Here is a 57671-nt window from a genome sequence, read left to right on the forward strand (position 1 = left end):
AGTAGTCCGTGTTTTATTCTTAAGTGTACTTTTCAGCGTAAGAATATGCTCTTCGTCCTACTAAAAGATTAAAAACTTTTGTGACTTTTGTGGTTCACTGTTTACCCTTCATCATTTTGATAGGCTTCAGCAAATTCTTTTGCAAAATCTGCAAGTTTTACTTTTCCTAAAACAGGTTGATGCTGTTGATAATCTTCGTATAGAATTCCGCTACCCTGGCTTGCCTGAGTTTCTACAAAACCTTTAGCCACCTGTTCATTGAAACCGATATCCAGCCAGTTTTTCAATAGCTCTTCATCTGCAATCACTTTCCACTGAAGATCCGGCTTACCGATTGCCTCACCCAAAGCTTTCGCAATTTCATCAGGAGAAACTTCATCACTCGCTACATAACGTACCGTTCTTCCTTCAAATGGTTTTTCTGTTTCTTCCGCTACAACCGCTGCAATATCCAATGGAGAAACCCACGGTTCTTTTCGATCACCACCCCAATTGGAAATAATGGCACCCTTGTTTTTAATTGTACTGATGAATGAAAACATATTGAAATAAATGCCTACCGGACGAATAAATTTAATGGCAACATGATCCGGAAGCTCCTTCAGAATCTGCTCTACATGATGATGAAACACAATAATACCTGTCCCTTTGTCCGTATGTGCTCCGATACTGCTGAGATGGATAATTTTCTTTACACCGGAACGCTCCACAGCCGTCTTATAATGACGGCCAATTTCACTGATTTTTCCAATAAAATCGACATTTTTATCAAACAGGTCACCTGCTGCCTCCATGGTTTCCATCAGATAAACAATATCTGCCCCGGTAAATGTTTCGGTGAGAAAATCAGGATCAAACATACTCCCTATGGCTGCTTTTGCCCCTAACGCTTCAATAGCTTCTCTTCTCTTTTCATTACTGCTGATCACTGTGACCTCATGTCCTTTGTTTACTAATTCTTTTGTAAGAGGGTTTCCGATGTTCCCGATGGAACCTGTTAAAACTATATTCATTTTCTTTTTTTTTTGTTGGTGTAAAATTCCAAAATGTTCATCAGGAAGACTTCGCTGAATCTATCTACTTCTTAGCCAAAAAGGAAACTTCGTGAAAAGATGAATTTTTCAATGAAACAGCTTACTTTTTAACACTTTTTTAATCTTTAACGGTTGCACCTATTTTGAACTTTACCTACCTTTGCCTCTGGGATGCGGAAAAGATTTTATCAATATTTATACAGTTTGTTATTTGCGTTACTTACCATTTTAGGATGGTATTACGGGCAAATTCAGCAGTATATTTCAACTGATATTTCTTCTGATCTTCATTTTACTACGGATCTTCTTGTTCACGAGAAAAAGAGCTTTAAAGAATCTTTTGCTTTTCTTACCAATACTGAAGCTCATGATGCTTACAATATCAGCCATCCCCGCTACAACAAAATCAGAGCTAATCTTTCTGAAAATGACAATGAAAATGACGACAATGTAGAGACCTCTGATTCTACCGAGCTTCTTGCCCTTTTCAAAGATGGTTTCTGGCATCTTATTTCAGGCTTTGTCACTACATTTCACAACAGACAAATTGCTGTTTCACTTGCTCAGTCAGAACATTTAAAAACTTTACATGATGATCTGTACATCCAGTACAGGGTCATCCGACTGTGATTTTATTCTAATTTTTCGAAAATCTTATCTGCTTTCATACGCTGTTATGAGAGTCGGTAACACTATTTTTTCAATTATAAATTATTATAAAAACAATATTTATCATGGTCAAGAAAAGTCTCATGTATATCAACTTGTGCCTTATTCTCCTGTTTGTAGGCTGTCAATCTGAGAAAAAGGAAAAAACAGAAGCAGCTTCATTCAACGTTACAAGCCCGCTTATAAAAGATACTTTGGTGAACAAAGATTATGTTGCGCAGATCCGTTCTATTAATCACATTGAGCTTCGTGCTCAGGAAAAAGGATACATCCAGTCTATTTATGTAGATGAAGGACAGTTTGTACAGAAAGGACAGCTGATGTTCAAAATTATGCCTAATCTTTATGAATCTGATGTAAACCGTGCCAAAGCGGAAACCAAATATGCTGAAATTGAATATCAGAATACCAAAAATCTTTCAGACAAAAACATCGTTGCCCCTCAGGAAATGGCGATGGCTAAAGCAAGATATGAAAAAGCCCAGGCTGAACTTTCTTCAATGAATACCCATTTGAGATTTACAGAAATCCGTGCTCCCTTTACCGGAATTGTAGGAAAATTACACGTAAGAAAAGGAAGTCTTGTAGATGAAGGTGAACTGGTAACAGAACTTTCCGACAACAGCAAAATGTGGGTGTATTTCAATGTTCCGGAAGCTGAATATCTTAACCAGATGGATGCAAAAAAAGATAACAATCCATTGCATGTACGTTTAAGAATGGCCAATGGCAAAGAGTTTACACAAGATGGTATCGTACAAACCATAGAGTCTGATTTTGACAATGAAACAGGAAATATCGCTTACAGGGCTACTTTCCCGAATCCCAAAGGACTGCTGAGATACGGAGAAACCGGAAATATCGTCATTACATCGCCTTATGCCAATGCGATGATGATTCCACAGAAAGCCACTTTCGAAGAGCTGGAAAAGAAATATGTCTATGTCATCGGTAAAGACGGTAAAGTACATGCAAGAGAAATAAAAGTAGCAGCTGAATTACCTCATATTTATGTAGTTTCTTCAGGACTTGGAAAGGATGACAGAATCCTTTTGGAAGGGCTTAGATTGGTTCAGGAAAACCAGAAGATCAGCTCAAAGTACCAAAAGCCTGAAAAAGTAATGTCAAACCTGGATCTATACGCCGAGTAACCCAAAAGCAGCATTATGTTTAAAAAAGTAATACACCGACCGGTTTTCGCTATTGTGATATCGGTTGTCATCCTGTTTTTGGGAGCGATTGCGATGAAGCAGCTTCCTACGGAACAGTTTCCAAAAATTGCCCCTACCACCGTAGCCGTTTCTATTGCTTATCCAGGAGCAAGTGCCGATGTACTGGTAAAATCATCATTGATTACGATTGAGAATGCCATCAATGGTGTTCAGGGAATGCGTTACATCACTACCGATGCCACCAGTGCCGGAGAAGCTACCGTAAACGTTGTCTTTGATCCCGGAACCGATCCCAATGAGGCGGTAGTTCTGGTAAAAACCAGAGTGGACCAGGTAATGCCTTTATTACCGGAACTGGTACAGAAAGAAGGCGTTGTTGTCAACCCGATTCAGCCCAGCATGCTGATGTACGTGAATCTTTACAGTACGAATAAAAGTATGGATGAAAAATTCCTGTACAACTACTCTATGGTGAATATCATTCCGGAAATCAACCGTATCCATGGGATTGCAAAATCTCAGATCCTGGGAAGCCGCAGGTATGCCATGCGTATCTGGCTGAATCCCGACCGTATGCGTGCGTATTCTATTTCGGTAGATGAGGTGATGAAAGCTATTGGTGAACAAAGTATCATAGGACGTCCGGGAAGAATCGGGCAAAGTTCCGGTATTGCAGCACAGTCTCTGGAATATGTACTGACTTATAAAGGGCAATACAACAAGCCGGAAGAATATGAAAATATTATCGTTCGTTCCAATGCTGAAGGAGAAAATGTGAAACTGAAAGATATTGCCAAGGTAGAACTGGGAAGTGAATTCTTTGATATTTATTCCAATCTTGACGGGCACCCTTCCGCATCTATCGTTCTAAAACAAAACTATGGAAGTAATGCGAATGATGTGATCAGGGATGTGAAAGCAAAACTGGCAGAAATGAAAGGAAACTTCCCTCCGGGGGTTGATTATAAAATCAGTTATGACGTTTCACAATTCCTGGATGCTTCTATTGAGCAGGTAATGCATACCCTGAGAGATGCATTTATCCTGGTTGCCATCGTGGTTTTCATTTTCCTTGGCGACTGGCGTTCTACGCTGATTCCTATTATTGCCGTACCGGTTTCTTTGATCGGAACTTTCTTTGTGATTCAGTTCTTCGGATTAACCATCAATTTGGTTACTCTTTTCGCATTGGTATTGGCGATCGGTATTGTGGTTGACAACGCAATTGTTGTAATTGAAGCCGTTCACGCCAAGATGGAAGACAGCAATATTTCGCCTTATAAAGCAGTAAAAGAAGTAATGGGTGAAATTGCAGGGGCTATTATTGCGATTACAGCCGTGATGGTAGCAGTGTTTATTCCTATTTCATTTATGACAGGTCCGGTAGGAACTTTCTATCGTCAGTTTTCGATTACCATGGCAAGTTCTATTGTGATTTCAGCGGTAGTAGCCCTTACTCTGACTCCGGTTTTGGCAGCAATGCTGTTAAAAAACCATCATGGAAAGCCTAAGAAAGTCAATATTTTCACCAAAGCTTTAGACTCATTTAACAGCGGGTTTGATAAAATAACAGGAAAATACGCTTCATTCCTTAGAAAAATTGTGAGCCGAAAGGTGGTAACATGGGGAATCCTGATCGCTTTCTGTGCCGGAATTGTAATGATCAATAAAGTACTTCCGGGTGGATTTATCCCGAATGAGGATCAGGGAACCATTTATGCCATTATCCAAACTCCGCCGGGTTCTACTTTGGAACAGACCAATAAGGTTTCCAGAACATTACAGAAAATCTGTATGGGTGTAGACGGTGTAGAATCTGTATCATCGCTGGCAGGGTATGAAATCATGACAGAAGGACGTGGTTCGAATGCAGGAACCTGTCTGATTAACCTTAAGAGCTGGAACGACCGCGATCATTCTGTAAAGGAAATCATGGAAGAACTGGAAGAAAAATCCAAAGATCTTGGTGCGACCATTGAATTCTTTGAACCACCGGCTGTACCGGGGTTCGGATCTTCGGGAGGTTTCTCTATGAGACTTCTTGACCTTAACAGAACGACCGATTACCAGGAATTTGACAAGGCCAATAAAGACTTCATTGCACAGCTTAAAAAACGTAAGGAACTTTCAGGAGTCTTCACCTTCTTTGCGGCTAATTATCCTCAGTACGAACTGGTATTCGATAATAATGCAGCGATGCAGAAAGGCGTTTCTATCGGGAAAGCGATGGACAACCTCAACATTCTGATCGGTAGTACCTATGAACAGGGCTTTATCCGTTTCGGGCAGTTCTTCAAAGTGTATGTACAATCATCTCCGGAATTCCGAAGACTTCCAACGGATATTATGAATCTGTATGTGAAAAATGACCGTGATGAAATGGTTCCTTATTCTGCATTCATGACGATGAAAAAGACTCAGGGACCTAACGAAATTACGCGTTATAATATGTACAATTCAGCAGCCATCCGTGGGCTTCCGGCGGCTGGATATACTACAGCAGATGCTATCCAGGCCATCAACGAAACGGCTGCCAAAACACTTCCTCACGGATACAAAGTGGCATGGGAAGGATTGTCTTACGATGAGGCTCAGCGTGGTAACGAGGCGATCTATGTCTTCCTTGTTGTTCTTGTGTTTGTGTATCTGGTTCTGGCGGCTCAGTATGAAAGTTTCCTTATTCCGTTTGCGGTACTTTGTTCACTGCCTGTAGGAGTATTCGGGTCTTTCTTATTATTAAAAGCGATGGGACTTGAAAATGATATCTATGCACAAGTGGGATTGATCATGATTATCGGATTATTAGGTAAAAATGCGGTACTTATTGTAGAATTTGCCGTGAAAAGGCGTCAGGCAGGAGATTCAATTCTTGAAGCGGCTGTAGAAGGTTCCAAAGCCCGTTTCAGACCGATTCTGATGACTTCTTTTGCGTTTATTGCGGGATTGGTTCCGCTTGTTTTTGCAAGAGGTGCCGGAGCTATCGGAAACCATACCATCGGTGCCTCTTCATTGGGAGGAATGCTGATAGGAACACTATTCGGAGTGATTGTAATTCCGGGGCTCTACTACATATTTGCCAAGTGGTCTGACGGTAAAAAAATGATTAAAGACGAAGATGAATCTCCATTAAGCGAAGACATGATCCATTATGAATAAAAGAAAAATATATCAATATGCAGGTCTGGCAGTCGTCTTATTAAGTCTTACTGCCTGTAAACCTATCGAAATCGTACAGCGTGCTGAAAATAAAACCGTCCCTGAAAAATACGGTTCAGCAGAAAATGACACCCTCAATACCGGAAAAATGAAGTGGAATGAATATTTCAGTGATCCTCATCTTCAGGAACTGATTAGTCAGGCTCTTCAGAATAATCAGGAACTGAATATTGTTCTTCAGGAAATTGAAATGTCTAAAAATGAAATCAAAGCCAAGAAAGGGGAATATCTTCCGTCTGTAGGTTTAAAAGCAGGCGCCGGCGTAGACAAAGTAAGCCGGTACACCAATATCGGAGCGATGGAAGCCAATACTGAAATAGAACCCGGCAGAGAAATGCCGGAACCTTTATTTGATTTTGGAGTTGGTGCTCAGGCTCAGTGGGAAACCGATATCTGGGGAAAACTTCATAATGCTACAAAAGCACAGGTACAAAGGTATCTTGCGAGCATTGAAGGAAAGAATTTCATGACGACTCATCTCATTTCTGAGATAGCAGATTCTTATTATGAGCTGCTGGCCATGGATAATGAATTGGTTATTTTGAATCAGAATATCAAAATTCAGAATGATGCGCTGGATATTATCAAAGAATTAAAAAAGAATGCCAGATCCAATGAACTGGCTGTGCAGAGATTTGAAGCTCAGGTTCTGAAAACTCAGGGTATGCAGTATGACATCCAGCAGAAAATTGTTGAAACGGAGAACAAGATCAATTATCTGGTGGGAAGGTTTCCGCAGCCGGTAGAAAGAAGTCAGGATTCTTTTGATTCTGTGGTTCCGCAGGCCGTGTATGGAGGAATTCCTTCTGAACTTTTGGAAAACCGCCCGGATATTAAACAGGCTGAGTATGAACTGGCTGCTGCCAAGCTTGATATTAAAGTAGCCAAAGCAAGGTTCTACCCTTCTCTTGATCTTTCTGCAGGAGTTGGGTTACAGGCTTTTAATCCCTTGTACATTATCAAACCTCAGTCGTTTCTGTTTTCTCTTGCAGGAGAACTTACCGCTCCTCTGATCAACCGGAGAGCGATTAAAGCGACTTACAATAACGCCAATGCGAAACAGATTCAGGCGGTATATCATTATGAGCAGACTGTGTTGGGAGCTTATATTGAGGTTGCCAATCAGTTATCTAAAATTCATAATCTGGAAAGCAGTGTGAATATTAAAACGAAGGAAGTAAATGCCTTAACCAAGTCTATAGATATTTCCAACGACCTGTTCAAATATGCCCGTGCAGATTATATGGAAGTTTTACTGACTCAACGTGATGCGCTGGAATCCAGATTTGAGCTGGTAGAAAAGAAAGTAAACCAACTTAAAGCGAGTGTTGCTGTGTACAGAGCACTGGGTGGCGGTTGGGACCAGGCTCCACTGGAGGTCCCGGACATTAGCAAACAATAACATTTTTTTCAATCTTGTTTTTATAGGAGTCTGCCGGAAGGCAGGCTTTTTTTTTTATTGGTTTGTTACCACACATTTCAGGGATGGACGCAGATATTTGGGGATCTTGTATCATGATTGATGATTGATAACTGATGATCGATCATTCATCAATTATCATTTATCACTTATAATTCAACCTTCCTTAGCCCTGATAGCAGCGGTTACCCCACAGCAGGAAGTGGATTCAGCCAGGTGCGAGGAGTATGATCGAATAGCAGGATAAAGCTCCTGATACCAATTTTATCATTAGTAAGCCTATAAAATAAACAATAAGTCTACAAAATCAATAGACTTATAATATTAATTTTAATTCACTGTTTGAAATATAACTTTTTTATCATTTTTTAACATTTCACACAACAATACAACCAGTTGATTTACAAATAAATAAACTAACTCTATTTGATAAAAATTAATTAGTCTACTAAATTAGTAGGTTAATATGATTTATCTCATACCTGTCTTTTACCTGGGTTTGTCAATTATTAAATAATTTTGACCCAGTTAAAAAAAATAAACTCTATTCTCATGAATAAGAATACCTTTAATTCTTACCTATGCACCTTTATGGCGACCGTTCCTGCACAACAAATGTGTTATGGAAAGCCTGCCTGTTCACAGCACCACTGTATTTCTCAAGATATGTGCTTTGATATGATGTGCATGATGATGATGTGCTAACTTTTAAGAGATACATTCATTACTGTAGGAATTAAAGCCAGAGAGTTCAAGGCTTCTTTCATCCGGGTACATCTCCTGTAATTTTACTATCCGTTTTTTATAACCTCCCTGAAAAAGGAGGCGGAAAGTCACATTTTTTAACAGGAGATCAGCAGTAATATACAATTCAGTTTAAACCTAGATTAATATAATGAAAAAGAAACAATGCAAGCTTGGTGTATTGGCCTTACTCCTGTTCGCGGAATATGGTTTTGCCCAAAGCAAAGACAGTCTTTCCCAAGAAACCTCCATCAAAGAAGTAGTGGTGGTGGCTTTTGGAAAGCAGAAAAAAGAAGAGATTACAGGATCTGTACAGTCGTTGAAGGCTAAGGATCTTTCTAATCTTCAAAACGGAAATATTCTTCAGGGAATTGGAGGAAAAGTAGCGGGAGTACAGGTAATTTCTTCCGGCCAGCCGGGTTCCCAGCCTACTATCAGAATGAGAGGAATTGGCTCTATCAATGCATCCAGCGACCCTCTGATTGTACTGGATGGTATTCCGTACAGCGGAAACCTGAACAGTATTGCCGCATCGGACATTGAAAGTATTTCTTTTCTTGAGGATGCTTCTTCGAATGCTTTGTATGGTTCCAGAGGTGCCAATGGGGTGATTATTGTGAATACCAAAAGAGGAAAAAGCAAAGGAATAAGTATTGAGGCCGATGTAAAAACAGGTGTCAACTTCAGGTCTATTGAAGATTATTCGGTCTACACGTCTCCTCAGGATTATTATACGGCTTATTATAACAGAGCAAGAATCGGCGAAATTGTAAGGATGAAACAACCGGGAGCTGTTCCTTCCGGCCCTTCGCCACACGATGTGGGACTGGCTGCATTGACCAAACTGGGATATAATGTCTATAATGTAGCTTTCAATCAGCTGATTTCAAAGGATGGTTCTTTCAATCCTGACGCTAAGCTTTTGTATCAGGACGACTGGAAGAAACTGCTTTTCAGACCTGCCCTGAGAAGAGAAGCAACAGTGGGAATCAATGCTAACGGTGATCAGGTAAAATCCTATACTTCCCTTAATTATCTGGATGATAAAGGATATTTGATCTCTTCAGGTTTTGAAAGATTTGGGATCAGATCTAATATAGACTATTCCATCACTTCCAAACTGAAATTGACCAGTGCGCTATCCTATACGTACAGTAAGCAGGATTTCGGGGAGACGGGAGGTTTTTCCAACCCTTTCCAGTTTGCCAGAAATATAGCTCCTTTTTACCCAGTTTTCTTAAGAGACAATAACTATCAGAGGCTTTATGACAGCTACGGCAATGCCTTATATGACTATGGAGATGGCCAGGGACCTAACGGTGCTACAAGGTCTTATGCCGTATTTGAAAACCCTGTGGGTAACCTTCAGAAGAATAAATCACAGATCGTAAGTAATGTAACCAATCTTAATCTTGGTTTAAATTATGAAATCATCAAAGGACTGGATTTTACCTATAATTTTGGAGCCTATCTTGAAAATACAAGAAACCTTCAGTTCGGAAATACGGAAGGAGGAACTTCATCTTCTGTGGGAGGAACTATTTCGCAAAGCTCCAATTTTAAATATACACTGAACCATCAGCAGTTGCTTACCTATCAGAAAAAGCTGGGGGATCACAGCTTCAATCTCCTTGTAGGACATGAACTGAATAAGATCAAAGATGATGGATTCTCAGGATCAAAACAGCAGCTTTTATTACCTGACTCACAAGCTTTTGATAATGCCGTAAAAATTACAGGTTTATCAGGAAGCGGTTACGAATATGCTGTAGAAGGGTATTTCACAAGGCTCTTGTATAATTACGACGGTAAATATTTCTTCAATGCCAATATCCGTAGAGACGGTTCTTCTGTATTTTCTCCGGAAAGCAGATGGGGAAATTTCTATGGGCTGGGACTCGCCTGGAATATCGCAAAGGAAGATTTTCTTAAGGACAACAGCATTATTAATTCTTTAAAATTAAAAGCTTCTTACGGCCAGCAGGGAAATGACAACATCCTTTTAGGAGGTTCTAACAGAGACTATTATGCTTATCAGGATATCTATGGAATCAATAATTTCGGGAATGACAAACCTGTTCTATCATTAAAAAAACAAGGGAATAAGGATTTAAAATGGGAAACATCCAAAAATCTGAATGCCGGTTTTGAAATTTCCCTTTTAAAAAACAGAATTAACCTGAATGCTGATTATTTTGAAAGGAAAGTTTCGGATATGATTTATACGCTTCCTCTTCCTCCATCCAATGCAGGTTCGTATGTGAAATACGGAAACATCGGAGATATGACCAACAGAGGTGTTCAGGCTAATCTAGGTGTGGATATCCTTCGCGGAGATGAGTTCCAGTGGAGTTTTTATGCGAATGCCACTCATTATAAAAATAAGATTGCGAGATTACCGGCCGAACAGAGAAATACAGGGCTTGTTTCCGGTTTATTTATCCTGACAGAAGGTGGAGACCGCTATACCTATTTCCTGAAAGAATTTGCAGGAGTGAATCCTGAGAATGGTGATGCTTTATGGTATCGTACAACGATCAATCCTACCACTAAACAGGAAGAAAGAACGGTAACCAATAATTATAAGGAAGCTACTGATTACAATACCGGAAAGTCTGCTATTCCAAAGGTATATGGAGGATTCGGGACAGATTTCAGCTATAAAAGATTTAATCTTGCAGTGAATTTTGCTTACCAGTTTGGAGGATATGGCTATGATGATATCTACAGAAGCTTATTCCATTCTGACAGCTATGGTTCTAACTATTCAACGGATCTGGATAAAACATGGACTCCGGAAAATCCAACGGCTGCCTTACCTAGGGTAGATCTTACGGCTACGAACCAGAACGGAAATTCAACGCTGTATCTGATCAAATCAGATTATATCAGCCTTCAGGATGTAACCCTCTCCTATCAGCTTCCTGACGGGTTTGCACAACAGGCAGGTTTATCTGGTCTGAAAATCTATGTGACAGGAAACAATCTGTACCTATGGTCCAAGAGAAAAGGCTATGATCCGAGAGCTTCGCTGACGGGAGTTTCAGATTCATACCGATATTCTCTGTTGTCGAGCGTCTCTTTAGGGTTTAAACTTAATTTTTAAAAAACAGGAATGAACACAATAAAATACTTTATAACAGCAGCAGCCATAAGCTTTTTGGCTACCAGCTGTGCCAATGATCTCAATACATTGCCGGAAGGAGATATTTCCGGTGAACAATTAAATAATGATGCCAATAGCCCGGAAAAAATTCTGGGTGGCGTCTATCTTGATCTTCGCAGCAATGGTGCTGGCGGTACTACCGTTCACTCTGATTTCGGAATTATGGGCATCAAAGCGGGTGCCGACCTGATGTCTAATGATGTGATTCAGTCTACTAACCAGCATCTGGGTATGTTTTATAATTATGAAGCTACCAATGCCAGCAATATTGCTTCTGAAATTGTGTGGACCACTTTTTATGCAAGAATATTTGTGATCAACAAATTGCTTGATGGACTTGATAAAAATGCCAATGCAAAAAACAGAGCGATTGCAGGACAGCTGCTCGCTTTAAGAGCTTACTCCTACTTTTATCTGGTTCGTTTCTACGCCAATGATTATAACGGCCACCAGTCTGAGCCCGGACTTCCATTGGTTCTTACAGCAGCTAACCCAAGCCAGGGACTTCCGAGATCATCTGTTGCTGAGGTTTATTCACAAATCAAAAAAGACATAGAAGAATCTATTTCGCTTCTGGATACGTATGCCCGACCGTCCAGAGCCCAGATAGACCAAAGAACTGCTAAAGCTATTGCATCTGAAGTATTTCTGGAAACAGGAGATTATATCAAAGCAGCCCAATACGCTCAGGAAAGTAAACAGGGAATTGCCCTTATGACCGAAGATGATTATACCAACACCGGATTTTCCAACATCAATAATCCTGAGGTAATATGGGGTTTTCATAATACGATTTCCACGATGAGTATCGGAAATTATTACGCATCTTTCTTCTCCATGTTTGATAATACCAATGAAGGATATGCGGGAGCAGCACAGATCCGTAAGCTGATAGACAAAAGACTTTATGAAGCTATTCCGGCAACGGATTACCGTAAGAAAGTATTCAACGGAAGTCAGGCTGCTACTTATACCTTTAATGGAAAAACAAAAAATTATCCGCCTTATGTAAGCTGGAAGTTTAAGGATCCTACGCTTTTTGAAGGAGATTATATTTACATCAGAGCATCCTCATTGTATTATATCCAGGCGGAAGCTCTTGCCAGACAAGGAAGAGAAACAGAGGCCAGACAGGTATTGTTTGACATTACTTCAAAAAGAGATCAGGCTTATACACTGTCAACAAAATCGGGCAGCGAGCTGATCAATGAAATTGTCCTGCAAAAGAGAATAGAACTCTGGGGTGAAGGCTATGCCTGGTTTGATATGAAAAGATTAAACACTCCGTTAGAAAGAGTTTACACCGGAACGAATCATACTTTTGGACGATTTAATCTGACCCCTGATAAATTCAGGTTTCAGATTCCTAATAAAGAAATTAATAATAACCCACAAATCAAGCAGAATGAGTAGATAAACGAAAAACAATTTTACATTCAAATATATTCAGTGACGAGGCATCATTTACTTGTAAATGATGCCTTTTTATTGATCATTACACAACGTTCTATTATTTAAAGTAATCATTAAAGAAAGAAAAGCAAGCGACAAAGCCGCAGATGAAGCTAATGCTACTTGCGCTCAGAAAGAATCATACAATTGATCCCATCTTTGCTATCTTAAAAACCGGAAAAGAGTTAAAAGAAGCTTTGCGTTACAAACAAGAGAATTTTCCATATTACAATCCACTCGTGCCCTACCTCTTTTCAAATTCTCTGAGTTTATGTTTCATCAGCTTGATCTCTTCGGATTGGGTCTTAAGAATATTCTTCTGCAGGGTAATCAGCTGCGGATCGGTGAGATGTGCCTTTTCAGCCATTAAAATAGCTGCAGCATGATGAGGAATCATACTTTTTACAAACTGCCTGTCATCTACATTCATCTGTTCCCTGATTCCGAACCAGGAAAAAATACCTGATGCTATGGCAATTACCACTATAGCCCAATTTATTGCTCTGCTCGTATACATTTTCCGCATGATCCATAATTCAATGAGAAGCATCACTGAAGTCATTAACAGAGCCATATACAGGTTATTAATATTGGAAATAAGATTTTTCAGGCTGTCTATCATAGCATACATCAGTATATACATCGCACAAAACATCACTAAAGCCATCAACACAAATTGTCCGTACATTGGAGAGGAAGAATGTTTTGAATGTTTTTCAACTTCTCCGGAAGAAACGATTCCGTGATTATGTTCTCTATTTTCCATAACAAAGAAATTTAATTGATTATTAACATTTCTGAATAGATTGCCATCAGTATTTTGAAGTGTTACTTCATATAAAAATCAAAATGACCTATAAAAATAAGGGTATTTATCTGACAGCTTTATGCTTCCACTCATATTAATTGACGAAAATATTTACTTGTACAGTTCAAAGAAAAAGATATATTTGGATCTTAAATTTTTAAAATATCCCATTCATAAAATGATTTCGATGAGCATATTTTTTACTATTTATCTCTCAATTTCAGCAATAAAAAATAAATAATGACCAAAGCAAAACTATTTTTCACAGGTGTATTTTCTATAGTGTTGTCTATTACTGCAGCAGCTCAGAAACAAAACGCTTACACTTATAAAATTGACAGTATTATCACCGCATCCAGTCCGATACAGTTCAATGGTGTTGTTTTGGTGGCTCAAAAAGGAAAAGTACACTATCTGAAAGCTAACGGTTATAAAGATTTCGAAAATAAAATCCCTTTACGAACTGATGATCATTTTGAAATCATGTCAAATTCCAAACAGGTTACCGCTATTTTAATTTTGCAGGCTGCGGAACAGGGAAAACTGAATCTTCATACACCCATCAAAAAATACCTACCTACTCTTACCCAAACCTGGGCTGATATCGTTACTGTACATCATCTGCTGAACCACACGCATGGGATTACCAATCTGGAAAAACCAGCAGCTTTCAAGGCCGGTTCCCAGTTCAAATATGGCAACCTTTCTTATATGATGCTGGGAGAAATCCTAAAAAATACAACTGGAAAAAGTTTCAATGAGCTGGCCCATTCTCTGTTCAAAAAGCTGAAAATGGATCAGACTTTTGTTTACAATACAAAGAACAGGCTGTCCCATGTTCCCGGTTATATGAACGAAAACAATCAGTTTAAAAAAGTGACAGAGTCTTTTCTGAATGATAAGATAGCCCCTGCTGCAGGCATCATTTCCACGGTGCAGGATCTTGCAAAATGGGATCAGGCATTATTTAAAGGGAAACTTCTCTCTCCTGAATTTCAAAAGCTGATGCTGACCCCTTCTACAACTTCTCAGCACAATGTATTCGGAAAAGAAGGTATGGGGTTCGGATATAACGTGAGATTTATTAAAGAAGCAGGGCTGGATTATTATGCAGTGACAGGTCTTGGTGATGGTTTTACCTGTCTTAACACTTACTTTCCCTCCACAGATACTACCCTTATTATTCTTGAAAATCAGATGCCTGAAAAGAGTGAATACTGGAGTTTCAAAGAAGCCGCAATAAAGAATGCAGTTCTGAAAGCAATTACAGCTAAATAAAAAATTTGTCATATAAAGTATTTGAAATAAGCATTATTAAATTTTATCGGAGATAAAATCTTTGCGCCTTATAACAACTTTATAATAATATTTTGCGCCTTTGCGATTTTCCAAAAAACATAAATAAAAAAAGTTTAGTTGGAAAACGCAAAGGCGCAAGTCTTTTAATCCTGCATTTTTTTAAGGCACAAAAAAATTAAAGATTTTTAGAAAGGATAATGGGATAATACTTTTTTAATTTTTGAAAGTCTATACTGAATATGGTAGATATTATACATTTCTTTTCAAAACCTTCGCTTTAATCATAGAAAAAGGTTTTTCTATTAAAAATCTGTAAAATAAGCCTCCAAGTATACAGGTAAAAAGACAAACCATAAGACTTATATTATCTGAAGTTTCAAGTTTAAAATAATCAAAACCCTCCTGTACCATGTGAATAATTCCTTTATGTGAAAGGTAAACAGCATAAGATAAAGCAGCCAGCTGAGCAGTAAGATACGATTTCGAACGATATAGGAAAGATGATTGAGAAACTGCTGCCATAAGAATCAATCCATAACTGATGGCAACCAGTGTAAAGCCAAATATGGAAGCTGTTTTTGAGGCCTGTTCGTAACATACCCAGAAAGAAATTCCCAAAAGGATAATTCCCAAAAAGAAAAATATGTTTCCCCTATTATGCACCATTTTTTTAAACCCTGAAGAATATTGCATCAAGTACCCGATCAAAATACCTATTCCCAATCCATCCAGCCTCGTATGTGTTGGATAATATATTTTCATATACCATAATTTCCAGAAATCTGTGGAAGAAGTATCTGCTGCTGCAATAAATTCATTCCACGCCATAAGCCTTGCTGCCATAGAAAATCCAATGACAACAATCATCAGAACAGCCATATATTTAAACAGTTTTGTCGGCATTACGATGAAAAGGAACAATGGTAAAATGAGATAAAATTGTTCCTCGATACACAATGACCATGCATGGGAAAATGTTCCCCGGTTGATTACATCCAGTCCGTAATTTTGGGTAAAGGTAACAAACTTCCATACCGGAGATAAAGCCTCCCTTTCCCTGAAAAAAGGAAATGTAAAGTAGAGGAAAAGCGTAAAAAAATAGGAAGGAAAAATCCTGAAAAAACGTTTTATATAAAATATTTTCAGACTGATCTTACCTGTATTTTTTATTTCTGTAAACAACTGACCGGAGATCAGGAAGCCGCTTAAAACAAAAAACAGATCTACTCCCGTCCAGCCAAATCTCCCGATAACGTCAATCCAGTCAGGATGTTTAAATGCACGGTAATGATACATTAACACAAGCAAAATAGCGATAGCTCTCAAGTGGTCTAATCCGTAAAGTCTTTCGGAACGTTCTGTCATTTTTTTTCTGCAAATGTTGATAAATTTTAGCCTTCCTGCAGATATAGAATCCAGACAGCATCTTATTCGGTATCGATAGCAGAATATGCAGTTGAACCTGTGAATGATGTAATCTGTCATGATTTTAAAGGTGTTGACATAACATTTCTCTGATGTTCCATAAGATTTTCTATTTTTGATGATGATGAAAACCACGTCAGAAACTCAAATCAGACACAATCTATACTTCCAGCTGCTCTTCTGGACGGCTTTATTTTTATTCGGAACGGTAAAAATGTATGGAGAATATAATAATGAAGTTTCCAAAGGATTGATTATTTATAATTTTTGCCACTGGATTTTCCAGATTGCCGGAGCCAATTTTATTTATTTTGTTCTGATCCGTCATTTTTTTGATCAGAAAAAGTATATCGAATTAATACTGTCTATTCTTCTCAGCCTTTATATTATTTCTGTCATTAACCGGTTTTTTATCGTTTATATTGCTGAGCCTCTCTTCATCAATGAACTGAAAGACACCCCTTTTGAAATTTTAACAGATATTCCTTACCTGCTGCTTCATTATACCTTTCCGATTATCAGCGGTGCCTTTATCTTTATCTCAATCATGTTTATCATACGGTATAAGGATGAAAAAGAACATAGCATCAAACTGCAGAAGGAAAAGATGGAACTTGAACTGCAATCTCTCAAATCCCAGCTCAATCCTCACTTTCTCTTTAATACTCTGAATAATATTTATTCTCTGTCCATCAGTCATTCTGATAAAACGTCTCAATCAATCAGCCAGCTTTCAGATATTCTGGATTATATTTTATACAAAGGGCAGAAAAAATGGGTGCAGGCTTCTGATGAATTGGAAATTATTGATCATTATATTGCTTTGGAAAGCCTCAGATATCATGAAGAGAGGTTAAGAATTCAGAAATTTAGCAAGATAAATTCTCACAACACTATTCCTCCGCTGCTGTATCTTACTTTGGTAGAAAATGCTTTCAAACATGGTGCTGGAAATAACTCCGCAACCACAGAAATAAAAATTGCAATCGAAACCAATCACCAGCATTCTGTTTTTACCATTGAAAATACGTTTTCAGACCACCAGACGAACAATGAAAAAGGAATAGGACTGCAAAACATAAAAAGACAGCTTCAATATCATTATCAGGAACATTTTACCTTTCGGATCTCACAGGAAAACAATATTTTTAAAGTTGAAATAACAACGCCTTCTCATTATGATTAACTGTATTATTGTGGATGATGAACCTCTGGCAGCAGCATTACTGGAAAATCATATCTCAAAAATTGATCATCTCAAGCTTATAGGAAAAGCCCAAAATGCAATAGAGGCTTATAAAATTCTGCAAAATCAATCTGTTGATCTGATGTTTCTTGATATTCAGATGCCCCATCTCAATGGAATTGATTTTCTGAAGTCGTTGCCACAAAAACCCAAAACTATTTTCACCACAGCCTATCGGGATTTTGCTATCGAGGGGTTTGAACTTGAAGCGGTGGATTATCTCCTTAAACCGATTACTTTTGAACGTTTTTTCAAAGCCGTGGAACGCCTGTTGAGAAATACAGCGGCTAAAGATGATTTCATCCTTGTTAAAACAGAAGGAATGCACAGAAAGTTTTCCGTTTCGGAAATCGTATATTTTGAGAGCCAGGGAAATGATATCAAAGTTGTGCTCACACAGGAAAGTTTTACAGCAAAAAATAAAATCACAGATTTGGAGAAAATTCTCTCTGGTAAAGGCTTTATAAGAATCCACAGATCTTTTATCATTAATACTTCTTTTGTGACTGCTTTTAGTAATAATGAATTGGTTGTCAATAAATATCAGATTCCGGTAGGAAGAAGTTACAAAAAGGAGTTCGATATCTTTGTAGCAGCCCTTTCTAAAAACAAACTGTTATAATTCTTTTATATTAATTCACAAAAGTACATTTTTAACATTTATTTTAAATTAATTTTAAATCCTCCCAGACTTAGGTTTCATACAATCTGTTTATCAATATCTTACAACAGATTAAGAATTAAAAAGATGGTTTATACTGAAATCACAGCACTTTCATAAAAGGGAAACAAACTCATGATTCACAATCCTTTATATAAACAATGAAGTCCATAGTATCAGCAGACGATCTCTTATAAATATTAAAAAAAAGTGTTACTTTTGCTTTAACGAATTAAAATTGCTTTTTAGCTTTTTTATGAGTAAATTTATGTGCACCAAGTTATAAAACATTAAAATTCATTCCATGAGAAAAATAATTCTACTTATTACATGTATGTTCGGTATTTCTGTTTTCTCACAGATCAAAGTGTTGAAAAATGAAAGTTTGGTGGAAATTGGTAAAGATAATTCCGTTGGTCTATATAAAAAGGAAGATAAATTTACAGTTAACTACCAGGATCTGAACACCAGCAACCTGAATACCATCCGATCTTTTTCATTCCAGAACCTTAATGGTGACGTGGCAGGATTATATAAACTTATTATGGATGGTTTTGTTTCCACTCCGGAAGAAAATGTTGTATTGGAACTGCCTAATGATATCATAGAACTTCATTATGAAAAGAACTACGGGCAGCAAACCATGCAGTTTATTCAGGTGATCAACAAGAACCGAAAATACATTGGAAAATCACAGTTTTTAACCCAAAAACAGGTGGATAAAATTTTTGGAAGAACCAATGGAAAATATGCCATGTATGACAAACCCGCTTCTGTAAACCCGGCATTGAATAAAGGAAACGGAAGTACAGCCTCTACAGCGACTCCTGCATCAGGCGGAGCCAAGAAAAAATCAAGAAAATAATTATATTTTATAAATATTGCGAAACTCATTCAATAGAATGAGTTTTTTTATTTTATTTTTGCAGAAAGATCGTAAAACTTATGCCGCTTCAGATAATCAATTTAACCAAAAAATTTGGTGAACAGACTGCCCTTGACAACATCAACATTTCTATTGATAAAAATGAGATCATTGGTCTTCTTGGCCCGAACGGTGCCGGAAAATCTACCCTGATGAAATCTATTGTCGGTGCACTGAAAATTGACCAGGGAGAAATTATTTTCAATGGGATGAATATTGCTGATCATGAGATCGAAAGCAAAAAGAAAATTGGTTTTCTTCCTGAAAATAACCCACTTTATCTGGAAATGTATGTGAAAGAATACCTTCAGTTTGTTGCCAATATTCACAAAATCTCTGAATCGAGAGTAGATGAAGTGATCGAACTGGTAGGCATCACTCCTGAAAAATCTAAAAAAATCGGGCAGTTGTCCAAAGGATATAAACAACGTGTTGGCCTTGCACAGGCTATTATTCATCAGCCGGATTTACTGATTCTGGATGAACCTACCAATGGTCTGGATCCTAATCAGATCATTGAAATCCGTAATGTGGTGAAAGAAATCGGACAGCAAAAAACGGTTTTACTATCAACTCACATCATGCAGGAAGTGGAAGCGCTGTGCTCAAGAGTCATTCTTATCCATAAAGGAAATATTCTTCAGGACTGCCCTATTGATGAGTTTAAAGGAAAATTTGAAAGCCTTGAAGATGCTTTTGCAAGTTATACCGCATAAAGAATTGAAAGACGCCCGAAAATATTTTTCGGGCGTCTTTCAATTCTTAATAATATGCCTCTATTTTCTATAATTTAAGAATTATTATCTGTTTTTTCTTCCGTTGCAGAAACTGTCTCCACATTTTTCTTTTGCACCTGTTCCAACAGCTGAAGTCCTAAAAGCCCACTGATTCCTCCATTCGCTAAATCTCCACCTCCTCCGATTAATACTTCAGGCATTATTCTTACATTCTGGCTGGCTATATTTTCCATGATTTTTAATTGGGTAAAATTATTTCCACCCATTGCTTCTACAGATAATTTGTAAGATTCCGCATTCGATTTACCAATGGCCAGAATTCTTTCGGCTTCCGCATTACCAGTTAATGAAATCTGCTCAGCATCTGCTTTGGCCAGCAATTCTATTTTTTCGGCTTCGGCTTTGGCAAGAAGTCTTGTTTTCTCAGCCTCGCCGGTTGCCAGCAGCTTCAGTCTGTCTCCTTCTGCGTTGGCCTGCAATCTTACAGAATTGGCGTCTCCGGTTGCTTTTTTCACCGATGCATCCGCTATTCTTTCTGCAATCACAACACCCTGATCTGCTTTTACAATTTCTTTCTGCATATCAGCAACAGCCGTTTCTTTTTCCAGCGCCTGACGGGTTTCCTGAGCCAGCATTTCCGTTTCATAAGTTATTTTCTGCTCTTCCGCCAGTTTTCTGTCTGTTAAGGTCTTCATTAAACTTTCCGGTGGTACAATCGCTCCTATCAGCGTATCAACAGCGTTCACATTATACTGTTCCAAAACACTGCTGATATGGTCTTTGGCCGACTGTTGTCTTTCTTTTCGGGTTCCTAAAAATGCAATCACATCACTGTCCTGGGCTGAGTTTCTGAAATAATTCCCAATGGTTGGCTCTAAAACCTGACTGACAAGATTGATCATATTCCCAAAACGGGCGATTACTTTTGGAGCTTCATAAGTTGGGATATGAATGATTTGCGAAACATCAAGATTGAAAGGGAAACCATCTTTACTTCGTACCGTAATGGTTGAAAGGTTCTTATCAAGCTGGTGGGATTCACTTCTTTCATAAGCCCAGTTCAGGACCAAATTGGTGGTTGGAACAAGCTCAACTTTCATAATATAAGGGTTGATAGGATATTTTCCTGGACCAATGGGTTCCGCCCAAACCCCTTTATGGCCTTTCTCAACAATATTTCCATGTTTAAAATCTACTCCGCTGAGGTCTTTTCCTTCTTCTCCAACATAACTGATGATTACACCAACATGGCCAATCGGAATTTCCGTCATTTTTACCATTTCAACTTTCGTAAACCAGGGATTCAGAAAATAAGACCCTGCAAGGATTACCTGTTCCTGTAGGCCTTTATATCCTCCGTTATTTAAAAAAGTGTCCACATCCTGAAACTTATTATGATCATTGATAATTTTACCTGCAATCTGACCTTCTTCCAGAGGACTTCCTTCCATTGTTGTGATAATTCCGACTGCATTATCAGGAATCTGAGTCATATCCGTTAATTCTATTTCAAACAATAAGGTATTGATCCTGTAAGATCCCGGTGCAATAATCGCGGTCTGACGGCCTTTTCTGCCTCCGTTTTTTAAAAAAGCTTCTGCATCCTGAAAAGAATCACAGTCCACTTTTCTGGCTAAAATTCTTCCGGTTTCCAGTTCTATACCATCTTTTGCAAGCAACAAGCCTATTTTTCCGGTCGGAATCACGGTAAAAGATTGAAAATCGATGGAATACTGCCAGATCCACTTCCCAAAATAAACACCCGGAGCTAATGTCTGGGCCTGAAAACCTGCTTCACCGTTGGTTGCGATAATTCGTCCTTCCGGAAGTTCCTGCTTTCCTACCAGTACAAATTTTTTGGTCACCAAACCAATTTTGTCCTGGGGAACAATGATCAATCCAAAGAAAATTCTTAAAATGAATTTGTAAAAAAGTATGCACAACAGTGCAAGTACGGCCGGAACCATCCAGCCATGAAAACTTAATTCCATAGTTTGTTTTTGTTTTTTGATTAAATTTTAAAACAGGGATTGCGCTCTGCTATTCAGAATATGAAAAAGCAGGGTATGAATTATGATAATTCTTTCGAAAAAATTAAGAAATTATAGGAGGAGATGTATTAAAAATCGTGAAGATGATTTCTGATACTTTTAATAGGAAAAACTTAAAGTTAATTAGTTTCATTTTGATCATAAAGGAACGAGATCCTTTTGTTGATACAAATGTACATAAGAAAAGTAATCGGTTGTTTCAGAATCTGACAATATTTTACCAATTAAATAATAATCAGTTGAAAATCAGCATCATTATTTTCTAAAAACGGGTATTCAGGAGTTGTAAAAATCTAATTTTCAGCATTATATATTTATTTTCTAAATTGAAAATGGCGTTATATTTGATAGAATCTAAAATGTTAAACAATAACCACTTCATATGATAAAGCAAATTTTATTAGGAACTTTTTGTCTGGCTCAGTTTTCTTTTGTTAATGCCAAAGAAGTTCCGAATCCGAAAACCGATGGTTTTATAACGGCTTCTGCCTTTCAACAGGTCCCGAAGACTGTCATTATTAAAACGAAAAAGTTTAAAATCCGAATTGATAAACAACCCAATGGTAAGTACCTTTATCAATCATGGAATACCAACACAAAGATTACAGCGAAACCAAGTATGATCATCAGCGATGGTGAACTGATTCCTGACGGTACCGGAGGCAACTATTACATCAACTTCAATAATGAGGGACACAGCTATCAGATCTGGAGAAATTACCTTACAGATTCTCCGAAAAAAGCACCTTATACTTTGGTTGTAAATGATGCTAACGACCGTGAAATCGTTCGCCAGGACGGGTATGTAGTGAAAAATTAGAATGAAGTAAAGGCTGGAAGCTGGATGAGAGAAGATTAAAGTTGTCTTTGATAATTTAGCTTATAAGTGATAATCATTTCCTCCAGATAAAAAATGAAATCCTGCCTATTGATGCAGGATTTTTTATGTTCCGGATTGTCTTAATTCTGTAAAAAATGTACTTTCTTCGTAGCTTTCTTTAGCTGCTTTGTAACCGATATTGAAAATTTCTTCCAAGCGGTCTTTTCTACGTTCAAAAGTTCCGTAGGAAGACAGTTTCTGGGAAGAAATAAACCAGTCACAATAGTCAAATTTTATCTTTTCTATTCTGTAGGAAAGAAGATCATAAGAACGGGAAACGATTGCTTTAATAGAGTTCAGATCCTTAATCTTTGCTTCATTGGGCGGAGATACAAATACCCCGATCAGCTTATCGCAATCATCTCTGATGATATCTGCAGGAAAGTTATTCAGTACGCCACCGTCACAATACATTTCGTCTCCAATGATATAAGGAGTGGTAATTCCCGGAATGGAACATGACGCAATAATGGCATCTACAATCTCGAAATCTTTGTCAAAAATCTTCTGGGTTCCGGCAACCAATTCGGTCGCTACAATTTTCACTTCGATATCAAGATCGCCTAATTTCATTTCGTGAAAAATAGGTTTCAGATAATTCCTGAAAATCACTGAAGACACAAGTCCCGGTTGGTTGAAAGTAAAGTGTTTCCAATTGAAGAAATACACAGAATTGAAAAATTCCAGAATTTCATCCGGAGTTTTTCCGATGGCATGAAGGCAGCCTACGATAGATCCTGCGCTGCAGCAGGAAAGGATATCTATCTCAATACCTTTTTCCTGTAAGAATTTTAAAACTCCTGCATGAGCGATTCCTTTGGTACCGCCTCCTGATAAAACAAGTCCTACTCTCTCAAAATTCATTGAATAAATGTAAGAAAACAGTCTGAAATAATTAAGTTAATTTTTATAAATATGGTGATTTTAAAATTATTTTAATAAAATCTGCTGTATATAAGCTAATACTTTAGCCGAAGTCTTCTAAGAAAAATAGAGAATGAACAATAAACCTAACAGGTTTTTGAAACCTGTTAGGTTTAATTTACACATATTTCTTTGCAACATCAACAAAAAAAAGCCCGGATTTCTCCGGGCTTGTATACTATAGATTTCTGTATATCTCAGATTAAATGTGAATCACTTCACCGTAAGCAGCAGCTGCTGCTTCCATAATAGCTTCAGAAACTGTTGGGTGCGGGTGGATAGACTTGATGATCTCATGACCTGTAGTTTCCAGTTTTCTGGCTACAACAGCTTCAGCAACCATATCAGTTACTCCTTCACCAATCATGTGGCATCCTAACCACTCACCATATTTAGCATCGAAGATTACTTTGATAAATCCGTCTGTATTTCCGTTTGCAGTAGCTTTACCACTTGCAGAAAGAGGGAATTTACCAACTTTGATTTCGTATCCTTTTTCTTTAGCCTGCTTTTCAGTAAGACCTACAGAAGCTACTTCAGGGTGGCAGTATGTACATCCTGGAATATTGCCATAGTCGATTTTTTCAACGTGCATTCCTTTGATTTTTTCCACACAAGTAATTCCTTCTGCAGAAGCAACGTGAGCTAAAGCCTGAGTTGGGATGATATCTCCGATTGCATAGTAACCAGGTACTGAAGTTTCGTACCATTCGTTTACCAATACTCTTCCTTTGTCTGTCTGAATTCCTACTTCTTCTAATCCGATGTTCTCGATATTAGCAGCAATACCTACCGCAGATAATAAGATATCAGCTTCAAGGGTAATGTTTCCGTTAGCTGTTTTCACAGTAGCTTTTACGCCTTCACCGCTTGTATCAACACTTTCTACAGAAGCGTTTGTCATAATCTCGATTCCTGTCTTTTTCAGAGATTTCTCCAAGTGTTTAGAGATTTCTTCGTCTTCTACAGGTACGATGTTTGGCATAAATTCAACAACAGTTACTTTAGTTCCCATTGTGTTATAGAAGTCAGCAAATTCTACCCCAATAGCTCCGGAACCTACAACGATCATAGATTTTGGCTGCTCAGGAAGAGATAATGCCTGTCTGTATCCGATTACTTTTTTACCATCCTGTGGTAAGTTTGGTAATTCTCTTGAACGAGCTCCTGTAGCGATAATGATATGAGTACCTGTGTATTCAGTTACTTTTCCTTCTTTATCTGTAACAGAAACTTTTTTACCTTTCTGTACTTTTGCAGTACCAAGAATTACGTCAATCTTATTCTTTTTCATCAAGAATTCGATTCCTTTGCTCATTTTGCTGGCAACACCACGGCTTCTCTGAATCACATTCGGGAATTCAAAGCTTGCCTCCACTTTATTCAAACCATAATCTTCAGCATGGTTGATATAATGAAAAACCTGAGCAGATTTCAATAAAGCTTTAGTTGGAATACATCCCCAGTTCAGGCAGATTCCTCCTAAGTTTTCTTTTTCGATAATTGCGGTTTTGAAACCTAATTGCGCTGCTCTGATCGCAGTAACATATCCACCAGGACCACTTCCAATGACAATAATATCGTAATTCATTACTTTAAAAATTTTTATGCGAATTTAAGGAAAAATATTGGATGTTTTGTGTTTCTTCAAACTGATCTCAAAATGCATCAGCAACGCCATTTTTATTCAATTTTAAACAAAGAAAGAGAACACAAACGTATTCTCTTTCAATAATCTTTACTTTCCATTGAAAATTTATCAAAACTCAACGGATAAAAAACGGTTTTTCCAATTCCAGTAATTGCAAAACTATGGTATTATTTTGCCTCTCTAAGCAATCGTTTTTCAGTTGCATATCTTTGATTTAAGGCTTTCATCTGATCTCTCTTCATCTGTTTGGTAGCAAGCGGATGATTAAGAATAAGTTTTTTCTCAAGATTGTATTTTTTGGTAAGCTCTTGCATCTTAATATTGACCAGCTCGTTTTTTGAAGGATGTGGAGGTGCAGGTGGATGTTTCTGCGCAGAAACATTCATAGATAAACCTAATAACAATACTGTTGAAATTAATAACTTTTTCATAATGTTCATATTTTTGAATGGTTTCAATTAATTCAATATTATTTAATGAAATTCATTCCGGTTCATGGTAAATATTACATATATCATACCAAGATTTTACAGAAAAGAAAAATCTATAATGTATGTATCATTGTTTATTAAATGATGCTCTATTTTTCATATATTTATTACTCTTTTAGATAAGCACTTATGAAGACTTCCGGGAAAAAAACTCATCTGACCAAAGACAATATGTGGTTGAAAGAACCGGAAGATCATGACTTTCCTGCAGCCCAGGACTATCTTGAACTGCTTTTCCAGTCTGATGAAGCACAAAAAATGGTAAAAAAATTAAAGGCAGCTCCTACCATTATCAAAAAGTCGAAAGATATTTTAAGAGCCAGTAAACTTACCCTGCTTCCGGAAACTAATATTCATGTGAAAGAAAATCTTAAAAAAGTAGAAAAAAACAAGAAGCTTTCTCCGATATTGCTTGTCAGAGGGCAAAATGAACTGATCATTGCGGATGGATACCACCGTCTTTGCTGCAGCTATTATCTTACCGAAGATTTGGAGGTTTCTTGCAGATTGATTTAAGTAATTTCCAAGAATAACTCCTATCACTCCCATATGATTTATTTAAAAATGATTTAAAATATTCATTCTCAAATGATTTTAAGTTGTTTTTTTTATATTTTTGTTTTAATTAAATTATACAATATGAAAAAATACATTTCGATCCTTTTATTTGCAACTGTTCCCTTAACTGCACAAGTAGGTATTAATACTACAACACCTAACAGTACGCTTGCCGTCAACGGTTCTTTAAGGGCCGGCTATACTCAGGTTACAGCCACCTCCTATAATATCCTGGCTACAGATCATTACATTACCTATAACGGAACTGCAGATGCCACGTTTACCCTTCCTGTCATCGGAACCGGAACAGCGAGCTACACCGGAAGAATTTATAAGATTAAAAACATTTCCCCGAATGCCATTACGCTACAGGCTTCCAGTGGAAATACTTTGAGAATTGACAATACTCCTGTTGCTTCTTTTGTAATCCCTACAGGAGCATATGCTGAAGTTGTCAACAACAGCAATACTTCTGGGGGAACGTGGGACCTGTCTTTCACAGTTCTGCCAAAACCAAGCAACGTGGAAATTTATGGTACACAGCTTTTCATTCCTCCTCATGCACTTGGAACAGCAGCTCTTTCCGACTGGAACAATCATACTAATGCTGGCTATGATTCAGGTACTGCTACTGACAGATGGTGGATCATAAGTAAAGCATCTGTGGACAGAGCCCAAACTGCGGCCTACTCCAATGCAAGCAGAATGACCCTAGTTTATGAATACCAGGGTACTCCTTTCAATGTTACCAATATGTATCCTATCCTTACTGCAGGAAACAACTCAAGTTTCCCGGATGTATTTACAGCATCTTTTGTAAGTCTGGCCAATAATGGTACAGGTGGTAGAACCAGGCTTACCGTATCTGTTGCCCGTGTAGACTTTATCGGTACAAATGGTGCCACGACCAATAACAGTAACTGGGCAGGAACATTCTTACTGAACGTTCTGCTGGCAAGAAAGTATTAAATATCTTCAATATATACGTAAAAAGAGCAGAAAAGTCTGCTCTTTTTTAATGTCTATAAAATCTCAATATTTTGTTTTAAAGGGAGGTTCTTGGAGGAATTACCAACCATAATTCTGTATATTCCTTTTTCTACAATCCAGTCCATTTTTTCATTTAAAAACTGTAATTGTTTTACCGGAACTTCTATAGTAACAGATTTTGATTCTCCCGGCTTTAATTCTACTTTCTGAAATCCTTTGAGCTCAATAACCGGTCTCGAAACTGAAGCCAATACGTCTTTTACATACAGTTGAACGACTTCACTTCCGGTTTTCGAACCTGTATTTTTCACATTGACTTTAGCTATAATGGTTTCATTTTCTGAATACCGGGTTTTGCTCAATTGCAGTTCAGAAATTTCAAAAGAGGTATAACTCAGTCCGAAACCAAACGGATATAAGGGCTCTCCACTCAGATCATGGTAATCATTTCCTCTTCCTGTTGGATGATGATTATAAGTTAAAGGTAACTGACCTTCCTGAGCAGGAAAAGTTACTGGCAGTTTTCCGGATGGATTTTCAGTTCCGAAAAGCGTTTTTGCCACCGCATTACCACCTTCTTCACCGGGATACCAAACGTCTAAGATGGCTCCTACTTTATCTTTCCAGGATGTTGTTTTTATGGCAGAGCCACCTATGAGAACAACAGCTACAGGTTTCTTCAGTTTTGAAATCTCGTGAATGAACGTTTCCTGATTTCCGGGTAAGCTGAGTGATGACCTGTCCTGAAATTCACCTTCATGAATTCCGGCTGTAATAAGAATGTAATCTGCATTTTGGGCAAGATCCAAAGCTTCCTTAAAATCCTTCTGATAATCATACAAACCATAGTTCCAGATCAATTCCAGATTGGCTTCGCCACGATTTTCATGAAATTCGATCTTGATGTCATATTTTTTCCCTTTAATAAAATCTATATCAACTGTTTTTGTAGAATAACTCAGTTTTTCCCATTGATCAATGACTAATTTCCCATCCAGATATAACCTGAAACCGTCATTTCCACGTAAGCCTATCTGGTGTTTTCCGGAATCCGGGGCTTCCAATTTTCCGGTCCAACGAATACTATAATGATCCGACTGCAATTTTTCCGGATCAGGAGAATATAAAGTCCATTTGAAATTCAGCTGTTCATCCTGCCTTCCGAAAGCCGGATCTCCTTTTAAATCCGTATTGGAAAAATAGTTTCCTGCTAGCCCTTTTTTGTTTTCAAAGGATAAATATTCATTGGAAATGGTGACGAAATCTTTTATATTCCAATCAATTCCTTTTGAATACACAACTTCAGTAGCTGTATTTTTCACATAATTTTTAAGACCATCCAGGATATTTACTTTTTTGTTCCCAGGCCCCGAGTACCCGCCTAATCTTGCATCCACAGCATCTGTTCCTACCACCAAAATCTTTTTAACATTTGAAGGAACAGGAAGTGTATGATTAGTATTCTGAAGCAAAACAAAAGACTCTGCCGCAGCTTTTTCTGCCAAAGTCTTGTGATTGAGTTTTTTTAATTCTTCAATTTCCTTAGCAGAAACATAGGGATTTTCAAATAATCCAAGTTCAAATTTGGCTCTTAATACTCTTGAGACGGCATCATCAATTCTTTCTTTTGAGATTCTTCCGTCCAAAAAAGGTGGAATAAACAGTTGATAGTGTTTATATTCCGTCTGAAAAATCACATCAAGCCCGGCATTGATAGCCTGTGCAGAAGCATCATCATAATCTTTTGCTGTAAAATGGAGAACATTGGCTCCTCCTACCGCACTTGCATCACTGATAACAAATCCTTTGAAATTCCAGTCTTTTTTTAATTTTTCGGTCAGTAACCAATGACTGGCAGTTGAAGGTCTTCCATCAAGCAAATTATAAGAAGTCATTACAGAACGGCTTTTTCCTTTTGTAAAAGCATTGTGAAAAGGAATTAAATGGGTTTCTGCCAGATATCTTTTGCTCCAATGAATAGGGTAAGAATCTTTTCCTCCCTCTCCTACATTGGCTAAAAAGTGTTTAGGCGTAGTAATAATTCCCATATTTTCAAATGACCTGACAAAGCTGACTCCCATCACGGAGGTCAAAAATGGATCTTCACCATAGGTTTCCTCTGTTCTTCCCCATCTTACATCGCTGGCAAGGTTTACTACCGGTGTAAGAATCTGACGAATTCCCCTCAATTTTGATTCTCTGGCAATAGCTGTTGAAACTTTGGTCATTAATTCCGGATTAAAAGTAGCTGCCAGCCCTATTGCCTGCGGAAAAGCGGTAGCACCTTCCCGAACCAGTCCGTGTAAAGCTTCATCAAAAGGAATAATAGGAATTCCTAATCTTGATTCTTCCACAAAATATTTTTGAATGGCGTTGATCTTTTGCACCAGTATTCCTGCATCTTCACTGGCATTGTATTTCAGTAATTGCCCTGCTGCTCCGTCTCCCTGATTGCCTGCGCTTACCTGCAATCCGAAAATTCCGTGGGAATATTGTCCTTTCGGAACGTTATCCAGATCTCCCGGAATCATAAAGCACTGCCAGAATTTTTCTTCCGGAGTCATTCTCTTCAGCAGATCCTGAACTCTGGCTTCAATGGGCTGCCTGGGATCTTTATATAAAGGTTTTTGAGCAAAAATAATCACAACATTCAACAATAATGCTGCTCCAGCAAGTTTAAAACAAACAGATCTCATTATTGAACGATTTGAATTACAGTTGAATATTTTAACTGATCTCTTTCTTTCGGTAAATTAACTTCAATTGAATTCCCTGATTTTTTCCATTGAATTTTGTTTGACAAGCCTAAAACTTTCAAAGATTTTGGTTTAAAATGATCAGGAATGGTAAAACTTAATGTTGATGGAGACTCATAATTTGCTTTTTCATCCAAGTGAAAAATATTCACTGTTTTTCCATCTTTGCTTTGGGTGTAATAATAGTTTCCTTCATGGTAGGGAGCAATGCTTCTGGTGGCAAAAACAGCGGACTGATTTTTTTCCATCCAGCCGGAAATCTGCTGTAATCTTTCGTATACAATGGCATCATAATCTCCGTTAGGTCCGGGAGCAATATTCATCAGGTAATTTCCTCCTCTTGAAATGATTTTAACCAGTGTTTCAATGATCTTTTGAGAGGTTTTATAATTATCATTGGGAACGTAAGAAAAGGAATCTCCCATGGTAATACAGCTTTCCCACGGAATAGAAAGAGCGTGCTCCGGAACTGCCTGCTCGGGAGTGACATAGTTTTCCCACTTTCCGGAAACCGTACGGTCGACAATGATAATCCCCGGCTGATTTTTTCTTGCCATTGTTCCTATTTTATCCATATCAATATCCTGCTCTACTTTTATGGTGCGCTGCCACTCTACTTTTGGATCTATGGTGTGAAAAGGACGTACCCAACCGCCATCCAGCCACAGAATATCAATTTTCCCATAATTGGAAGTAATTTCATTTAGCTGATTGAAGGTGAATTTTTTAAAGTTCTCCCATCTTTCCGGATATTTCTTCGGATCGTAATTGACATTTCTGTCTTTGGGTGGAAAGTAAGACCACCAATAATCATCGGAATGCCAATCAGGCTTTGAAAAATAAGCTCCGATTTTAAATCCTTCTTTTCTGAATGTATTGAAAATTTCTTTCGTCACATCAGATTTTGGATTTTTTGAAAAAGGGGTTTTGGGAGAGGTAATCTTATAATCCGACTGCTGAGTATCAAACATTGCAAAACCATCGTGATGCTTGGTGGTAAAAACCACATATTTCATTCCTGCCTTTTTTACGGCATCAGCCCATTTTTGCGGATTAAACCGGGTTGGATTGAAAGTGGTCTGAAGATTCTCATAATTCTTCACATATTCGTAGTAAGATTTTCCGTGCTCGGATTTTCTCTGTGTCCATGATTCATCTTCAGGGCATAAGCTCCAGCTTTCAACAATTCCCCATTGGCTGTAGGTTCCCCAATGCATAAACAACCCGAATTTCATATCCTGCCATTGCTCCAGATTCTGCACGACCAAGGGGTCTGTAGGCTTCTGATAGCCTTCGGATACATTATGAGCCTGTGAAAAAGCAATTGAACTTATTAAAAAGGATGAAAGAAAAAAGGGTTTTATTTTGGATATAACCAGCATAAGGAATAGTTTTCCGCTAATTTAATTATCCTTTGGGAAACCCGCAAACATTAGGAATCCAAGAGATTAAGAATCGCTTCATCAAATGTAGAATATGAAAACCTAAATCCGTCTTTAGTAAGTTTTTCAGGATACACATTTCTGCTTTTTAAGAGTAATTCTGTTTCTGTTTTCATGAATAGGGATGCTACTTCCAGCTGCCATACCGCTGCATTGAGTCCAAACGGCATTTTCATTTTATTTCTCAGTTTTTTCATCATATTCTGATTGGAAAGAGGAGCGGGAGCAGTCACATTCACTATTCCTGAAATAGTCTGATGCTGAATAATCCAATCCACCGCTTTACAGAAATCTTCAATATGAATCCAGCTTACCCTCTGGGTACCTCTTCCCTGCTTTCCTCCTAAACCCAGTTTTGTAATCATTTTCAGTTTTGGAAAAGCTCCTCCATTTTTCCCCAGAACAATAGAAGTCCGGAGGGCAACTTTTCGTATTTCATCATTTTCAACTTTAAAAAATTCTTTCTCCCAGCTTTTGCAGATATTCATGGAAAAATCGTCTCCGATAATTCCGTCTTCTTCTGTATTAAGGTGTTTTTCAGAATGAACATAAATGGTTGCCGAACTTGCATTTAACCATATTTTTGGCTTTTCAGCACACTGATCTATTGCCTTTTGTAATACTCTTGTACTGTTGATCCTTGAGGAATAGATCTCCTTTTTATTGTTCTCATGATAGCGGCAGTCTACAGATTTTCCTGTCAGATTGATCAAAACATCTGCTTTCTCAAGACTGCTTTTCCATTCACCTATTGTTTGGGCATCCCAATAGATTTCATTTTTACGTTGAGGATTGCGGGTCAGAATGCAGACCTGATTTCCTTTTTGTGTAAAGTATTTTTCCAGGTTTTCACCGAGAAATCCGGTTCCTCCGGCTATGATTATTTTCATTATTTTAAAGTTTAAGGGTTGGGATTCAATGTTTAAGGTTTTAACCACAGATTTCGCAGATTTTCACAGATTATTGAGGATTGTTTATTTTTAGCTGATATATTTTTTGGTTTTGACATGAACTTCTGAGCCTTCGGCAAGCATTACTGAAAGAGGTTTCTGATCATTCAGATGTTTAAAATCAATTCCATAGATTTTTTGAAAATCTATTTCTAAATGGTATTCTTTAACAGTATAACAATCCCATTTTGGGTGGCAGACTTCATATTCTGAGGTTGTATTTTCTTTTTTTGTAAAGCCAAAATAATGCTCTGTGATGAATTCAAATTCTGAGTTTTCTTCCATTGGCTTTGCTTTACTTTCAGCCATAATCTGAATGGAATGCCAGTTTTTATCTTTCCACGAATAGCGGATTAGCAGTTCATCCTCTCTTTTTTCAATCTGATTTTTCATGGGCATTGTATGATAATTTTCTTTGTAAATAGAATTGGCGACCAGGCTTAATGCAGGCTTGGGAACAATTTCCTTGATAAACACCACTCCCCGTTTCCAGATTCCCTTTTCTTTTTTCTTTACATAAAACCTTAGATTCACTTCTTCAAAATTGCGGTGAAAAGGAATCGGTACTCCCAAGAGTCTGGTATTTAAAAACATGAATCCCACCAGACTTACGTAGCATTTGCCTTTATAAAAATCGAGTTCTGTTCCTTTGGGTAAATAAGGTAGTAAAATATCAGGATCAATTTGTTAGTTAATGATGGCCAGTTTTCGCCATTCTGCTTTTAAAAAATTCATCATACTCTTTTTTTTGGATTAAAAAATGGCTATCCCTTCCTGGATGGAAGATTCTGCAATAGTCTTGATCATTTCATTTCTTTTGAGCAGAAAACTCTTGAGATAGCCTCTAAGAAAAACTGCGTTAAATAATTTTCCTATGATGCCGAACGGCGATTCGAATTCAAAAATATCTGTCATTAAGGTATTTCCGTTTACGGATTTAAAAATATGCCTGTGGCGCATGGATTTAAAAGCTCCTTTCTGCATGACATCAATAAACTGAAACGGTTTTTCCATGCTGATAATTTTTGTGGTGAGATTTTGATAGACTCCGAGATGTTTTGCGCGCCAGGTTACAGTTTCATTTTGTTCAATCAATCCGGAGGTGCGTCCTGCAATTGCTCTTTCATGGGATTTTGAGGTAGACTGCTGATGCAGGTCAATATTTCTTGCCAGATCAAAAACATAGTGAATATCTGCTTTGATGACTGTATTTAAATAAATTGTTGACATTTTTTAATGGTTTTTAAGCTTATTAATTCTATAGTTTACAATGATCCTTTTCGTCTGAAATAAATAATCAGGAATAAGTGAATGAGTACATTTTTCATAATTATTATTTAATTTTTTTTTTGAATATGGTTTTGAATCAAAAATCAGTTTCGTTTTACATGAAGAATTTCAATAAGATCCAGATATCTTTTGTGAGATATGATGGAAAGTTCATTTTTGAGAAACTGGGCTTTAAGATCTTCAAGGCTTTTATTTTTATTGATATAATGGAACAGTTTTCCAAATTCGTTTCCAAAAATTTTTGTAACAAGAACTTCTATATACCACTTTACACAACTAAACCTCCACTTTGTTTTGGGTTTTACAAATTCTACAATGATAATTTCACCTTTCTCATCAATGATATTTGAAAGTCTATCTGCAAAAATCGGTTTCTGATCTTCTTCTATCGTCTTTGTCCCATAAGAGCAAAGGATAATGTCCATAGAATGATCGGGAATCTGGCTTTCGAAAAAATCGGTCTGGATCTGTTGTATTGACAGTTTATTTTTGAATGTTGCAGCCAGCTTCCTATGCATTGCTGAAGAAAAATCCAGTGCTACAATTTCTGTATTCTCATTGTGTGCCTTTATAAATTCTAAATTTTCTCCCTGCCCGCTCATCAAATCCAAAACTCTTTTATTTCCATAGTTTTTCACCTTTTGAACAGCCATCTTCCTGAACAGTCTTGTAAAGCCTAAAGATGCAATTTCATTAATATAATATCTGGGTTGCAGGTTGTCAAAATATTGTTGCAGATCATTCATTTTCAGATTGTGTTTTTATAGATTGTAATACATGGCTTTGCATTTTATCAATGATATAGCCGGACCATTTTTTCCAATACCAGGTAGGGGCAATTTTGTAACTGTATTTTGTTTTTGCAACTATCTTTGTTTTATTTTCTGATAACTTGTCTAAAGTAATTTTGCCATATTTCACAATAAAATAATCGTGCAAATGCTTAGCATCAATATTTTGATAAGGTGTTATTTCTTTCATTGGAACAGTCTGATTTTCCAAAGAGAATTTTACTTTTTTATTTTCTATGAACTCATCAATATTAAGTTGTAATTCATCATTATTGGTTTGGCAGCTATAGTTCAATTTTCCGTTTTTATTAACAAGCTTTATATTTTTTGGATAGCTGATTCCTTTTTCAAACAGAAGAAAATCAGGGGTATTGAAATTGATTTGTGTATTTAAAAGCTTCCACACTTTTTCATTGGAAGAATTCACAATCATTTCTGTGGTGATAATTTCTTCAATTGGTTTTGTATAGGTATCAAATATGTAAGATGCCGGATTGATAAAAAGAATAAATACTATCACACTTCCGGTATGCCGCTTTTCGTCAAATACTCCAATGATAAAACCAATATTGAAGCCTACGAACATTGCAAAGCCAATAAATGGAATGGCCATAATAATACAAATAGCTCCTTCCACGCCAGTTCCTATTAAAATCAGAGAGAAAATGACTAATCCCAGGACTATTTTTAAAATGGTCTTCAGAACATTCATTAATCCGACTTTTTTAAAATACTTCACATATCCGATGACAAATCCAATAGAAACCGGAATGGTAAAGAACATTGTTACTCCATATTCACCTTTGGCCACCAGAAAAAACCAGACTGCAACAACTAAAACAACAGTCAGAAAGAGACTTAAATAGAGATAACGTTTAAAAAAATTATTCATGATATTATAAGTTTTATATTTTCAGTAATTTTTGAAAATTAATTTGAAATAAAAAAGGATTTTCATCCTGATTTATTTTATTGTAGCTTATTCTTTTTTAAATAGTCTTTCAGTGTATACCAGATAGAAAATTCACAGGTCCCATCATAAATGGTATCTAATTTTCCTTTATGATAGAAAATATATTCATCTCTGGTAGTACAATCTCCATCTTCAGGAATTTCCCTTATTTTGTTTTCGGTTTTTACAAAATATGCCCATGCTGCTTTATCTATAGATTTCAAACTCCCGTTTTTTTGGCGAAGAAAGTAATTATTGTCTTTGTTAATAATCATTACTGAATCTTTATCCTGATGAAAACATCCTGTAGATCGAAATACCAATTTTGCTTCATCCTCTTCCAGGTTTTCAAAAATAGATATTTTATTTTTCTTTAATAAATAATCAGGAGTAATACTAACTCTATACGTTATAGATTCAACAACTTCTATTTCTTTTTTTATTGTTTCTCCAAAAATATTTTCATAAACAAATGAATATTTTCCCTCTTTTAAACTGTCAAGTTTTATATTGGAATTTAAGAAAGGAGCAGACTCTTCAGGTAGAATTTTGAAAATTTTTTCATCCTTATAGATTTCCATTTTATGCAAATCGTGACGCCTATTATCATACTTATCAGAGTTTTCTATATGAATATCGAAATTTGCCGTTACATTTTTCTGACAGCTCATCATAAGAGTTAAAAGACATAGTAATAAAAGATTTTTCATTTTTGAAAATTTATTTCAGCAGATTGGTAATCTTCCCTACCAGCCAGTGGTCATCACTTTTTATCGCCAGATCCATAATATTGTTGATCTTTCCGGTTACAGAGCTGAAATCATTCATCAGCTTGATAAATTCCTGCGCTTCTTCTGAATCTTTATCCTCAATATTTTTTAACTCTTCAAGAAAGGAAATGACAGGTTCTATCTCTCTTTTTCTTCTTTCTTTGGTAATTTGTTTGAACAGATACCAGACATCTTTTTCTGCTACGAAATACTCTTTACGATCACCTTTTACAAACTCTTTTTTCACGATTCCCCAGTCTATCAGAGCCCGAAGATTCATATTGGCATTTCCTCTTGAAATCTCCAGCTGCTGCATAACTTCATCGGTAGAAAGAGGTCTTCCGCTTGCCAAAAGCAATGCATGCACCTGTGCCATCGTACGGTTGATTCCCCAGTTGGTAGCAAAGGTTCCCCAGGTTTGAATGTATTTTTCTTTAGCTTCTGAAAGTTGCATCTTGTTCCGTTTTTAATTTCTGTAACAAATGTAATTATATTTTTTGAATTTTCAATAATTTTTGAAAATTAATTTTAAAAGATTATTCCTTTTAGAAAGATTTCTTATTATCCATGTCAAGGTTTAAAATCTTGACATGGATAAATGGATGTCTGTTTCAGTTTATAAAAACTAAGGCTCAATACTGGTTCTAATCCCTTGATTCCAATACTTAGCTTCTGGCATATAATAGAGGTAAACATTGCTTGATTTTCCTGTATACGTTCCGGCAAATTCTACTTTAAGATCAAGATTAATGGTCTTTGTTTCTTCAGCATTGAAATGTTCCCAGTATAACACCAGATAGTTGTCAAAAATTTCATAGTAAGAAACCTGTTTTTTATCAACCATATCTTTCAGTAAAGCATTTTGCAGAGTAAGTCCTGCAGGGATGCCAATCTTTGCTATGGTCATTGGCAGCTTACCGTTTATTTTGTTTTTGACGGTAATGGTCATTCTGTTCGTCTCTCCTATTTTTGACATTCCGGATTTTAATTTGGTCTCCATGGTAAGAGGAATATCTTTGCTTTCCGGAGCCTGTAGGGTGTAATATTGATATTGCAGCTTATAAGGCAATCCATTCTTATTTGGATAATGAATATTGATAGTGCTTTCTCCGGTTTTAAATGCTGATGCCACACTTATCATAGGTGAGATTTGTGCGTTGTTAATTGCAATCGATGGCTTTTCAGATCCATATAACTTGTCATTTTTAGAGAAAAACTCAGACAGTGCCTGTATTGCCAATGTGGTAGCCTGTGTAGAACCAAACCCGTAATATCCATTGAAATTAATAAGCTGATCAGCCGCTTCAGCGATTTTCAACTGATTGAGTTTCTCATCTTTCTGAAGTGCCATTATATATAATGATAGGGTTTCCGCATCGGCAGACCTTCCCCATGATCCTGTAAAAGTGATATTAGATTTTATATTCTTCGCTTCATACTGCTGGTTCAGTATCCTCATCAGGTCATCATATTCCTTTTGCTTTCCTAAGTGAGCGGCAGCATTGGCAAGCAAAGCCAGCTGATAAGAATCTTTTGTAGCCATAGCTCTTTTCAACATTACTTGAAAGGAATCTTCAATTTCATTTTTAAAACCCAGTTGAGATAAAGCATATACTACATACATATTTCTCGACCAGGAATACTCCGAAAAATCTTTTTTAGACTCATAAGGTTTTCTTACTTCGAATAATCCATTGGCATTCTTTTTCGACAAAATAAATGAAGAAAGTTCCTGAATAAGCTTAGCATCCGGATTTACATACTTCTTTAATCCTGTAAATTCCAATAATGCAAACGCTGAAAGAGCAACATCTGATTCCTCAGAACTGAAATATCCGAAACCTCCGTCTCTATTTTTATAACTCAGCAGCTTCTGGAAGCCTTTCTTCAGGTTTTTTACCACCTGATTCTCAGTTGCAGGGTCTATTTTTTTATTTGACTTTAAATAATCAAGAATAAAAATGTTAGGATACACGGTAGAAGAAAGCTGTTCAAAACATCCGTAAGGTTCTTTTTTCAGCTGCTCTATATCTTCAAACATCTTCAGCGCTGTACTTTCAAATACATAATATGAGGAATACAGGCTTCCATTGATATACTCCGGAATATTGATTTTGAGATCTTCGGTTTTATTATTGATCATGGAAAATTGATGGAGAAATCCTTTTTCCTCTACTTTAAAAGGAAGGATCATTGTTTCCCTGAATTCTCCCGATTTTATGGTAAACTGGATATTGGAATTCACCACCTCATCTGTCTGGATTCTGACAAATAATCTTCCTGATTCCAGAGGCTTCAAAGTGATAAGACTATCAGAACTGATGAGTTTCACATGGTTTGGAACAATAACATCCATGGTCATTTTACGGGTTTCGGGAGAATTATTTTTAATGACCACAGGAATTATCATCTGATCCGTTCTTGTCAGATACTGAGGAATTTTGGTATCTATCGAAATTAAGCTCTGCGCAGCATAGGTTGTTTCATCTCTTCCCACAAGTCCTGTTGCAGCAATCCCTTCTGTCATAATTCTGAAAGTGGAATTGGCATCCGAATTATAGAATTCTACTTTTGCTTTTCCATTTTTATCCGTTTCCACAATTGGATTCCAGTAAAGCGCTTCTCTGTAATCAAAACGGTAAGAGGTATTGGTTGTCTTATACTCAGGATATACAAATTCTCTTGATCCGGCATATGAAAGAAGTTTTCCATAAGGTAAAGCTTCGATGGCAAGATAAGATTTCGGAGTTATATCAAACTCTATTTCGGATTTTCTATTTTTAAGTGAAGTTACGATAATGACTCCATTCACAGCTCTGCTCCCGTAAATAGCGGTAGCAGCAGCATCTTTTAAAACGGTAATGCTGTTGATATCATTTGGGTTGATGGTGGTATTAAAGTTTTCGACGGGGACACCATCCACAATAAATAACGGATTTTTATTGGTAATGGAGGCCGTTCCTCTGATATTGATCTGTTCCCCTGCTCCCGGCTGTCCGGCACCTGTTACAACTACTCCTGCAACTTTTCCATTCAATACGGAAGTTACACTGGAGTTTTGAAGTTCCATAGAAGAAGCTACTGTGGTAGAAGCAACTGCTGCTTTATCTTTATTTATACCATAACCTAAGACTACTACTTCTTCAATACTTGTATTCCTTCTTACTGTATCCGTTTTTGATTTTCCAAGATTGTTTGACTGATTGGTATTGTTTCTGTTTTCTTTTTTTACTTCTTCTTTCCTTTCTGCCTCTTTTACGATTTCTTCAACATCTATATGGGTAAGTTTCTGTTTTACTAAGGGATTAATATCCAGATTATAAGATAAAATCTTTATCTTCAGCTGATGTTTAGGCAGGAAGGATCTGGCAATGATTTTATATGAACTTTCTGCATTTAAATCTGAAAAATAAAACTTTCCGTTTTCGGCAACAGTCTGTTTGAGGATCTTATTATTATGAGTATCCAAAAGAAAAACATCTGCCTTCACAGTTTTTTTGTTTTCATCTTCCACCACACCATAAATAGTATTTTTCTTTTCAGGAAGGTATTTGTATTTATTCGTTTTCAGAACTTCAGGAATAAATTCAAAATATCGGTAGCCGTTTGTAAGCATAACAAGATCTAAACTTTTATCAGCTTTGGGTTCTTTTTTATCGAAATAAAACTGTGGCTTTTCTATTTTACCTTTAAGCTCAGTGTCCATCAAAAGCCAGGAAACAATATGATTCTGCTTATCATCGGCGTAAGTCCATAGCTTATCATCTACCACACTCACTCCAAGGTTGGCCGGAACCGGTGTATTGTTTTCATCTTTAGTTTCAATATTCAGCATTACTTTTTCCCTTGGCAGGTAATATTGCTTTACAGGGGTAACTTTTACATTCAACTGATTTACTTTATTGGTAAAAACTATACGTTCTGCAAGAGGAATATTCTTTTCCAGAACGGTAAATCTGCAGATTCCTGTCGGGAAATCCTTTTCTGCTATTTCCAATGAATTTTTTCCCGTTTTTAACGAAATCACTTTGCTATACACTTCTTTTCCGCGGAAACTTCCCTGTATGGTAATTGTTTTTTCCTGAGTTGAGATGATAGTAAAAGTCAGATTTTTGTTTGCATTTTGAATATTTAAAACCAGTCCTTCATTGTTTGCTGCGGGGAGATTAAAAGTCTGGGTAATATTTTCCGGTTTTAAAACTTTTGCATAATAAGTTTCTCCTCTTTTAGGGGTAAACAGGAAACTTCCCATTCCAAAATGATAGGCTGAAATTTCTTTTATTTTTTCATGATTCTGATTGTAAACTACCAGATCAGCATCTACAGGCTTTTCAAACTCATCCAGAATTTTAAAGGCTATATTCTGTTCTATTCCATTGATAAAAGTTCCGCCTTCAGGTAAGAATTTCACATCGAGATTATTGAGAACAATGGGGATATTTCTGGAAATAGATTCTGTAAATCCGTCAAAATTCACTTTGATATTCAAAAGAGCATCAGAGGATTTTAACACTTCAGGAAGCCTGAAGGTCAATACTTTTTTCCCTTCTTTATCAGTAATGAGTTTTCCTTCTGATACGGTTTCTCCATTGTACGTTACCATATAATCAGCTTCATAAAAAGGGATGGGAAGGTTGCTCAGGCTTCTCATGGAAAAATCTGCAGTCACCTGATCTCCCGGTCCATATCCTTTTTTGGGAAAATCCAGTTTCATTAAAATCCTTGGAGAAACAATTTTCTGGAGGGTAATTTCTTTTTCGAAGGCATTTTTTCCTTCTTCATTCTGCATCCAGTTGGTAAAAGCTCTGATTTTATAGATACCCCCTTTCATGTCTTCCGCAAAATAAAAATCTCCCCGGGCATATCCATTGGTAATTTCATATTTTAATTTTTTTACAACATTTCCTGCCGGATCTGTTATTTCAAAATTGACGACTCTGCTTTCTTCGACCGGCAAATTATTATTTCCTTTTACGACATATATTTTAAAATACATTTGCTCACCAGGTTTATAAAAAACATGATTGGTCTGAACGTAGGTCTTTTCTTTTTCAAAATCCTGAAACGGCTGCTGACCTTTCACAGAAAAGGTTGAAAATAATAAGCACAGCAGGACGATGCAGACAGATATAAATTTGAGATTCATGAGTTAAAATTTAAGTGAAACAATACAGCCGAATGTTTTAAAGGAGGGCAGGTTAAAAAAGTCCAGGCCTCTTCCATTATTCATATCATAAAAATTCTGATTAGGATCTACTCCTTTATTAACCTGCCAGAGGAAAATATTATTTACATAAAAAGTCAGCCTGAGGGTCTGTTTATTCCTGTTAATCGGGAAATCTGAGGAAAGTGATATATTGTTGATTCTTACATAATCTGCTTTTTGAATATAATTTTCCGCCACACCTAAATAACCGTATCTTGACCATCTGTTTTCCAGAACATTCAGGTTAGGATCATAGAAATCGACAGGAATCTGGTTGACAGTTCCATTTGTATGTACGCCTTCGAAAATATAATTTTTTATGTTCCTTTCTTCTCCTGAGCTATAAGAACGTCCGTAATAATCAAGAACAGCCTGTGTTCCATTCCATAGCTGGCCTCCCTTTTTCCATTCCCAATTGATATCTAAAGACAGATTTTTATAGGTAAAACTGTGGTTGAATTTCATCACAAAATCCGGTGTAGGATCTGCAATAATTTTCATACCGTCTGCCTTTTTGGGGAATCCGAACTCATCAATAATCACTTGTCCGGATGCATTTCTTTCAAAGTAACTTCCCATGACAGCACCCAAAACCTGACCTTCTGATAGTGTTTTATAAATATCTTTAAATCCTGAAACCGCCAGATCCTGATATCCCGGAGCGACACGGTCTACAATATCTTTATATTTAAAAAATGAAACTTTATGGGTGGTATACATATCGTACCCCAGACGTAATCGTTCGTAAGCAAAATTGAATTCATATCCGCTGTACGTATGATCTGCTATATTTTTAAGTCGTAATTGATTATTTTCAAAAACTGGAAATATATCGTCACTATTCTTTTTACTAAAATATTCTCCATCTACACTGATATTATACCCAAGGTTCAGCCTGGCTCCAATTTTCCATTCTTTAGTATTGACATTGGACACACCTCTGAAACTTTCTACTTCCTGTACCGGAAAGTATTGATTGTAATTTTCTGCCTTCAGCAAAGTAGTAGAATACGAAGCATAGGATCTTGTTATTTCCGGTTCGGAGCTTAGTTGAGTGTAACTTCCCAGTAATTTAAAACTGTAGTTATACCAATTGAAGATCTGATTGAACTTCAAATAAAAGTTAGCCTTTGGAAGCCAATAATTATTTTTAAGGGAAGTATTGGAGATATAAAATGAATTCCCAAGATTAAAACCTGCTTCAAAATCATAATCGCGGATGTTCATATTATAATTAAAAATATGATCCTGCGAAGTTCTCTGATAGAGATATTTTTGATAGGTCAGGCTGTTATAAATATCAGCTTTTTTATCATTTAAAATAAAATTCAGGCTGAAAGTATTTCTAAAATCATAGTCTCCCAATGAATAAGAACCCTGTATATTGGAATGATAGGAACGGTTGTTTTGAATCCTTTCATTTGATATTCCGCTGATGAAACCATAAGTAGAAGGTTTATATTGATCCTGATTCCAGCTATTACTATTTTCATAGGACTGAGTGATATTCAGTTTAAAGTTATCCCAGTCTTTCGCTACATTAAGACTAAACTGCCTGTCCCGATTCCTAAACCGGTATTTACTATCCTGCTCAAAAAGGAATGAAGGATTGTCTGCATACCGGCTGTAGCTTCTCTGTGAGCCGTTGTTCAGGAAAATATTTTGCTCATTTGAAAATGAAACCGGTGTTAACAATGAGTTTTGGTAAGCTCTGTTGAACAACCCTATTCTATTGGTATTGGTTGCTTTGTTTTCTTCGTAATTAAAAGCAAGATTAATGTAATATCTACCCAAATCTGCATTCAATTTTGTTTTGAGGGTATTGGTAACATCAAATTGATCAATAAAATACATTTGGTTCTTCTGCTGTCCCAGATTCACTGAAAGCCTGATCTTTTCGCTGGAGCCTTCTTTTATAAACGCATTTACATTCAATTGATTATTGTAACCTACCGTAGTTTTAAAAAGGTTGTTATCATATCTTTGCGCACGCTGAAGTCCATTAACCCATGGAGTCAGTTTTCCATTCTGATTATACTCGTAAGGTAATCCGTTAAATCCAAGGGTTGATATGTCTGGTCCAAAGCTGAACATTTCATTCGTTTCAGGACCTTTCCAAACAAGATTTGCATTTTCAGATCTTCCCTGAACATACTTATTTTGAGTCTCCGGGACAGCATTTCTGCTTTTGATATCAAGAGATGTGGTAAAGCTTCCGTTAAACAGTAATGTTGTCTTATTGATCCTTTTTAAAACATAAACAGTATCGTTCTTTTGCTTTAATTTTCTTATGTCATCAAAATAAGAATGTGATCTTTTGCTGAGTTGGGTTTTAGCTTTTTCAATACTGAAATCGTCTTTAATTTCCTTTGAAACAAGACTGTCGTAAGCTTTACTGTAAATATTTTCAACACTTTTACTTCCTGTCTGATTTTCCAGAATCTCTTTTAGTTCCCTGAGTTCATAGGTAGAAATAACATGGGTGTTTTTACCTTGGTTCCAAACGAGAGTATCATAAGCTTTGGCCGCAATAATCGCAAATCCTTTCTCATCAGTCAGTTCATAAACCCCACTGTTTTTATTAGAAACCTTTAAAAAGTTCTGTGCTTTATCTTTAGTTGTTAAAAATTTTCCAGAATAATATAATTGTGAATTTTGTGCCTGTAATAAGGTAATTGTAAATGGCAGTAACAGCAGATAATTCTTTTTCATCGGTGATTAGTATGCTTAAAAATATAAAAAAAGAAATTTCCGGGGAAATTTCTTTTTTTATCAACTATTTTTGAATTGTTTTATAGCTCTCTATCAGTCCTATAAATTCGGAGCGATAGCCTTCTTCATCTTTATTTTTACCCTCTTTGGCGAGATTCTGAATATCAGAAAGATCTCTTTTCGTAATCAGTTCCGAGTTTCTTAGTACCAAACCGAACCAGGCTACGGAAGAAGCAAATTTGAAATCCGGGCTTATTGCTGCTGAAGATGCATTTTCTTTTTTAATCACTTTAGCGATTTCCATACTTTTGTTTCCATCAGGTTTTTTGTACCGGAATTTCACAGTTGCCAATTCATCTCCAAAGTTCTTCTTATCTGAAGTTTTAGAATATTTCAATTTTGTTTCTGCAGGAATAAATTCTGATTCTGTATTTACCGGAATAATTTCATATAAAGCAGTTACAGTATGTCCGCTTCCTAATTCTCCCGCATCAATCTTATCATTAACAAAGTCTTCATTTCTCAGTTTCCTGTTTTCATAGCCTATCAAACGGTAAGATTTCACAAATTTAGGATTGAATTCAATCTGAATCTTTACATCTTTAGCAATAGCGTACATGCTTCCGGCAAATTCTTTTCCTAAAAATTTATTGGCCTCCTGTATATTATCAATATAGGCATAATTTCCGTTTCCTTTATCAGCAAGCGTTTCCATTGTGTTGTCTTTGTAATTCCCCATTCCATATCCAAGACAGGTCAGGAAAATCCCTGTTTTTCTTTTTTGTGTAATTAAGGCTTCAATATCGGTATTGGAAGAAGGACCAACATTAAAGTCACCATCTGTTGCCAGAACGACTCTGTTGTTTCCTCCTTTGATAAAATTCTCCTTTGCCAGTTTATAGGCAAGCTCAATACCTTCTCCACCTGCTGTACTTCCTCCTGCCTGAAGATTATCCAACGCTTTAATAATTTTTTCTCTTTCTCCAGCTGACGTTGGGGGTAAAACCACTCCTGCACTTCCCGCATAGACTACAATGCCTACTTTGTCTTTTGGTCTCAGCTGTTTCAGCAAAACTTTAAGAGAAGACTTCAGCAAGGGAAGTTTATTTTCCTCACTCATTGATCCTGAAACATCAATCAGAAAGACAATATTCGATGCAGGCAGATTGTCCATAGGGATGTTTTTCCCCTGAAGGCCTATTTTAAGAAGCTTATGCTTTGGATTCCATGGAGATTTACCATATTCGGTATTGATTGAAAAAGGTTCTCCATTTGCAGGCTTTGGATAATTATATTTAAAATAATTGATCATCTCTTCTACCCTTACTGCATTTTTATCTACTTTATCTCCATACTTGATGATTCTCCGGACATTGGGATAAGAAGCATTATCCACATCAATAGAAAAGGTAGAAAGAGGCTGGCTGCTGGTCAGTTCAAATGCATTTTCAATAAATCCAGCGTACTCTTCATTATTATAACTAATATTCTTATCAGTTTTTTCAGGCTTCTGAACCTCTTTTTTTCCTCCAATGTGATGAGTATAAACTCTTCCTGGTTCATATAATCTCTTTGATAGGGAACTTTCTACTTCCATTGCAGTAACTGACTTTGGTTTCGGGCAGCCATTATATTCCGGCATTCCCGGAACCGTAGGACAGGCATCGTCTTTATCCAAAATACCATCACCATCTGTATCCGGCCACGGACAGCCATTATTTTCCGGAGGTCCGGGCACTGTAGGGCACGCGTCATCTTTATCAATAACATCATCTCCATCCGATTCTACCCACGGACATCCTTCATTTTCTACCGGACCGGCAATATCAGGGCATTTATCCAGTTTATTAGGAATTCCATCCTGATCCTTATCTTTTCTGACACTGTAAGTCTGTGGTTTCTTGTCACTTTCAGTGTTTTTTTGAGTTTTACAGCTTGTTAATGCCACAAGCCCTAGCATGGTTATTAGAATTTTTCTCATCTTTTTTCAAATTTCGGCAGGAAATTATTAAAATAAATTTAAACCTGTTAATAATTGTTAAATAAAACTTATTCCTTAAATAAAAAAGACAGTTAATTTTTAATGACCTTAAATGTTTCCCACAGATCATTAGTATGAATACGTACAAGATAAATCCCTTGAGGATAAGAAGTTAAATCAATTGTATTTTTACCTTCCGGCAGTTTTTCTTTTCTCATAATAATCTTTCCGGCAAGATCATAGATAAACAGTTCTTCAATTGGTTTTCTTGTTTTTATCTGCAGCTGACCTTTTGTAGGATTTGGAAATAGTACAGTTTTAATATCAATCTGACTCTCAATTTCTCTTTCCATTTTTTTGTTGATGTTATCATTTGAAATTCCTGCGCTGCATTCTGGCAAAACAGCTCTCTGAAGGATTAATCGTAATAATAAATCATTCAGTTTTTCAACTTCATAAGAATCTATGGTAGGTTTGATATGGCTGTTTCCTATTCCACTGTCATCTGTAAGGAACGTATAGGTTCCATTGGTGAGTAAAGCAAATGTACGCATCAGATATTCCGTTTGTTTATCGGTATCACTGGCTGCCAATGGAATAATGGTAATTCCTTTCTTTGCTGCAGCCTTTATTGTGCTATAAAGTTTCTTTATATTCTGTTCTGAATGGTGTGGAGGAGCATCCAAAATTAAAAACATTATTTTAGTAGAATTTTCATCACTCCACTTTAGCTCATCAACAGAAACTTTTAGTGCTTCTACAACAGCTTCCGGCGTATCGCCACCACCACCTGCCTTCTGCTTTTTGATGAATCCTACAAGGTCTTCTGCTTTGTCTGAAAAATCAAACTTCCGGGTTACATATTCATCCCCCTGATCTCTGTAAAAAACTGATCCATATCTTACCGTTGTATTCTTAAGCTGTCCTTCGATCTTTTTCAACACATCCAAAAGTTCAGACTGAAGATAAGAAATCTCATCCCCCATAGAACCGGTAGCATCCACTACGAAAGCAAGATCCAATACACGCTTTTGCAGACAGTGTTTATCAAGAATAATCAGGTTTTGTCCATTTTTAAAGGTTCTGAGATTACTACTGATGATCTGCCCTGAACCATCAGATAAATAATATTTCTGAGAATCTGAGTTTTCATCAATCATCGATGATATCCATAATTCCACATTGCCCAGATTATCTGAAACGGCTTCCCAGATAATATTTTTCTTATCATCCAATAGTTTTATTTTCTCCCCTATTACCGGTTTTCTGTCTTGATTGACCAACTGAACTGAAACCCTTTTATCAGGGAAGAACTTCCATGTATTTTTATACTGATCCAGAGTAGGAACTGCAATATCTTTCCAATAATCCCACTTAGAAAAATCGTTAACTTCTCCTGCTGTGAGCTGGCCTGCTTTCGGAAGTACTTTTTCAGGTTCTTCAGGTTCTTTTAGTATTTCCTCTTTACTTTCTGAAGAAACTTTTTTAAGTTTTTCTATTTCATCTTTAGATAATCCATTCGTGGTGATGACAACAACTCCGTTATTAGCTTTGCTTCCATACAGGGCAGTAGCTTCAAGACCTTTCAGTACTTTTAATTCTTTTATTTTTTTAGGATCAAGGGTATTTAAAAATCCAGATTCTCTGCCTAATACAATTCCATCAACAATATATAAAGGAGTCGTCGAGCGACTATCTATACTTTTTACTCCCCTTATTAATATAGCATCATTCTTTTTAATTCCGGTTGACACTTCTAACCCTGCAACTCTTCCAGCAAGTGAAGAAACAGCAGCAGGAGCATGCACAGGAGTTTTATCTGTAGAAGCAATCATAACCGTTGAGGAAGCGGTAACAGATTTATAACTCTTTTTGATCCCATAAGCAGTGACAACAACTTCATCAATTTCTTTTGTTTTTAAGGTATCATTGTATATCTGAGGCTGAGAAGCTATTACTCTGTCAGAAGCTTCCACTGATGGTATATTACAGGTAGGATGAGATTGATACAGATCTATTCCTGCAACTGATGAAGATTTAGGTTCTGTGGGAAGAGATACCGTTACAGGCAATTCTACTTTTCTGATATTCTCCTTGATACTCCTGTCTATCTTTGCAATATCTGTTTTGTTAATCGGGCCTCTTAAACTTGTATTCTCTGCAATTATAGGTTGTAAAGGCTTTGCAATCTCTTTTTTATTCATAAAGTAAAAAGCCCCTAAACCAATCATCAAACTTGCAGCAATACCATACGGCAGCCAAAGAGGAATGATTTTCTTTTTATCTTCTTTTTTATCTAATTTCTCTTCAATCTTTTCCCACACTTTTTCAAAACCAGGAAAAACTGTTGGTTCTTCTGAAAGCTTGGAAGCTTCATTGAATTGTTGATCTATATGATTATTTTCCATTGTTGTAAAGTTTAAATGTTTTGATTCACTAGAAGTTCCTGCAATTTCTTTCTTGCAAAATTGAGCTGGGATTTTGATGTTCCTTCGCTTATGGAAAGCATGGTTGCTATTTCCTTATGAGGATATCCTTCAATAGCGAAAAGATTAAAGATGGCTCTGCATCCTTCCGGGAGAAAATTCAATAAGCTCAGAATATCTTTTTCCAGGGAAAGGTTTTCTGTTGTTCCTTCAGAATGATCAATAAAGTTTTCTTCCAGGGAAATAAACAGTCCTTTGCTGGATCTTAATTTCTGAAGGCATTCGTTCACTGCAATTTTTCTTGCCCATGCTTCAAAGGTATCAGCATTCTGAAGCTGGGTGATTTTCGTGAAGATCTTGTAGAATGTATCGGCCAATACTTCTTCGATATCTTCATCGTTTTTCAAATAGCGTCTGCAGACTGAGTAAAGCCTGCCCGCCATTTTCTCGTAAACTTTCCGCTGAGCATTGCGGTTGTTACGCTGGCATTCCAATAATAATTCTTGTTCCATAGTCAGGAGTTATATTATTATAGATGCGAAAACTTTTGCCGGGGTTGGAAACATGATCATTTTTTTAGAAAAATAGTGAAAAAGCATTTTTTTTCATTTCAAATTTAACTTTTCCTTCTGTAACAAATCTCTATTATCAACGACTCTTAATATAAATAATCTTTTTATAGTAATGAAAAATGCCAAAATTGCATCATTACTTTTTGTTTTGTCTGCAGGAAGTATGATGTTTGCCCAAGATGACTTAATCAACAAGTTAAAAAACAACCAATCACAAAATGCTAATTTTCAGTTCACAACGTTAAAGGACGTTGGCGCAACTTCTGTAAAGAACCAGGGTTCGTCAGGAACTTGCTGGAGCTACTCAGGAAATTCATTCCTTGAATCTGAAATGCAGAGAATGGGCAAAAAACCTGTAGATCTCGCCGAAATTTTCACAGCAAGAAACTCTTATCATGATAAAGCGAAGTTATACGTTTTAAATAATGGAGCGATCAGTTGGGGTGATGGAGGAGAACTTCACGACGTTATCAATATGTACAAAAAGTACGGAGCAGTTCCTCAGGATGTTTATACGGGTTTAAAATCCGGACAGACTACCAACAACTTCAAGGAAATGCAGGGCAAACTGAAGCCCGTTCTTGACAGTCTTGTTCAAGCTTCTTCGAAAGGGAAACTGACTGATAATTGGATGGATTCTGTAGATGCTATACTTGACGAATATTTAGGAAAAGTACCTTCTAACTTTACATATGAAGGGAAAAACTACACTCCGAAAACATTTGCTAAAGAAGTAGTAGGAATCAACCCTGAAGATTATGTGGAATTATCCTCCTATAAAGATTATCCATATTTTCAGAAATTTGTAGTTCCAATTCCTGATAACTGGAGTCACGATTCTGACTGGAATGTTCCGATGAAAGATCTTACAGCAATCATCGACAATGCGGTAACAAAAGGATATTCTGTGGGTTGGGCAACTGACGTTTCGGAGCCTTATTTTTCTTACAAAAATGGTGTAGCTTACGTTCCGGATATGGATTTTGACCAGATTACAGCAGAGAACAAGCAGACTTTGTTTACAGAGCCTAAAAAAGATAAAACCATCACTGAAGACATGCGTCAGAAAGCACTTAATAACCTTTCTACAACGGATGACCACGGGATGCACATCGTAGGTTTGGCTAAAGATCAAACGGGTAAAGAATATTATATGGTAAAAAACTCATGGGGAGTAACCAATGATTTCGCCGGATATATTTATGTAACAAGACCTTATGTTGAATATAAATCAACAGCAATCCTTGTTCACAAAAATGCCATCCCGAAAAGCATCTTAAAACAATTGAAGCCAACTAAAAATATTGGTTTATAAGATAAAGAAATCATTTCTGCCGGTTTAAGGGCAGTTTAGATATTTAAATCTGTTAAAACCCGCTTCCGGAAATTCCGGAAGCGGGTTTATTTTATACCAGTATATTTCACATTTTAGTGCAAAGTGTTATTTAGATTCTAAAAAATATTATATTTGTATGAATCAACAAATTATTACATATGAAAAATCTAAAGAAATTATCAAAATCGACATTAAAGAATATCATCGGAGGAAATGCTCCTGAGTGTCCGGAAGGAAGTACAGCATGCTATATTCCAGGCAGCAATGGAATTCCTCCCCGTTGGAGATGTGTACCAGATTCAATAGGATGTCCATAACATACAAAATCGGCTTTCAGGAAATCCTGAAAGCCGATTCTTTAATAAATAGGTGAAAATTAAATATAAAATAAAGTGAATTATGCTGATTTAATACCTGCATGAACCGTTAATTCTTCTTCGCAAGTAAATTATGCTGTTAAAAAAACCAACGCGAAATGAATTCACAATTCATTATTGGTATTAAAATAAAACACCCATACTTTCTGCTGAAAAATCAAGAAGTGCTTCAGTATTGCCATCTTTGATCTTCTGTACCCATTGGTGATCCTGAAGAATAGCTCTTCCTACCGCAACAAGATCGAATTCTTCATTATCAAGTCTTCTGATCAGTTCTGTAAGATCACTTTTTTCTGTTCCCTGTCCTGCAAAAGCATTAAGGAAATCTCCGTTTAAGCCTACAGAACCTACTGTAATAGTTGGCTGTCCGGTAATCTTTTTGGCCCATCCTGCAAAGTTTAAGTCAGAGCCTTCAAATTCCGGCTCCCAGAAACGGCGCTGTGAACAGTGGAAAATATCTACACCTGCTTCTTTTAATGGTAACAACCATTCTTCCATTTCATTTGGAGTGAATGCCAGTCTGGTTTTATAATCCTGTTGCTTCCACTGTGACAGACGGATAATAATGGTAAAGTCCTCTCCTACTGCTGCTCTGATCGCTTTTACCACCTCTACAGCAAACCTGCTTCTTTCTTTTAATGTTTTACCACCATACTCGTCAGTTCTTGTATTGGTCATTTCCCAGAAAAACTGGTCGATAAGGTATCCATGAGCGCCATGAATTTCAATACAGTCAAAACCAAGATCTTTTGCAGATTTTGCAGACGCTGCAAACTGTGCTATCGTATCCTGAATATCTTCAATCGTCATTGTTGAAGCTTTTTCCATGGGAACTAACGGATACTCTTCGGACATTCTTGTATCACCTACGTGCCAGATCTGAGGTCCCATTTTACCTCCATTCTGATGTACAGTATCAATGACATTTTTCCAGCCGTTCAAGGCTTCTGTTCCATAGAAATCCGGAATATTCTGCATATTTTTGGATCCCGGTCTGTTGATCACAGTTCCTTCGGAAAGAATCAATCCTACTTCTGAAGCGGCTCTTCTTCCATAATAATCTGCGATACTTTGAGTAGGAACTCCATTGTCAGATTGTGCTCTGGTCATAGGAGCCATTACGATTCTATTTTTAAGCTGTAAATTCTTGTATTGAAACGGTTTAAATAATGATGATGTGCTCATATTTAAATTTATATTTTATAATTGTTACACAAAGTAACTAATAATAGTTCACTTTTGTATCTTTTATTAAAAAAATAGTGGTAACTTCGCAGTAACTTACATTAGTAACATCAAAGTAACACATGAAATTCCGGTTTCATATGGTTTTAAAATAAAGATCTCTCTATGAAAAAGAATGAATTAATGCAATACAGCTGTCCTCTGGGTAAGGCAATGGCCGCTCTGGGAAGCAAATGGAAGCCTATTATTGTTCTTGTTATTAAAGACAGGAAGTTACGTTTTGGAGAACTGGCAGTACGCATTAATGTCATTTCCAGAAAGGTATTAACTGATCAACTGAGGGAGATGGAAGCTGATGGGCTGGTGATTCGTGAAGAGTTTAAAGAACTACCTCCAAGAGTGGAATATTCTCTTACAGAAAAGGGATTGGCTTTGCTGCCAATTTTATATTTACTGGAAGAGTGGGAAGCTAAATATCAGGTAAAAGGATCGCATGATGATAAAGATTGCGCTTTTTTGAATGAGGAGGTAAAAAATAAAAAGGCTGTCAATGTTTGATAGCCTTTTACTTTAAATTATACTTTCAAAAAGGTAAGTATATCACCAAAAGGTAAGTATATAGGTTTAAAATCATTTCTGATGCAAATTTGCAGGAAAATATTCATTATGAATTACAAAGAAATTGCAAAAGAAACTATTGGAAATCTGTATAAAGCCCATAACAGCATTAGAAAATCCGGGATTGACGAAAAATTAATTGCACTCGTTGAACTTCGGGTTTCTCAAATTAACGGCTGTGCGTATTGCTGCAGTTATCATGCAAAAGAACTCTCTGATTTTGGCTTTGAACAGGATGTTATTAACAGACTTCCAGGCTGGAAATATACCAATGCCTTCACTGATCAGCAAAAGCTTGTTTTAGAATGGGCTGAAGCTATCATCTACAATAAAGATGATTGGCAAAATATCAAATCAAAGCTGATAGAGCAATTCACTGAGAGAGAATTTGTAGAACTTACAGCAAGTATAACCCTGATGAATACTTTGAATAAATTGAGAATTACATTGGCTGAAAAGGACTAGCAAACAAAAAACCGCTCCCCAAAGGAAACGGTTTTATATTTATTTAAAATCCCATTAGAATATCGCAGGATATTTCTGAGGATTTGTTTCATTAAACATTGCGTAGATTTTTTCTACCATATCGTCTGTAGATGGCTTGCTGAAATAGTCACCATCACTTGCATAAGCAGGTCTGTGATCATTTGCTGCAATCGTCAACGGATCTGAATCCAGATATCTGAAAGCTTTCTGCTTTTCAAGGATCTGCTGCAAGATGAATCCTGTAGTTCCTCCTTCCACATCTTCGTCAATCACGACTAATCTGTTGGTTTTCTTAACACTTTCAGCAATTTCGTGAGATAAATCGAAAGGAATTAAAGACTGAATATCAATCACTTCTGCAGAAATTCCCAGTTTTTCCAATTCGTTGGCAGCTTCTGTTACAATTCTCCATGTAGAACCGTAAGTCACCAAAGTAACGTCTTTACCTTCTTTAGTTACTTCAATTTTCCCTACAGGAACTGTGAATTCGCCTAAGTTATCCGGTTGTTTTTCCTTTAATCTGTATCCGTTCAGACATTCTACGATGATCGCAGGTTCGTCGGCCTGAAGCATTGTGTTATAGAATCCGGCAGCTTTTGTAAGGTTTCTAGGCACCAATACCAGAATTCCTTTTGAAAGGTTAAGAATACCCGCCATTGGAGAACCTGAGTGCCAGATTCCTTCCAATCTGTGACCTCTTGTTCTGATGATTAACGGAGCTTTCTGACCTCCTTTGGTTCTGTAATGTACTGTTGCCAGATCATCACTCATTCCCTGTAAACAGTAAAGAACATAGTCTAAGTACTGGATTTCAGCGATTGGTCTTAAACCTCTCATCGCCATACCAATTCCCTGTCCAAGGATCGTTGCTTCACGAATTCCCGTATCAGCGATACGCAGAGCACCGTACTTTTCCTGCATTCCTTCCAATCCCTGGTTTACGTCACCGATGTTTCCGGTATCTTCACCAAAGATTAAGGTTTCAGGATATTTTTCAAAAATTTTGTCAAAATTGTTTCTGATCACTACTCTTCCGTCTACCTCTTCAGAGCTGTCAGAATATACAGGTTTGATTTCCTGTACATTTTCAGCCTTCCATTCAGACTGAGAGTATAAGTGGGAAGAATAGTTGTCTTTTTCAACAGCAGATACTTCATTATATTTCTGCATCAACTGATTTCTTTCTGCAGAATTGGTTCCTCTTGTCGCCAGTAAAGACTGTCTTACCAGATGGAAAATATCTTTCTTCGCTTTTGAAACCAGTTTATTGAAATGAGCAATATAATTTTCTACTTCAGCATTTTGTCCTTTAAGATTTTCTACTAAAGGTAAAATAGACTGAATAAGTTCAGAAATTGCTTTCTGATAGTTTTCCCAGGCTATTTTTTGTCCTGTTTTTGCCGCTTTTTTCGCTTCTTCATCTATAGCTTCCAGTTCTTCAGCGGTAGCAATCACTTCTTCTTTTCCATCAATTTCGATAGAATAGTTTAGGATCCATTCTTTAAATTTTGCCAGACCATCATACTCAGCTTCCCAGGCCAGACGTTCTTCGTTTTTATATCTTTCGTGAGATCCGGATGTAGAATGTCCCTGAGGCTGGGTAACATCTACCACATGCACTACCACCGGTACACTTTCTGTTCTTGCAAAATGTTCTGCCTTAGCATAAGCATCCAATAATGCAGGATAATCCCAGGCTTTCACCTGGATGATTTCACATCCCTGATTATCGCCTTCTTTTCTCTGGAAACCGCTTAGCATTTCACTGATATCAGCTTTTGCTCTCTGGTTTTTCGTAGGAACTGAAATTCCGTATCCGTCATCCCAGATAGAAACGATCATAGGAACCTGAAGTGCACATGCAGCATTCAGAGTTTCCCAGAAATGACCTTCTGCTGTAGAAGCATCCCCAATTGTCCCGAAAGCAATTTCGTTCCCTTCTCTCGAGAATTTTTCTGAACCGTCAAATTTTACGCTTTTATAAATAGTAGAAGCCTGAGCCAGTCCCAATAATCTTGGCATCTGCCCGGCTGTAGGAGAAATATCCGAAGAAATATTTTTCTGAGCTGTCAAATCTTTCCAGCTTCCGTCTTCATTTAAACTTCTTGTTGCAAAATGCCCGTTCATTTGTCTTCCCGCTGAAGCAGGCTCTCTTTCCACACTGGTATCTGCATACATCTGTGCAAAGAAACTCTCTACTGTCAATGCATCTATTGCCAATGCAAAAGTCTGATCCCTGTAATATCCTGAACGGAAGTCTCCATTTCTGAAAACTTTCGCCATTGCAAGCTGAGGAAGTTCTTTTCCATCCCCAAAAATTCCAAATTTAGCTTTTCCAGTGAGTACTTCTCTCCTTCCGAGATAAGACATTTCACGAGAGATCCTTCCTAACCTGTAGTCTCCAAGTATCTGATTTTTAAAATCTTGAAAGGATATTTGCTGTGTTTCAATATAGGTTGTTTGCATAGCTAAGTAAAAAAGTTTTTTAATCTTCAAGTATTTTGCTAATATACACTTTTTAAATTAATTTTAATTTTTAATAATCTTTTTTAAAAATTTGATAATAAAAAAAATTGTGCTTTATTTTGAAAAAAATTGTAAATCATGGAAAAAAAATCACCTCACATTTTGAATGCTTCCAGCAATCTTTTAGGATTTTCTTTAATTATTATTACCTCATTGAAAATCTCTAAGATCAGTCAGAATACGTATTTGGACGAATTTGCCGGATTTGCCTCTATTCTTTTTGCCTGCAGCTGTTTCTTTTCATTTCTGGCAATCAGAACAGAAAACAAAAAGCGGGAATACACGTTTGAGAACATTGCGGATTATTTATTTTTAATTGCTTTATTTTGTATAGTTCTAGCTGTTATTATTGTAACCCTGAAAATTATTTAATTTAAAATTTTCGCTCAATTCTATAGTTCATGGTAGTATATAATGACAACCACAGGGAAATGTGAAAATTCATCAATAAGCTCTTTTCTGTTTTTTAAACTGAAATCATATGAGATTGTGAATATAAAAAGAAAGTGCTCTGTATACATTTCCAGTTTCCTGAAAACCTATACAAAACACTTTTGTTTTGATTAGAGTAAAGATAGAATTATATCTTCTGAACGGTTACATTGGTAACATTTCCACTTCCTGTAGATCCTGTTTCTGTTGCAATAATGGTAGCATTTTGATTGGGAGCTGCTGTAAAACGGATCTGATATCCGGCTGTAGGAGCTACCACTACGGTTGTATAGTTCATCAATTCACCTACCGTTCCCGAAGAAGCAACTGCATTATAATGGCTTCCTCGTCCCAGGTAATTAGCATCCGGTACGGGTCTGATACCGATGAGCAACTGAGTATCTGCCGGCATATTGGTAAAACTTGCCTGTAACGTTATCAGATAATTCCCAGCCTGATTGAAGGTTAATACTCCGGTTCCTGCATTATAAGAGTAGAAGGGAGAAGTTGCTAACGGTGTAGCAAACAATAAAGTAGTAATTGTAGAAGAACTGATGTTCTGGTTAGCAGCTAAACGTGCATGAAACAGCGAATAGGCAGTGAAATCAATAGTCTTTAGTACTCCGGTAGCATCCGCTACAACCACCCTGTCAGTTCCTCCGACACCTATATTCGAATTAATATTACGGATACGGGCATTTCCGGAGGCCACGTCTAATTTTTCACTTGGAGAAGTTGTACCAATCCCTACTTTAGCAGTAGAAGTCACGCTAAAATCATTATCCTGTTGGGTTACAGAAGGAATTCCTGTGGAAGGATTGTCTTTAGAACCGTCAATATGAAATGTTGTCTGGGGATTCTGAGTACCTATTCCCACTTGTGCGTACGTAAGAAAGCTTGAAGTGATAGCACACGCTACCATCATTGTTTGGATTTTTTTCATTATTTGTTGTTTTTTCTTGCGACAAATTAACAAAAAATATACTGAAACCCAATGAATTATTAACAAGCACTTTATTTGAATGATGCAAAATATTAATTTACAGTAATTTACTGATACAAAAAGAATAAACTAATCACAACTCATTGAATTATTGAGAGATAGAGCTATTTTCTTTCCAATAATAAGAACTTTAGATACCATGCAGGATCAAAGGGAAAAAGAGAACAAAAAAGCAGAAATACCTTAAAAAGTATTTGCATCAGAATTTTCGCTCAATAACATAATCCAGCATAATATGCAATGATTTTCTGGCTTCAGAATCCGGAAATTCATTCAGAATATCTTTTGCTTTCTGCTGAAAATCTTTCATGATGGTAATAGCGTATTCCAGTCCACCGGAA

The 57671-nt window shown here is 36.8% G+C and carries 44 protein-coding genes (1 of these 44 running past the window's edge); 19 read left to right on the forward strand and 25 right to left on the reverse strand.

Going from position 1 to position 57671, the window contains the following annotated elements:
- Nucleotides 1–101 precede the first annotated feature (101 nt).
- The gene (locus J2786_RS17155; RefSeq protein WP_047433688.1) at nt 102–1013 is read right to left on the reverse strand and encodes an SDR family oxidoreductase; all 912 of its coding nucleotides are present in this window, start codon (nt 1011–1013) and stop codon (nt 102–104) included.
- 225 nt (nt 1014–1238) lie between these two features.
- Here J2786_RS17155 and J2786_RS17160 point away from each other — a divergent pair, with 225 nt between their 5' ends.
- The 6 genes from J2786_RS17160 to J2786_RS17185 all read left to right on the forward strand — a co-directional run bounded on the left by J2786_RS17160 (nt 1239) and on the right by J2786_RS17185 (nt 12834).
- Entirely contained in the window at nt 1239–1664 is a 426-nt protein-coding gene (locus J2786_RS17160; RefSeq protein WP_156121539.1) for a hypothetical protein, read from the forward strand.
- A 104-nt stretch (nt 1665–1768) separates the two neighbouring features.
- A complete protein-coding gene (locus J2786_RS17165) occupies nt 1769–2854 on the forward strand; it encodes an efflux RND transporter periplasmic adaptor subunit (RefSeq protein WP_047433690.1) in 1086 nt (361 codons plus the stop codon).
- A 15-nt stretch (nt 2855–2869) separates the two neighbouring features.
- On the forward strand, nt 2870–6031 hold the full coding sequence (locus J2786_RS17170; protein WP_047433691.1) for an efflux RND transporter permease subunit: 3162 nt from the start codon (nt 2870–2872) through the stop codon (nt 6029–6031).
- On the forward strand, nt 6024–7493 hold the full coding sequence (locus J2786_RS17175; RefSeq protein WP_047433692.1) for a TolC family protein: 1470 nt from the start codon (nt 6024–6026) through the stop codon (nt 7491–7493). Before J2786_RS17170 ends, J2786_RS17175 begins: the two co-directional genes overlap by 8 nt.
- A 913-nt stretch (nt 7494–8406) precedes the next feature.
- A complete protein-coding gene (locus J2786_RS17180; RefSeq protein ID WP_047433693.1) occupies nt 8407–11361 on the forward strand; it encodes a SusC/RagA family TonB-linked outer membrane protein in 2955 nt (984 codons plus the stop codon).
- Between the two features lie 9 nt (nt 11362–11370).
- Nucleotides 11371–12834: a RagB/SusD family nutrient uptake outer membrane protein gene (locus tag J2786_RS17185; RefSeq protein WP_047433694.1), complete on the forward strand. Its 1464-nt coding sequence runs from the start codon at nt 11371–11373 to the stop codon at nt 12832–12834.
- 283 nt (nt 12835–13117) lie between these two features.
- Here J2786_RS17185 and J2786_RS17190 read toward each other — a convergent pair whose 3' ends face one another.
- Complete coding sequence (locus J2786_RS17190) at nt 13118–13639, reverse strand: DUF305 domain-containing protein (protein ID WP_142017195.1); 522 nt, start codon at nt 13637–13639, stop codon at nt 13118–13120.
- 282 nt (nt 13640–13921) lie between these two features.
- On the opposite strand from J2786_RS17190, the gene J2786_RS17195 reads away from it, so the two are divergent.
- Entirely contained in the window at nt 13922–14959 is a 1038-nt protein-coding gene (locus tag J2786_RS17195; protein WP_047433696.1) for a serine hydrolase domain-containing protein, read from the forward strand.
- Between the two features lie 270 nt (nt 14960–15229).
- On the opposite strand, the gene J2786_RS17200 is transcribed toward J2786_RS17195, so the two are convergent.
- Nucleotides 15230–16345: an acyltransferase family protein gene (locus tag J2786_RS17200; protein ID WP_047433697.1), complete on the reverse strand. Its 1116-nt coding sequence runs from the start codon at nt 16343–16345 to the stop codon at nt 15230–15232.
- Nucleotides 16346–16523: 178 nt separating this feature from the next.
- Here J2786_RS17200 and J2786_RS17205 point away from each other — a divergent pair, with 178 nt between their 5' ends.
- The 4 genes from J2786_RS17205 to J2786_RS17220 all read left to right on the forward strand — a co-directional run bounded on the left by J2786_RS17205 (nt 16524) and on the right by J2786_RS17220 (nt 19953).
- Complete coding sequence (locus J2786_RS17205; protein WP_310026029.1) at nt 16524–17591, forward strand: sensor histidine kinase; 1068 nt, start codon at nt 16524–16526, stop codon at nt 17589–17591.
- On the forward strand, nt 17584–18273 hold the full coding sequence (locus J2786_RS17210) for a LytR/AlgR family response regulator transcription factor (protein WP_052187101.1): 690 nt from the start codon (nt 17584–17586) through the stop codon (nt 18271–18273). Before J2786_RS17205 ends, J2786_RS17210 begins: the two co-directional genes overlap by 8 nt.
- Before the next feature lie 343 nt (nt 18274–18616).
- Nucleotides 18617–19177 (forward strand): hypothetical protein, encoded by a 561-nt coding sequence (locus J2786_RS17215; protein WP_047433700.1) that lies wholly within the window; start codon nt 18617–18619, stop codon nt 19175–19177.
- Nucleotides 19178–19257: 80 nt separating this feature from the next.
- The gene (locus J2786_RS17220) at nt 19258–19953 is read left to right on the forward strand and encodes an ABC transporter ATP-binding protein (RefSeq protein WP_047433701.1); all 696 of its coding nucleotides are present in this window, start codon (nt 19258–19260) and stop codon (nt 19951–19953) included.
- 74 nt (nt 19954–20027) lie between these two features.
- Here the strand turns inward: J2786_RS17220 and J2786_RS17225 are convergent, their stop codons facing one another.
- Nucleotides 20028–21965: an SPFH domain-containing protein gene (locus tag J2786_RS17225; protein WP_047433702.1), complete on the reverse strand. Its 1938-nt coding sequence runs from the start codon at nt 21963–21965 to the stop codon at nt 20028–20030.
- Between the two features lie 442 nt (nt 21966–22407).
- On the opposite strand from J2786_RS17225, the gene J2786_RS17230 reads away from it, so the two are divergent.
- Nucleotides 22408–22845 carry a hypothetical protein gene (locus tag J2786_RS17230; RefSeq protein WP_052187102.1) on the forward strand — a complete coding sequence of 146 codons (438 nt, stop codon included), beginning with the start codon at nt 22408–22410 and terminating at the stop codon, nt 22843–22845.
- A 123-nt stretch (nt 22846–22968) separates the two neighbouring features.
- On the opposite strand, the gene J2786_RS17235 is transcribed toward J2786_RS17230, so the two are convergent.
- The 3 genes from J2786_RS17235 to J2786_RS17245 form a co-directional block, all read right to left on the reverse strand.
- Entirely contained in the window at nt 22969–23769 is an 801-nt protein-coding gene (locus J2786_RS17235) for a patatin-like phospholipase family protein (protein WP_047433703.1), read from the reverse strand.
- Between the two features lie 262 nt (nt 23770–24031).
- Nucleotides 24032–25420, reverse strand: coding sequence for a dihydrolipoyl dehydrogenase (lpdA, locus tag J2786_RS17240; protein WP_047378183.1), 1389 nt, complete (start codon nt 25418–25420; stop codon nt 24032–24034).
- Nucleotides 25421–25647: 227 nt separating this feature from the next.
- Complete coding sequence (locus J2786_RS17245; RefSeq protein WP_226798667.1) at nt 25648–25911, reverse strand: hypothetical protein; 264 nt, start codon at nt 25909–25911, stop codon at nt 25648–25650.
- A gap of 189 nt (nt 25912–26100) precedes the next feature.
- Between J2786_RS17245 and J2786_RS17250 the strand changes: the two genes are divergently transcribed.
- Both J2786_RS17250 and J2786_RS17255 read left to right on the forward strand, forming a co-directional pair.
- Nucleotides 26101–26487: a hypothetical protein gene (locus J2786_RS17250; protein ID WP_047433705.1), complete on the forward strand. Its 387-nt coding sequence runs from the start codon at nt 26101–26103 to the stop codon at nt 26485–26487.
- Between the two features lie 123 nt (nt 26488–26610).
- Nucleotides 26611–27498 (forward strand): hypothetical protein, encoded by an 888-nt coding sequence (locus tag J2786_RS17255; protein ID WP_047433706.1) that lies wholly within the window; start codon nt 26611–26613, stop codon nt 27496–27498.
- Between the two features lie 53 nt (nt 27499–27551).
- Here J2786_RS17255 and J2786_RS17260 read toward each other — a convergent pair whose 3' ends face one another.
- The 14 genes from J2786_RS17260 to J2786_RS17325 all read right to left on the reverse strand — a co-directional run bounded on the left by J2786_RS17260 (nt 27552) and on the right by J2786_RS17325 (nt 49307).
- Nucleotides 27552–30215, reverse strand: a complete 2664-nt coding sequence (locus tag J2786_RS17260; protein ID WP_047433707.1) for a beta-glucosidase — start codon at nt 30213–30215, stop codon at nt 27552–27554.
- Entirely contained in the window at nt 30215–31657 is a 1443-nt protein-coding gene (locus tag J2786_RS17265; protein ID WP_047433708.1) for an alpha-L-fucosidase, read from the reverse strand. Before J2786_RS17265 ends, J2786_RS17260 begins: the two co-directional genes overlap by 1 nt.
- 50 nt (nt 31658–31707) lie before the next feature.
- Complete coding sequence (locus J2786_RS17270) at nt 31708–32607, reverse strand: TIGR01777 family oxidoreductase (RefSeq protein WP_052187103.1); 900 nt, start codon at nt 32605–32607, stop codon at nt 31708–31710.
- A 90-nt stretch (nt 32608–32697) separates the two neighbouring features.
- A complete protein-coding gene (locus J2786_RS17275; RefSeq protein ID WP_310026275.1) occupies nt 32698–33351 on the reverse strand; it encodes a YqjF family protein in 654 nt (217 codons plus the stop codon).
- Between the two features lie 69 nt (nt 33352–33420).
- Nucleotides 33421–33897 (reverse strand): SRPBCC family protein, encoded by a 477-nt coding sequence (locus J2786_RS17280; protein WP_047433709.1) that lies wholly within the window; start codon nt 33895–33897, stop codon nt 33421–33423.
- A 143-nt stretch (nt 33898–34040) separates the two neighbouring features.
- Nucleotides 34041–34703, reverse strand: a complete 663-nt coding sequence (locus tag J2786_RS17285; RefSeq protein WP_047433710.1) for a class I SAM-dependent methyltransferase — start codon at nt 34701–34703, stop codon at nt 34041–34043.
- Nucleotides 34696–35640 (reverse strand): hypothetical protein, encoded by a 945-nt coding sequence (locus J2786_RS17290; RefSeq protein WP_047433711.1) that lies wholly within the window; start codon nt 35638–35640, stop codon nt 34696–34698. The genes J2786_RS17285 and J2786_RS17290 overlap by 8 nt, the downstream gene beginning before the upstream one ends.
- Before the next feature lie 77 nt (nt 35641–35717).
- Nucleotides 35718–36410: a hypothetical protein gene (locus J2786_RS17295; protein WP_156121541.1), complete on the reverse strand. Its 693-nt coding sequence runs from the start codon at nt 36408–36410 to the stop codon at nt 35718–35720.
- 10 nt (nt 36411–36420) lie between these two features.
- A complete protein-coding gene (locus tag J2786_RS17300; RefSeq protein ID WP_047433713.1) occupies nt 36421–36924 on the reverse strand; it encodes a GbsR/MarR family transcriptional regulator in 504 nt (167 codons plus the stop codon).
- A 171-nt stretch (nt 36925–37095) separates the two neighbouring features.
- Complete coding sequence (locus J2786_RS17305) at nt 37096–41616, reverse strand: TonB-dependent receptor plug domain-containing protein (RefSeq protein WP_047433714.1); 4521 nt, start codon at nt 41614–41616, stop codon at nt 37096–37098.
- Nucleotides 41617–41619: 3 nt separating this feature from the next.
- Nucleotides 41620–44388: a hypothetical protein gene (locus tag J2786_RS17310; RefSeq protein WP_047433715.1), complete on the reverse strand. Its 2769-nt coding sequence runs from the start codon at nt 44386–44388 to the stop codon at nt 41620–41622.
- A 64-nt stretch (nt 44389–44452) separates the two neighbouring features.
- Nucleotides 44453–46369: a vWA domain-containing protein gene (locus J2786_RS17315; protein WP_047433716.1), complete on the reverse strand. Its 1917-nt coding sequence runs from the start codon at nt 46367–46369 to the stop codon at nt 44453–44455.
- A gap of 92 nt (nt 46370–46461) precedes the next feature.
- Nucleotides 46462–48777: a T9SS type A sorting domain-containing protein gene (locus tag J2786_RS17320; protein WP_052187104.1), complete on the reverse strand. Its 2316-nt coding sequence runs from the start codon at nt 48775–48777 to the stop codon at nt 46462–46464.
- Between the two features lie 11 nt (nt 48778–48788).
- A complete protein-coding gene (locus J2786_RS17325; RefSeq protein ID WP_047433717.1) occupies nt 48789–49307 on the reverse strand; it encodes an RNA polymerase sigma factor in 519 nt (172 codons plus the stop codon).
- A gap of 172 nt (nt 49308–49479) precedes the next feature.
- On the opposite strand from J2786_RS17325, the gene J2786_RS17330 reads away from it, so the two are divergent.
- Both J2786_RS17330 and J2786_RS17335 read left to right on the forward strand, forming a co-directional pair.
- The gene (locus J2786_RS17330) at nt 49480–50682 is read left to right on the forward strand and encodes a C1 family peptidase (RefSeq protein WP_047433718.1); all 1203 of its coding nucleotides are present in this window, start codon (nt 49480–49482) and stop codon (nt 50680–50682) included.
- 179 nt (nt 50683–50861) lie between these two features.
- Nucleotides 50862–51020: a bacteriocin-like protein gene (locus J2786_RS17335; protein ID WP_156121543.1), complete on the forward strand. Its 159-nt coding sequence runs from the start codon at nt 50862–50864 to the stop codon at nt 51018–51020.
- Nucleotides 51021–51203: 183 nt separating this feature from the next.
- Here J2786_RS17335 and J2786_RS17340 read toward each other — a convergent pair whose 3' ends face one another.
- Nucleotides 51204–52265, reverse strand: coding sequence for an NADH:flavin oxidoreductase (locus J2786_RS17340; protein WP_047433719.1), 1062 nt, complete (start codon nt 52263–52265; stop codon nt 51204–51206).
- Between the two features lie 165 nt (nt 52266–52430).
- Here J2786_RS17340 and J2786_RS17345 point away from each other — a divergent pair, with 165 nt between their 5' ends.
- Together J2786_RS17345 and J2786_RS17350 are read left to right on the forward strand one after the other, a co-directional pair.
- Complete coding sequence (locus J2786_RS17345; protein ID WP_047433720.1) at nt 52431–52823, forward strand: winged helix-turn-helix transcriptional regulator; 393 nt, start codon at nt 52431–52433, stop codon at nt 52821–52823.
- 108 nt (nt 52824–52931) lie between these two features.
- Nucleotides 52932–53348, forward strand: coding sequence for a carboxymuconolactone decarboxylase family protein (locus J2786_RS17350; protein WP_047433721.1), 417 nt, complete (start codon nt 52932–52934; stop codon nt 53346–53348).
- A gap of 54 nt (nt 53349–53402) precedes the next feature.
- Here J2786_RS17350 and J2786_RS17355 read toward each other — a convergent pair whose 3' ends face one another.
- Nucleotides 53403–55835, reverse strand: a complete 2433-nt coding sequence (locus J2786_RS17355) for an alpha-ketoacid dehydrogenase subunit alpha/beta (protein WP_047433722.1) — start codon at nt 55833–55835, stop codon at nt 53403–53405.
- 138 nt (nt 55836–55973) lie between these two features.
- Between J2786_RS17355 and J2786_RS17360 the strand changes: the two genes are divergently transcribed.
- Nucleotides 55974–56267, forward strand: coding sequence for a hypothetical protein (locus J2786_RS17360; RefSeq protein ID WP_047433723.1), 294 nt, complete (start codon nt 55974–55976; stop codon nt 56265–56267).
- Between the two features lie 208 nt (nt 56268–56475).
- On the opposite strand, the gene J2786_RS17365 is transcribed toward J2786_RS17360, so the two are convergent.
- Both J2786_RS17365 and J2786_RS17370 read right to left on the reverse strand, forming a co-directional pair.
- Nucleotides 56476–57270, reverse strand: a complete 795-nt coding sequence (locus J2786_RS17365) for a hypothetical protein (RefSeq protein WP_052187105.1) — start codon at nt 57268–57270, stop codon at nt 56476–56478.
- A gap of 259 nt (nt 57271–57529) precedes the next feature.
- Nucleotides 57530–57671: the 3' portion of a polyprenyl synthetase family protein gene (locus J2786_RS17370; protein ID WP_047433724.1), read on the reverse strand. 836 nt of this gene lie beyond the right edge of the window; only the last 142 of its 978 coding nucleotides appear in the window; its start codon lies off the right edge, out of view; the stop codon is at nt 57530–57532.

Source organism: Chryseobacterium vietnamense, assembly GCF_031454475.1.
GTDB classification, from domain to species: Bacteria; Bacteroidota; Bacteroidia; order Flavobacteriales; family Weeksellaceae; genus Chryseobacterium; species Chryseobacterium vietnamense.

What these genes read in the sequence shown, in the direction of transcription:
- J2786_RS17155 (WP_047433688.1), bottom strand. Translation starts at nt 1,013, where the DNA reads ATGAATATAGTTTTAACAGGTTCCATCGGGAACATCGGAAACCCTCTT.
- J2786_RS17165 (WP_047433690.1), top strand. Translation starts at nt 1,769, where the DNA reads ATGGTCAAGAAAAGTCTCATGTATATCAACTTGTGCCTTATTCTCCTG.
- J2786_RS17170 (WP_047433691.1), top strand. Translation starts at nt 2,870, where the DNA reads ATGTTTAAAAAAGTAATACACCGACCGGTTTTCGCTATTGTGATATCG.
- J2786_RS17175 (WP_047433692.1), top strand. Translation starts at nt 6,024, where the DNA reads ATGAATAAAAGAAAAATATATCAATATGCAGGTCTGGCAGTCGTCTTA.
- J2786_RS17180 (WP_047433693.1), top strand. Translation starts at nt 8,407, where the DNA reads ATGAAAAAGAAACAATGCAAGCTTGGTGTATTGGCCTTACTCCTGTTC.
- J2786_RS17185 (WP_047433694.1), top strand. Translation starts at nt 11,371, where the DNA reads ATGAACACAATAAAATACTTTATAACAGCAGCAGCCATAAGCTTTTTG.
- J2786_RS17190 (WP_142017195.1), bottom strand. Translation starts at nt 13,639, where the DNA reads ATGGAAAATAGAGAACATAATCACGGAATCGTTTCTTCCGGAGAAGTT.
- J2786_RS17195 (WP_047433696.1), top strand. Translation starts at nt 13,922, where the DNA reads ATGACCAAAGCAAAACTATTTTTCACAGGTGTATTTTCTATAGTGTTG.
- J2786_RS17200 (WP_047433697.1), bottom strand. Translation starts at nt 16,345, where the DNA reads ATGACAGAACGTTCCGAAAGACTTTACGGATTAGACCACTTGAGAGCT.
- J2786_RS17205 (WP_310026029.1), top strand. Translation starts at nt 16,524, where the DNA reads ATGATGATGAAAACCACGTCAGAAACTCAAATCAGACACAATCTATAC.
- J2786_RS17210 (WP_052187101.1), top strand. Translation starts at nt 17,584, where the DNA reads ATGATTAACTGTATTATTGTGGATGATGAACCTCTGGCAGCAGCATTA.
- J2786_RS17215 (WP_047433700.1), top strand. Translation starts at nt 18,617, where the DNA reads ATGAGAAAAATAATTCTACTTATTACATGTATGTTCGGTATTTCTGTT.
- J2786_RS17220 (WP_047433701.1), top strand. Translation starts at nt 19,258, where the DNA reads ATGCCGCTTCAGATAATCAATTTAACCAAAAAATTTGGTGAACAGACT.
- J2786_RS17225 (WP_047433702.1), bottom strand. Translation starts at nt 21,965, where the DNA reads ATGGAATTAAGTTTTCATGGCTGGATGGTTCCGGCCGTACTTGCACTG.
- J2786_RS17230 (WP_052187102.1), top strand. Translation starts at nt 22,408, where the DNA reads ATGATAAAGCAAATTTTATTAGGAACTTTTTGTCTGGCTCAGTTTTCT.
- J2786_RS17235 (WP_047433703.1), bottom strand. Translation starts at nt 23,769, where the DNA reads ATGAATTTTGAGAGAGTAGGACTTGTTTTATCAGGAGGCGGTACCAAA.
- lpdA (WP_047378183.1), bottom strand. Translation starts at nt 25,420, where the DNA reads ATGAATTACGATATTATTGTCATTGGAAGTGGTCCTGGTGGATATGTT.
- J2786_RS17245 (WP_226798667.1), bottom strand. Translation starts at nt 25,911, where the DNA reads ATGAAAAAGTTATTAATTTCAACAGTATTGTTATTAGGTTTATCTATG.
- J2786_RS17250 (WP_047433705.1), top strand. Translation starts at nt 26,101, where the DNA reads ATGAAGACTTCCGGGAAAAAAACTCATCTGACCAAAGACAATATGTGG.
- J2786_RS17255 (WP_047433706.1), top strand. Translation starts at nt 26,611, where the DNA reads ATGAAAAAATACATTTCGATCCTTTTATTTGCAACTGTTCCCTTAACT.
- J2786_RS17260 (WP_047433707.1), bottom strand. Translation starts at nt 30,215, where the DNA reads ATGAGATCTGTTTGTTTTAAACTTGCTGGAGCAGCATTATTGTTGAAT.
- J2786_RS17265 (WP_047433708.1), bottom strand. Translation starts at nt 31,657, where the DNA reads ATGCTGGTTATATCCAAAATAAAACCCTTTTTTCTTTCATCCTTTTTA.
- J2786_RS17270 (WP_052187103.1), bottom strand. Translation starts at nt 32,607, where the DNA reads ATGAAAATAATCATAGCCGGAGGAACCGGATTTCTCGGTGAAAACCTG.
- J2786_RS17280 (WP_047433709.1), bottom strand. Translation starts at nt 33,897, where the DNA reads ATGTCAACAATTTATTTAAATACAGTCATCAAAGCAGATATTCACTAT.
- J2786_RS17285 (WP_047433710.1), bottom strand. Translation starts at nt 34,703, where the DNA reads ATGAATGATCTGCAACAATATTTTGACAACCTGCAACCCAGATATTAT.
- J2786_RS17290 (WP_047433711.1), bottom strand. Translation starts at nt 35,640, where the DNA reads ATGAATAATTTTTTTAAACGTTATCTCTATTTAAGTCTCTTTCTGACT.
- J2786_RS17295 (WP_156121541.1), bottom strand. Translation starts at nt 36,410, where the DNA reads ATGAAAAATCTTTTATTACTATGTCTTTTAACTCTTATGATGAGCTGT.
- J2786_RS17300 (WP_047433713.1), bottom strand. Translation starts at nt 36,924, where the DNA reads ATGCAACTTTCAGAAGCTAAAGAAAAATACATTCAAACCTGGGGAACC.
- J2786_RS17305 (WP_047433714.1), bottom strand. Translation starts at nt 41,616, where the DNA reads ATGAATCTCAAATTTATATCTGTCTGCATCGTCCTGCTGTGCTTATTA.
- J2786_RS17310 (WP_047433715.1), bottom strand. Translation starts at nt 44,388, where the DNA reads ATGAAAAAGAATTATCTGCTGTTACTGCCATTTACAATTACCTTATTA.
- J2786_RS17315 (WP_047433716.1), bottom strand. Translation starts at nt 46,369, where the DNA reads ATGAGAAAAATTCTAATAACCATGCTAGGGCTTGTGGCATTAACAAGC.
- J2786_RS17320 (WP_052187104.1), bottom strand. Translation starts at nt 48,777, where the DNA reads ATGGAAAATAATCATATAGATCAACAATTCAATGAAGCTTCCAAGCTT.
- J2786_RS17325 (WP_047433717.1), bottom strand. Translation starts at nt 49,307, where the DNA reads ATGGAACAAGAATTATTATTGGAATGCCAGCGTAACAACCGCAATGCT.
- J2786_RS17330 (WP_047433718.1), top strand. Translation starts at nt 49,480, where the DNA reads ATGAAAAATGCCAAAATTGCATCATTACTTTTTGTTTTGTCTGCAGGA.
- J2786_RS17335 (WP_156121543.1), top strand. Translation starts at nt 50,862, where the DNA reads ATGAAAAATCTAAAGAAATTATCAAAATCGACATTAAAGAATATCATC.
- J2786_RS17340 (WP_047433719.1), bottom strand. Translation starts at nt 52,265, where the DNA reads ATGAGCACATCATCATTATTTAAACCGTTTCAATACAAGAATTTACAG.
- J2786_RS17345 (WP_047433720.1), top strand. Translation starts at nt 52,431, where the DNA reads ATGAAAAAGAATGAATTAATGCAATACAGCTGTCCTCTGGGTAAGGCA.
- J2786_RS17350 (WP_047433721.1), top strand. Translation starts at nt 52,932, where the DNA reads ATGAATTACAAAGAAATTGCAAAAGAAACTATTGGAAATCTGTATAAA.
- J2786_RS17355 (WP_047433722.1), bottom strand. Translation starts at nt 55,835, where the DNA reads ATGCAAACAACCTATATTGAAACACAGCAAATATCCTTTCAAGATTTT.
- J2786_RS17360 (WP_047433723.1), top strand. Translation starts at nt 55,974, where the DNA reads ATGGAAAAAAAATCACCTCACATTTTGAATGCTTCCAGCAATCTTTTA.
- J2786_RS17365 (WP_052187105.1), bottom strand. Translation starts at nt 57,270, where the DNA reads ATGAAAAAAATCCAAACAATGATGGTAGCGTGTGCTATCACTTCAAGC.